Source organism: Dysosmobacter sp. Phy, assembly GCF_054476235.1.
Genome location: NZ_CM136997.1, coordinates 1,243,624 through 1,298,548, shown reverse-complemented (window position 1 = coordinate 1,298,548; position 54,925 = coordinate 1,243,624). Strand labels below are relative to the sequence as shown.

Sequence of the window (54,925 nt, the reverse complement as noted above, 5' to 3'; positions counted from 1 at the left end):
CGCCGCCTGCTCTGCGTCTTTCTGCTCCTCCTGAGGGGCCTCCTGGGGCTCCTGGTCGGGCAGCTTGGTCTCTTCGCTCATTCCTCTGGTTCCTCCTTGGGCGGTAATTCCTGTTGTTTTCCGAACAGCCGCGTCAGCCCCTCGGCAAAGCCGGTGAGGCGGGCGGCCACTGTGGCGTAATCCATCCGGGTGGGGCCCACCACGCCGATCAGGCCCCGCATATCGTCGCCGATGTCATAGCTGGCCACCACCACGCTGGTATCCTTCAGCGCGTCGCTGACGTTCTCCGGCCCGATCAGGATCTTCATGGGGCCCTCCTCCGGCATGGGGAGACTCTCCTTGCTGTCGGTGAGGAAGCTCATGAGCTGGTGGGCCTTGTCGGCGTCCCGGAATTCCGGCAGCTTCAAAAGCTCCTTGGTGCCGGCGGTGATAATCTCCCGCTGGCCGGCCTCCTCCAGCGCGTCCACGGCGTAGGCCACGGTCTGGCTCAGCAGCAGAAACAGCTGCGGCGGCACCTGGTCGGCCACGTCCATGAGCCGCTGGTTCATGGTATCGGTGCCCACGTTGGTAAAGTGGGTGTTCAGCAGATTCACCAGGGTGGGCATCTGCTCCAGATCCACCTTCAACTGCATCCGCAGCAGCTGGCTGCGCACCCGGTTGTCGCCCAGCATCATCACCACGATGCAGCTGCGCTCATCCACCGGCAGCAGGTCGAAGCGGCGGGCGGTGATCTTTTTCTTCCCGGCGGCGGCCACATAGGCGGGGTAGTTCACAAAGGAGCTGACCGCCCGGCCCGCCTGAGAGATCACCCGGTCCAGCTCCTCCATCTTCAGCTGGAGGGACTGGTTGATCTTCTCCGTCTCGGCCAGAGTCAGCCGCTGGCGCTCCATCAGCTCGTTGACGTAGAGCCGGTAGCCCTTGGGGGAGGGGATGCGCCCTGCGGAGGTGTGGGGCTGCTCCAGGTAGCCCAGCTCCACCAGATCCGCCAGCTCGTTGCGGATGGTGGCGGAGCTGACCTTGCCGCCCATCTCGCTGGCGATGCTGCGGGAGCCCACCGGCTCGGCGGTCTGGACATAGTCCTCCACCACGATCTTCAATATCTGTTTTTTCCGGTCCGTCAGTTCCACAGTCCGCACCTCTGACGCTTCCGCGGGATGTTGTAAATTGGTTTAGCACTCTCTTTCCCGGAGTGCTAAAAGGAGTTTACCACCGTGCCCTCTCAATGTCAACGGGTGGATATAAACATTTTGTAAACAAAAGGAAACTGTTTTGAGAATCTTTTTCCCCTGGTAGCTGCTGCCCGTCCCAAACGCAAAAACGCGGGCTTTTCGCCCGCGTTTTTGAAACGATCCAGCTGCCGCGCCATGTCTCTCAGGATTCCGCGCCGTAGTTCAGCGCCGCTGCCGCCTGCCGGACGGCGCCGGACATATACAGCGAGCCCAGGGCGCACACGGCGCCGCCGGGGCCCGCCGCCATGGCGGCCAGCTTCACGCCCTCCTCCACCGTGAGACATGCGCAGCCGGGGATACCGTAGGGCAGCCGCCGGCGCAGGGCCTCGGCGTCCAGGGCCCGGGGGCTGGGCGGCGTCACGGTGACCACCGCCTCCGCCAGGGGCACCACCGCCTCCAGCACGCCCTCCACATCCTTGTCCGCCAGCATCCCCAGCAGCAGCACGATCTTCCGGTCCGGGAACAGGGCCCGCAGGGTCTCCGCGGCGGCCGCGGCCCCCTGGGGGTTGTGGGCCCCCTCCAGCAAAATCACCGGGTCCGCCGGGCGGATCACCTCCATGCGGCCGGGCCACCGGGCCTGCGCCAGTCCGCGGCGAATCGCCGTCTCCGGGACGGCCCAGCCCTTGTCCCGCAGGACCTCCGCCGCCGTCACCGCCAGTGCCGCGTTGTGCAGCTGATACCGGCCGATCAGGCCCAGGCGCAGCGGGCCGTAGGGGGTGAGGTCAAACTCCGTGCCGGAGAGGGTCACCCGGCTGCTTCCCAGGCGGGCAAAGTCCACCTCGGTCAGGACAGCGCCCCGTTCCCGACAGACCCGGCGGAACACGGCGTCCGCCTCCGGGCAGCCCCCCAGGCTCACCACGGCGCCGCCGGGCTTGATGATGCCGGCCTTGGCAATGGCGATATCCGTCAGGGTGGTGCCCAGCACCGCCGTGTGGTCCAGGCCCATGGCCGCCAGCACGGCCGCCTCCGGCGTGTCGATCACATTGGAGGCGTCCAGGGCGCCGCCCAGGCCCACCTCCAGCACGGCGATGTCGCACTGCTCCCGCCGGAAGTGCAGCAGGGCGATGGCGGTGATGAGCTCAAACTCCGTGGGGTGGTCCGCCATGGCCTCGGCGGCGGGGCGGATCTCCTCCACCAGGGCCGCCAGGGCCGCCTCCGGGATCATCTCGCCGTTGATCTGGATGCGCTCCCGGAAGTCCTCCAGATAGGGAGAGGTGTTCAAGCCCACCCGGTAGCCGGCAGCCTCCAAAATGGCGGCAATCATGGCGCAGGTGCTGCCCTTGCCGTTGGTGCCGGCCACGTGGACGAACTTCATGCCCCGCTGGAGGTCTCCCAGGGCATGGAGCAGCGCCCGGATCCGATCCAGACCCGGCGCGTGGCGCTGCCACTGAAAGCTATGGATGTAGGCGACGGCCTCCTGACCGGTCATGGGCGTTCCCTCCTCAAAAGGTGATCCTGCCGTCGGTCAACTGCTGGGGTACCAGCCCCTGCCGCCGCAGAGCCGGCAGCACGCAGCGCAGCACCAGAGCCAGCATCAGGATCTGAATCGGCAGATAAATGAGGTTCTTTACTGCGCTGGTAGTCATGTAATATAGGTAGCCCTTGCTGTACAGCATGGCGCTCCACAGGGATCCCAGAAAAACGTTTTGAATGTTGGTGAGCGTTTTAGCCAGGATAATCCGCCGCCAAGTGATCCTGGCTCGGTAAAAAAACAGCGCATAGGTCAGGCAGCCCAACAGAGTCGTCAGCGCATAGCCGGGAAAATAGGGATAACCGCCGGATGAGAGAAAAAAGCTGAGGGTATCCTCCGCCACGGCAAACACCATGGCCACAAGGGGGCCGCACACCAGGGCACACAAAGCCCGGGCCAGGAAGGTAACGCTGAGCGTCAGAGACTCATGGAGCGGAATATAAAAGCGTGAGAGGACGATGCAGGCGGCAATCATCACTGCCGAAAACGCCACGGATCGCAGGCTGCGGAAACTGCGCAGCGCCTCCCGCCAATATCCGGGGACAAGAGGATGGGGGTACAGGGACATAAAAATACCTTCCTTCTGTGTATTTGGCAGTCCGTGACCGGAGATGCCGCACAGAGGAAGGGTTATTCTCGCTCCCATATGCGGCAGCGGGATGCGGAGCGCACACTGCGGGACTGAGCCCTTTCGTCCGGAAAACAACTCCCCGTTTTTCCGGCACTGGATGGACACGTGCGTTCCTACTCTGCCTGTTGGGTCCATTATATGCCTGCGGAGCAAAAATGCAAGCCCCCGGGAAAAAGTTCATAAAAAAGGCCCCGGACATGCGGTCCGGGGCCTTAAACGGGATCGTTACTGGGGAGCGGTCTCGGCCTTTGCGGCATCAGCCGCAGCCTTGGCCTTCTCGGCCTGGGCCTTCTTGATGGCCTTGTACTTCTCCTTCTCCTCAGCGGTGGCGATGGGCAGAATGGCGTCTCTCGGGCAGACCTTGGTGCACAGCTTGCAGCCCTTGCACTTGTCGTAGTCGATGACGGCCACACCGTTCACCACATGGATGGCGTCGAACTTGCACTCCTTCTGGCACAGGCCGCAGCCGATGCAGGAGCTGGCGCACACGCTCATGGCGGCCTTGCCCTTGTCCTGGTTGGCACAGGCCACGTGGACCTTCTTGGAGGCGGGGACCTCCACGATCAGGTGGCGGGGGCAGGCGGCGGCGCAGGCCATGCAGTCGGTGCACTTTTCGGGATCCACCACGGCGGTGCCGTTGGGGCCGATGCTCATGGCGCCGAACTGGCAGGCCTTCACGCAGGAGCCGAAGCCCAGGCAGCCGAAGGCGCACTCCAGGGGGCTGCCGGCCACCTTGGTGGCGGAGATGCAGTCCTTGACGCCGCGATACTCAAAGCGCTTGACGGCGTTGGTACCGCCGTTGCAGCGGACGAAGGCCACCTTCCGCTCGCCGGTGGGAGCGGCCTGGCCCATAATCTCGGCAATGGCAGCGGCGTTCTCAGGGCCGGCGGGAGCGCAGGCGGTGACAGGGGCCTCACCGGCCACGATGGCGGCGGCGCAGCCGGCGCAGCCGGGGTAGCCGCAGCCGCCGCAGTTGGCGCCGGCCAGGTGGCCCAGAATGGCCTCCTCACGGGGGTCCTTTTTCACCTCGAAGATCTTGGAGGCCACGGCCAGAACCAGACCGAACACGCCGCCCAGGATACCGAGGACCAGAATTGCAGCTAAAATATTCATATTCCCGGTTCCTCCTTACCAGACCTTCAGGCCGGAGAAGCCCATGAAAGCAAGGGCCATCAGACCGGCGGTAACCAATGCGATGGGGAAGCCCTCGAAGGCCTTGGGATAGTCGGCGAACACCAGGCGCTCCCGGATGCTGGCGAACAGCACGATGGCCAGCAGGAAGCCCAGGCCGCCGGTGATGCCGTAGACCACGGAGGAGATGAAGTTGTAGTTGTTCTGCACGTTCAGCAGCACCACGCCCAGCACGGCGCAGTTGGTGGTGATCAGAGGCAGGTAGATGCCCAGCGCGGTGTACAGGGAGGGCATGGACTTCTGCAGGAACATCTCGATAAACTGCACCAGGGAGGCGATGACCAGGATGAAGGTCACGGTCTGCATGTACTCCAGGTCAAAGCGGACCAGGACGAACTGGTTGACAGCGTAGCACACGGCGGAGGCCAGGCCCATGACGAAGGTCACGGCGATGCCCATGCCCACGGCGGTGTCGACCTTCTTGGAGACGCCCAGGAAGGGGCAGATGCCCAGGAACTGGGAGAAGATGAAGTTGTTCGCCAGAATGGCGCCCAGCATGATTGCCAGGAGTTCATAGATCTGATCCATTATTTGCTCTCCTCCTTATTCTTCTTGGGTCTGGACAGGGCCCACTGCATCAGGGCGATCAGGCAGCCCAGCACCAGGAAGCCGCCCACAGGCAGGGTCAGCATGCCGGCGGGGAACTGGGAGGGCAGGATCTGGATGCCCTTGAGATCGGGACCCAGGATGCCGCCGCCGAAGGTGCCGGCGCCCAGGAACTCGCGGATGATGCACATGACCAGCAGTACCAGGGTGTAGCCGATGCCCTGGAAGATGCCGTCAAAGAAGGAGGCACCGATGCCGTTCTTGTAGGAGAAGGCCTCGGCACGGCCCAGGATGATGCAGTTCACCACGATCAGGGGGATGAACACGCCCAGGGACGAGGACAGAGCAGGCACGAAGGCCTGGATCAGCAGGTCCACGCAGGTGACGAAGCCGGCGATCACCACGATGAACATGGCGATACGGATCTTGTCAGGGATGATCTTGCGGATGGCGGCGATGATGACGTTGGACAGCGTCAGGATCACGGTGACGGCCAGGCCCATGCCCAGGCCGTTGAAGAACGAGGTAGTGATGGCCATGGTGGAGCACATGCCCAGCACCTGCACCAGCACGGGGTTCTGGGTCAGCAGACCCTCCACAAACTGTTTTTTCAGATTCATAAAGCGTGCATCCTCCCTTCTCAGCCGATGGCGCCGGCCACGGCCAGCGCGGCGTTGACGCCGGTGGTCACGCCCTTGGTGGAAACGGTGGCGCCGGAGATGGCGTCCACGTTGGTGCCGACGGCCAGAGCGCCGTCCGCGGCGGACTTGCCGATGAACTGGTCCAGAACGCCGGTGCCGCTGGACAGAGGCTCATTGTTCATAACCTTGGAGCCGATGCCGGCGGTCTCGGCGTTGTCCACGATGGACACGCCGGTGACGGCACCCTCGGCGTCCACGCCGACCATCATCTCAATGCTGCCCTGGGAGCCGGAGGCCACGACCTTGATGGCGTAGCCGGCGTTCTCGCCGCCCACCAGGACCTCATACACGGAGTCCAGGGTGCCGCCGGCGGAAGCCGCGGCGGCGGTCATAGCCTCGGTGTTCTCCAGCGCCTCGGAAAACTCGGTGCTGTCGGGATCGGCCACCACGGCCTTCATGGCGGTGACGGTGTTCTCCCAGTTGATGGCGGCGATCTTATCCTTCGTGATGGCGTTGACCCCGCCCAGCGCGGCGGCTACCACCAGGCAGCACAGCAGCAGCGTGACGGTCAGTTTGATGATGTACTTGGGGTCCATATCGACCTTTTCCTTGGTCTTGACTTCGGTGCTCATTTCGCGGCCGCCTCCTTCTTATCGGATTTTACGACGCCAAAACGAGCGGGACGGGTGTTCTTGTCGATCAGAGCCACGCACAGGTTCATGACCATGATGGAGTAGCACACGCCCTCGTTATAGGAGCCGAAGTAACGAATGAATACGGTGAACAGGCCACAGCCGATGCCGAAGATCAGCTGGCCCTTCTTGGTGACGGGAGAGGTGGCGTAGTCGGTGGCCATGAAGAAGGCGCCCAGGAACAGTCCGCCGCCGGAGATGCTGTACAGCATCCACTCCAGGTTGGAGGCGCCGGCCTTGGGGAACAGGAAGGTCAGCACGGCCACGGTCAGGATGTAGGCCACGGGGGTGTGCCAGTTGATGACCTTGCGCCAGAGCAGGTACAGCCCGCCGATCAGCAGCATCAGCACGGAGATCTCACCCAGGGAGCCGCCGATGTTGCCGATGAACATATCTCTGATGGAATAGTTGGCCAGCAGGCCCTCCATATCGCCGGTCTTCATGTAGGCCAGCGGGGTGGCGGCGGTGACCACGTCCACGGTGGAGCCGATCACGGGCACCTTGGTGCCGGGAGCGGCCCAGGAGGTCATGACGCCGGCGTAGCTGCCCAGCAGGAACGCACGGCCGGCCAGAGCGGGGTTGACGAAGTTCTTGCCGATGCCGCCGAAGAGCTGCTTGACGACCACGATGGCGAAGAAGTCGCCCACCAGGATCATCCAGTGGGGAGTGGTAACAGGGCTGACGAAGGCCAGCAGCATGCCGGTGACCACGGCGCTGAGGTCGCCCACGGACTGGGGCTTCTTCATGAGCTTGCGGTAGCCCCACTCGAAGAACACGCAGCCAGCCGCGGACACGGCGGTGAGGGTCAGGGCCTTAAAACCGAACATCCACACGGCCCAGGCCAGTGCCGGCAGCATGGCGATGATCACGTCCAGCATGATGGACCGGGTGTTCTCCGCTGCACGGATGTGGGGAGAAGAGGTGGCGATCAGCTTGAGATTCTTATAGTCAGTCATTACTTTACGGCCTCCTTCTTCTCTTCTGCGGCCTTTTTCTTTGCCTCGGCAGCGGCCTTGTCAGCGGCCGCCTTGTCCTTGACCAGCTGCTTGCCGGTCTTGAACATGTGGGTCAGGTGGACCCGGGCGGGGCAGACGTACGCGCAGGCGCCGCACTCCATGCAGTCCATGATGTGAGCGTCGTTGAGCTCATCCACCATGCCCTTGGAGGCGTACTGGTACATGAACAGGGGCTCCAGGTGCATGGGGCAGGCGGCCACACACTTGCCGCAGCGGATGCACTGGGGATTCTCAACGGTCTGCTCCTCATTCTCGCAGAAGGCCAGCATGGCGCCGGTGCCCTTGCCCACGGGAATATCGGCGGTGTACTGGGCCATGCCCATCATGGGGCCGCCGCACACCAGCTTGTAGGTGCCGTCCTTCAGACCGCCGCAGGCGTCGAACAGCAGGGAGACGGGGGTGCCGATGGGGCATTCGATGTTCTTGGGCTCCACCACACCGGAGCCGGAGACCGTGACGATCTTCTTCACCACGGGCATGCCCTGGGTGATGGCCCGGTAGATGGCGCAGGTGGTGTTGATGTTGAACACGGCGCAGCCGATGTTGGAGGGCAGTCCTCCGGGAGGCACCTGCTTGCCGGTGATGGCCTGGCAGAGCTGCTTCTCACCGCCCTGGGGGTAACGGCAGCGCAGAGGCTCCACCACCACGGGGGCCTTCTTCTCAGCGATGACCTTGTTCATGGCGTCGATGCCGTTTTGCTTATTGTCCTCCACGCCGATGATGACCTTGTCCACGCCGAACATCTTGGCCAGATACACACAGCCGCCGATGATCTCCTCGGGGCGCTCCAGCATGGTGCGGTGGTCGCCGGTGATGTAGGGCTCGCACTCGGCGCCGTTGATGATAACGGTGTCCACCTGCCCGATGCCGCCGGAGATCTTCACGTGGGTGGGGAAGGTCGCGCCGCCCATGCCGACGATGCCGGCGTTCTTCACAATCTCCACCATCTCCTGGACGCTGAGGGCGTCAGGATCGGCGGGGGCCTGGACCTCCTCGCTGAGGGTGTCCTGGAAATCGTTGTCGATCACCACGGACATCATGTTGCCGCCCATGGAATAGGGGCGGGGCTCCACTGCCTTGACCGTGCCGGAAACGCTGGCGTGGATCGGGGCGCCGAGGCCGCGGAATTCGCCGATCTTCTGACCCACCTTCACATGATCGCCCACTTTGACCAGTGGCGTGCAAGGTGCGCCGAAGTGCATCGACATGGGAATGACCACCTGGGCCGGGGGTGCCAGCTGTTCGATGGCCTTCTCATTGGTCGCGGCCTTCATGTCATGGGGATGAACGCCGCCAAAGAAAGCTTGTGCCATTGTCTTCACCTCATTTTTACTCCTTGATAGCGGCCATAACATGGGGACGGTCCCATCCGCCGGCGGGGAGGGACCTCATGCCGTGGCGCATACTACCACATACTGCGCTTCATTCTACACCCAAAATTGAAAAATGTCCAGACTGTGAACGACGTTTTTTGCGAAAATTCGCCGGTCGTACTCTCCTTTTTTTGTGATTTTCCACATCTTTTGCAAGTCCTTCACGGCCTGCCGCTCTCTCCGGACCGCCCTTGTCTTTTCGTGGAAAACATGGTATGCTGTCTCCATAGCGGCCCGCTCCGGCGGGACTTCATGACACGGAGGCACGAGTACCATGACCCCAAGACAGATCGACAGACCGCAGCTGAAAGCGCAGACGAGGGAGCTGCTGCGCTCCGCCCAGGTACGCCCCAAGGCCATGGCGGCGCTGTATCTGGGCCTGATCGCAGTCCTGAATCTGGCCGACACCCTGGCGGGCAGTGTCAGCCTCAGCCTCCTGGGCACCTTTGTGACCGTTCTGACCATGCTGCTGGGGACCGTCCTCAATGTGGGCTTCGTGCTGTACTGCATGGCCATCCGGCGGGGCGAGCGGGCGGAGTTTCTGACGCTCTTCGACGGGTTCTCCTTCGTGGGGAAGATCATTGGCCTGAGCATCCTGCAGTCGGTGTTCATCTTTTTGTGGTCGCTGCTGTTCGTCATCCCCGGCATCATCGCCGCCTACCGCTACCGCTTCGCCATGTACAATCTATGCGAGAATCCGGATTTGAGTATCGTGGAAGCGCTGGACATGAGCAAGCGCCAGACCGAGGGCTACAAGGGCCAGCTGTTCGTGCTGGACCTGAGCTACCTGGGCTGGGGGATCCTGGCGTCCCTACCCTCCACGGTGGAGTTCTTCTATCTCTATCTCCAGATCCTTGAGGATCCCGCCGTCTTCATGGCAGACCCCACCCGGCTGGTGCCGCTGATCGGCTCCGGCCTCCTCATGTCGTTGATCATCTGGCTGTGGTCCCTGGCGGTACAGCTTTTCTACCTGCCCAACTATCAGTGTGTGGAGCTGGGCTATTTCGACATCGCCAAGGAGACCTCCGGCGTGGGCGCCGGTGCCCGGCCGCAGGAGGGCGGCTGGAGCGGCTGGAACGGCGGCCAGGACGGCTGGGGCGGCGGCCCCGACGACCTGGGCGGCTACTGAGCCCCCGCCCGCATATTCACATCAAAAGGCGCCCCGCGGACGATCGTCCGCGGGGCGCTTTTTGCCGTCCGCCTCACAGGTGGGGGAACTCCCGGCGCACAAAGGCGCTCTTCCGCAGGGCCGCCGCCAGCAGGGCGGAGGCCGCCGCGCCGAAGGCCGCTTGGACCAGATTGCCGGGGATGCCCGCCGCGGCGCCCGCCAGAGCCAGGGAAAAGCCCCGGCCCCCGAAGGACGCCAACAGGGCGTCAAACAGCCAGTAGCCCAGCACCATAGGCACCTCCGCCGCCGCGCCGCACACCGCAAAGGTCCATCCGCCCCGGCGCCCCAGCAGCCGGTACAGCCCCGCCGCCAGGGCCGCCATGACCGCCTTGATGACCAGGGTGGCGGGCACGTACATGGGGTAGCCCCCCAGCAGGTCCGCCAGGGCGGAGCCGACGCCCGCCGCCGCGGCGCCCCAGCCGGGGCCCAGCAGATAGGCCCCCAGCAACACCACTGCGTCCCCCAGGTTCACATACCCCCCGGTGGGGGTGGGCACCCGGATCGCCATGGTGGCCGCGCAGGCCATGGCCGCCAGCAGCGCCGTCAGCACCAGGGCCCGCACCTGCCGGGCGGACCGGTCCTCCCGCCGCTCCACTGTCTTTTCCATCGCTGTCGCCTCCTGTTCCGCCGGAGCGGTGCCCCGGCTGACTGTTGCCATCATACGGCGAATATGATATGATTGAAATACTCAATTTCGATCTTTTTTATAAGGTCAGAAGGAGGCGCGCCGTGCTGACCTACGCCATGGAGCAGCGGGGAGATCTGTCCCTGTACGAATATCTGTACCGGTGCATCCGGCGGGACATCCTCTCCGGCGCCCTGGCCGCCGGGGAGCGGCTGCCCTCCAAGCGGGCCCTGGCGGAGCATCTGCACCTGTCCGTCATCACCGTGGAGGGGGCCTACGCCCAGCTGGAGGCCGAGGGCTATGTCCACACCCTGCCCCGGCGGGGCTTCTTCGTCTCCCCGGTGGAGCGGACCGCCCCGGCCCCGACGGTCCCGGCCCCGGCGGCGGAGCCGGAGGAACGGGCCTGGCGGCTGGACCTCAAGCGCAACCGGGTGGACATGGCCCGGTTCCCGGTGTCCACCTGGGCCCGGCTGACCCGGCGGGTGCTCTCCGAGGACGGGGCGGCGCTGCTGCGCCCCGTCCCTCACCAGGGCCTGCCCGCCCTGCGCCAGGCCATCGCCGACGACCTGCGCCACTTCCGGGGCATGGCGGCGGACCCGGCCCAGATCCTGGTGGGGGCCGGAGCGGAGTATTTGTACCTGCTGCTGGCCCAGCTGCTGGGGCGGGAGGCGGTGGTGGCCGTGGAGGACCCGGGCTATCCCAAGATCCGCCAGGTCTACGGCAGCCTGGGGCTGCCCTGCCGCCCGGTGCCCCTGGACGGCCAGGGCATGGACCCTGCCGCTCTCGCGGCCTCCGGGGCCTCTGTAGCCCACCTGTCTCCCAACCACCACTATCCCACCGGCCTGGTGACGCCCATTGCCCGGCGGCAGGCCCTGCTGCGCTGGGCAGAGGACACCGGGGGGTATCTCATCGAGGACGACTACGACAGCGAGCTGCGCTTCACCGGCCGGCCCATCCCCACCCTCCAGAGCATCGACCGCGGCGGCCGGGTGCTGTACATGAACACCTTCTCCCAGACCATCTCTCCCTCCATGCGGCTGGGGTTCGTGGTGCTGCCGCCGGCGCTGCTGGCGGAATACCGCCGCCGGCTGGACTTCTACGCCTGCACCGTGCCGGCTCTGGAGCAGCACGTGCTGGCCCTGTTCCTCTCGGAGGGTCACTACGAGCGCCATCTCGCCCGGATGCGCAAGGAGTACCGCCTGCGCCGCGGCGCGGTGCTGGCGGCCTTCCGCGCCAGCCCCTTCGCCCATCGCATCGCCATCTCCGAACAGGGGGCGGGGCTGCACTTCCTGCTGCGGCTGGAGACAGGCCGGTCCGACGAAGCCCTGCGGCAGCGGGCGGAGGGCCTGGGGGTGCGGCTGGGCTTCCTCTCGGAGTACGCCGCGGTGCCGGACGGCGCCCACGCCCACACCCTGGTGGTCAACTACGGCGGGCTGGAGCCCGCCGCCCTGCCGGAGGCCATGGCGCTGCTGGCGGAGGTCTTTGCGGAATAAGGCGGGCGCCGGGCCTGTCCAAAAGCGTTTTCCAGCACTCCTGACAAGGTTTTTAAGCAGAGCCTGTGATAAAAAAACGAGAGGACCCCGGAGGGGCCCTCTCGTTTTCGCTTTCTGCCGCTCAGGATCCTCCGGTCAACTGAAAACACGGGCGCCCGGGCCATCTGGTCCGGGCGCCCCTTTCGTTGATACCGCTGATGCTCAGATGTCCCGGCGGCCCTCCAGCGCCCGCATCAGCGTGGCGTCGTCGGCAAATTCCAGATGGCCGCCCACGGGGATGCCGTAGGCCAGGCGGGTCACCCGGACGCCGAAGGGCTTTAACAGCCGGGCGATGTACATGGCCGTGGCCTCGCCCTCGGTGTCGGGGTTGGTGGCCATGATGACCTCCTCCACGCCGCCCTTGGCCACCCGCTCCACCAGGGGTTTGATGGCCAGATCGTCGGGCCCCACGTGGTTCATGGGGGAGATGACGCCGTGGAGCACGTGGTAGCGGCCATTGAACTCCCGGCTGCGCTCGATGGCGGCCACGTCCCGGGGGTCCGCCACCACGCAGATGACGGAGCCGTCCCGCTTGGGGGAGGCGCAGATGGGGCAAAGGCCCCCGGCGGTGAAGTTCTGGCACTCCGGGCAGCAGGTGACGCTGCGCTTGGCGTCCAGAATGGCCTCGGCGAACTCCCGGGCCTCCTCCTCCGGCAGGCCCAGCACATGGAAGGCCAGCCGCTGGGCGGACTTGCCGCCGATGCCCGGCAGCCGGGCAAACTGCTCCACCAGCTTTTCAAGGGGTGCGGGGAAATATTCCATGGGTACGGTACGCTCCTTTTAATTGGATGCTCCCGGCAGGTCCATGGCAAACAGGGCCGCGGCGCCGCCGGTGTGGAAAAAGACGATGTCGCCCTCGCCCTCAAAGCCTCCGGCCTTCACCTGGGCCAGCAGGCCCGCCCATGCCTTGCCGGTGTAGACCGGGTCCAGCAAAATGCCCTCAGTCCGGGCCAGCTCCAAAATGGCGGGGGTGGCCGCCGGATCGGGCACGGCGTAGCCGGGTCCGGCACAGTCCAGGATCTGAAGATCCTTCTCCTGGGGCTGGAAGGAGGCCTCCAGCAGCGCGGCGGCGCCGGCGGCCAGGTCCAGCACCGTCTCCCGGAAGGGCTGGGGATCCACCGCCATGCCGGTGACCCGGGCGCCGGGCAGGAACAGCCCCGCCCCCAGCAACAGTCCGGCGGTGGTGCCGCCGGAGCCGGTGGCGCTGACCAGATGGCCCACCCGGATGCCGGCGGCCATGGCCTGGACGGCGCACTCCCGGGCGGCGGCGGCATAGCCCAGGGTCCCCAGAGGCGTGGACCCGCCCAGGGGGATCCGGCAGCAGCGGTGGCCCCGGGCCTCCAGCCCGGCAGCCTCCGCCTCCATCTCCCGGTAGATGTCCTGATAGTCGTCGGTGTCCACCAGCCGGACGGGGGCGCCGTAGATTTCATCGAGCACCAGGTTGCCCCGGCGGCCGGTGACGCCCCGGTCCTTCAAAAACAGCTTGCAGTCCATGCCCAGCCGGGCGGCGCAGGCGGCGGTCAGCATGGCGTGGTTGGACTGGGCGCCGCCGGTGGTGAACACTGTGTCGCAGCCGTCGGCCCGGGCCTGGGCCAGCAGAAACTCCAGCTTGCGGACCTTGTTGCCGCCCAGGGCCACGCCGCACAGGTCGTCCCGCTTGATCCAGATGTTCCGGCCGTACCTGGCGCTGATGGCCTCCAGCTTGTAAAAGGGGGTGGGGAAGAGGCCCAGGGAGACCCTGGGCACGCTGGCGATGTTCCGCATGGCCGTCCCTCAGCCCCGCAGAGCGGCGATCCGGGCGGGGATGTCCGCCGCCTTGTACACGGCGCTGCCCGCCACCAGCACGTTGGCCCCGGCGGCGATGCAGGTCTTGCAGGTCTCCGGGTCCACGCCGCCGTCCACCTCCAGCTCGCAGGCGGGGTTCTTCTCGTCGATCCAGGCGCGGATGGCGGAGACCTTGGGCATCATATCGGCCATGAACTTCTGGCCGCCGAAGCCCGGCTCCACCGTCATCACCAGGATCAGCTCCACCTTCTCCAGGTACGGCAGGGCCGCCTCGGCGGGGGTCTTGGGCTTGAGGACGATGCCCGCCTTCTTGCCCTTGGCGTGGATCTTGTCGATGGCGGCTTGGATGTTCTCCGGCGTGTCGGACTCCACGTGGACCGTCACCAGGTCGGCGCCGGCGTCGCAGAACTGCTCCACGTACCGCACCGGCTCCACGATCATCAGATGCACGTCCAGCGGCAGCGCGGTGGTGGGCCGCAGGGACTTGACCACGGGGATGCCGATGGTGATGTTGGGGACGAACATGCCGTCCATCACGTCCACATGGACGTAATCGGCGGTGGAGATCCGCTGGATATCCCGCTCCAGATTTGCGAAATCGGCGGAGAGAATGCTGGGTGCGATCTTTACCATGGAAAACCCCTCTTTTCTTGAGATGGGAAGAGATGCCGCCCCCGGGACGGGCCGCCCGGGCCTGTGGCGGCGGAGGGCCGCGCCGCATAGGATACCCCAAGCGGCAGGCGCCCCCCAGTTGACTCTTCCGCGCAGCGTCCGCCCCTGGAGCGGAGCGCCGCCGCTTTTTTGAATAGGGGGCCGGTGGGATCTCCGCCGGCTCCCATTTGCCGTATAGGGCAAGTGTATCAAACTCCGGCGGCAAAAGCAACCGCCCGGGCCCCCTTTGCCGGGGATTTTCCCCCGCGGCGGAACCTCCGCCTGCTTTTGTCGTCTCCCTTTCCAGAATACTTCTCACAGAAGAGAGGGGATGACAGATATGCGCAGACGGCTGGTGCTCCTGGCATTGGTGCCGGGGCTGCTGTTCGGGCTGTGGCGGATCCGCAGCCTGCCCGCCACGGAGACCGACTACCCCTCCGCCCTGATGTGGAACGGCACCATCTACTATGCGTCCGCCCAGGCTGTGGACGAGCTCCCGGCGGACGCCGCCGTTGGGACCGTGTCCTTCGAGACGGACACCTTTCCCCGGAAAAACGGACAGGCCAATTTCTGCCCGCCGGGCACCCCCGTGGCGCAGACGGAGGAGGGAATGGCAGTCCTGCTGGACGGCGTGTGGTACCTGTGCAGGCCGAAAGAGATGGAAGTCGCCCAGGCGGACAGCTGACCCACTAAAAAATTTTTGGTTTTGTTGCAAAAACTACTTCTACAATGAGAACATTATGATAATCTAATATTGCAAACACGATTAACACAGCAGGAGAGGACGGTGCGGCGAATGGATGTACAAATTGACTACGAGGAGCGGGCGGAGCTGCTCAAGGCCCTGTCCAACCCGGTCCGGCTGCGGATCGTCCACGGGCTGCTGCGCCGGGGCTGCCACAACGTCTCCTGCATGGAGCGGTCCACGGGCATGTCCCAGTCCTGCATCTCCCAGCACCTGCAGAAGCTGCGGGCCGCGGGGGTGGTGTCCACGGAGCGGTGCGGCAACGAAGTCATTTACCACGTCTCCTCGCCGGTGGCCGCCGGCCTGGTGGCGGTGTTGATGGAAGAGGAGGCGTCCAACTATGTCCTGTGACATTCTGGTGATCGGCGGGGGTCCCGCGGGCCTGTCCGCCGCGGTGAACGCCCGGGCCCGGGGCCGCAGCGTCCTGGTGGTCTCCAACCCTCTGGAGGAGAACCCCCTGTGGCCGGCGGAGCGGGTGGACAACTATCCGGGCCTGCCCGCCGTCTCCGGCGCGGAGCTGCTGACCCAGCTGCGCCGCCACGCGGAGCGCTCCGGCGCGGAGTTCCTGACGGGACGGGCGCTCACCTCCGTGCGGATGGGGGACGCCTGGTACGTCAGCGTGGGGCCCGACATGTACAACGCCAAAGCCGTGGTCCTGGCGGCGGGCGTGGCCCGGGGGAAGAAGTTCCCCGGCGAGGCGGAGTTTTTGGGCCGGGGCGTCAGCTACTGCGCCACCTGCGACGGGATGCTCTACCGGGGCAAGGCCGTGGCGGTGCTGGGATACAGCGACTCCGCCCGGCAGGAGGCCGAGTTCCTGGAGCGGATCGGCTGCCGCGTGACCTACTTTGACCGGCCCCGGACCTGCGAGATCCACGGGGAGGAGACGGTCCGCTCCGTCACCTGCGACGGGCAGAGCACCGATGTGGACTGCGTGTTCATCCTGCGGCCCGCCCTGGCCCCCACGGATCTGTTCCCGGGCCTGGAGACGGAGAAGGGCTTCGTGGCGGTGGACCGCCGCATGGCCACCAACCTGCCGGGCCTCTTTGCCGCCGGGGACTGCACCGGCGGACCCCTTCAGGCGGCCAAGGCCGCCGGAGAGGGACTGATCGCCGGTCAGAGTGCCGCCGCCTATGTGGCCGATCTGGAGCGGCAGGCCCGCCAGGGATGAAATCCCGCCGGCGGGGCACCCTTTCAGCAGGGTTTTATGCACATACCGTGATTTCAAAATAAAAATATAAAGGAGAAATGAATTATGGCGATCCAGCATTTCAAGACTTCCGAATTCGACGCCGCCGTGGAGGCGGCCCCCCTGGCTATGGTGGACTTCTGGGCCTCCTGGTGCGGCCCCTGCAAAATGCTCTCCCCGGTGGTGGAGTCTATCGCGGAGCAGTTTGACGGCAAGGTCCTGGTGGGCAAGGTGAACGTGGACGAGGAGCCGGACCTGGCCCGGCGCTTCGGCGTCATGAGCATCCCCACCGTGGTGTTCCTGAAGAACGGCAAAGAGTTTGACCGCAAGGTGGGCGTCATGCCCCCCGAGGCCTTCACCTCCGTGCTGAACAGCAACCTGTGACGTCCCGCGGGCGCCCGGCGAAAGCCGGGCGCCTTTTCTTGCCCGGGGCAGAAGAAACTGGTATGATAAAGGGGAGATCGAAACTTGATCAAGGAGGTCTTTTCCATGGAAGAAGTGCTGGAATTTCTGAGAAAGTGCGGGACCTACTACCTCGCCACGGTGGACGGCGGGCAGGCCCGGGTGCGGCCCTTCGGCACCATCGACCTGTTCGACGGCCGCCTGACCGTCCAGACCGGCCGGAAGAAGGACGTGTCCCGGCAGATCCTGGCCAACCCCAGGGTGGAGCTGTGCGCCTTTGACGGGGAGCGGTGGCTGCGGCTGGCGGCCGCGGCGGTGGAGGACCCCCGGATCGAGGCCCAGGCCCATATGCTGGAGGCATACCCCTCCCTCCAGGCCATGTACCAGCCCGGGGACGGCAACACCCAGATCTTCGCCCTGACGGAGGTCACGGCCACCTTCTCCTCCTTTACGGAGGCGCCCCGGACCCTCACCTTCTGACGGACCCGGAAACGCCCGCGGACAGAGACCGTCTGCGGGCGCTTTTATGGCCGCTTCGCCTCTTTTCCCGGGGAAAACCGGGGGCAGGCGGGGGCGTCCGCGGTCCGGTCCTTGAGCCGGGGGTGGACGCAGTGGCCCTGGGCGATGGGGGCATAGCCCCGGCCGCTCTTCACGTAGTGGCGGCGGAAATACCGGCATCCGGCACAGGTGTCAGGCATTTTATCACCTCCCGTACTTCTATTTTAAGGGAAATACCCTTAGAAGCCAATAAGGGCTATTCCCTTAATATATACTGTGGCCGAGGTGAGGATATGCTCGGCCATTTGCGCGCCCTTCGGGAGGACCAGTCCCTGTCCCAAAAGCAGCTGGCGGACCTGCTGCAAGTCCACCAGACCACGTATTCCGACTACGAACGGGGCAATCTCAACATTCCCGTATCCGCTCTGATCCAGCTGGCGGCGTTCTATCACACCAGCATCGACTATCTGGTGGGATACACGGACGATCCGACGCCCTACCCCAGATCCCGTCCCCGGCGCTGAAACTGCGCAAAAGAGGACCCCGGCCAATGGCCGGGGTCCTCTCAGCGTGTCAAAAAGACCTTTTTGACACGCTGAGCAAGTTTTTTGAACCTCAAAAAGGTTCAAAAAACTCATGATTAAAAACGAAAGACACCCTTCCTGGGTTTCTTTCGTAACTATCTTCCTTCCCGTTGCACAAGATTTCCACTTTTTTCAACAAGCAAAAGAGGACCCCGGCCAATGGCCGGGGTCCTCTCGGTTTCTCAGGGATGTTCAGCAGGTGCTCAGCACTTCTCGAACACGGTGGCAGTGCCCTGGCCGCCGCCGATGCAGAGGGTAGCCAGGCCCTTCTTGGCGTCGGGCCGCTTCTGCATCTCGTGCAGCAGGGTCACGATGATGCGGGCGCCGGAAGCGCCGACGGGGTGGCCCAGGGAGATGGCGCCGCCGTTGACGTTGACCTTGCTCATGTCGAAGCCCAGCTCACGGGCAACGGCGATGGACTGGGCGGCAAAGGCCTCGTTGGCCTCCACCAGGTCGATGTCGTCGATGGTCACGCCGGCCTTGGCCATGGCCTGACGGGAGGCGGGCACGGGGCCCACGCCCATGATCTTGGGATCCACGCCGCCCTGGCCCCAGCCGATCAGCTTGGCCATGGGCTTCAGGCCGTACTTCTCCACGGCCTCGCCGGAGGCCAGGATGATAGCGGCGGCGCCGTCGTTGATGCCGGAGGCGTTGGCGGCGGTGACGCGCTGGGTGCCCTTGTCGGCGGTCTCCTTCAGGCCCTTGGGCTCAAAGGTGTGCACGACCTCGGGGTTGGGGGACTCGGGGCCCACGGGGAAGGCGCCGCGCAGCTTGGAGATGCCCTCGGCGGTGACGCCGGCGCGGGGGAACTCGTCCACCTTGAACTCCACGATGTCCTTCTTGACCTTCACGGGCACGGGAACGATCTCGTCCTCGAACTTGCCGGCCTTCTGGGCGGCCTCGGTCTTCTGCTGGGAGGAGGCGGCGAACTCGTCCATCTCCTGGCGGGTGATGCCCCAGATATCGGCGATGTTCTCAGCGGTGGTGCCCATGTGATAGTTGTGATAGGCGTCCCACAGACCGTCCTTGATCATGGTGTCGATCATCTGGGTGTGGCCCATCCGGGCGCCGTAACGACCGGTGGGAACGGCATAGGGAGCGGCGCTCATGTTCTCGGTGCCGCCGCAGACGATCACGTCGGCGTCGCCGGCCAGGATGGCGCGGGCGCCCTCGATGACGGACTTCATGCCGGAGCCGCAGACCATGCCCACGGTGTAAGCGGGAACGGAGTAGGGGATGCCGGCCTTCACAGCCACCTGGCGGGCCACGTTCTGGCCCTGGGCAGCGGTGAGGATGCAGCCGAACATGACCTCGTCCACCTGCTCGGGGGCGACGCCGGCGCGCTTGAGGGCTTCCTTCACCACGATGGCACCCAGCTCAGTGGCGGGGGTGTTCTTGAGGCTGCCGCCGAAAGAGCCGATAGCGGTTCTGCAGCAATTCACGACATAAAGATCTTTCATGATGTTCCTCCGTTTTTATAAAATGTAAGTCAGGTCTTGCAGCGGTCTGTGGACACCGGCCAAAGACCGCTGCCGCAGATGCCAACACACAATGACGGGAGGTGGTACAGAAGTTGTCAAAAAATAAACAGGATTGCTAATTTTTTGACAAACGCCTGTCTGCCTCCCCTCGCAAGTTTGATTATAGTGGGTTTATCCGCCCCCGTCAATGGCAAAATGGCCGTTCGTCCCATTTTTGTTAAATCTTTGACAAAACCCCATCCAATTTCGTCACCTTGACGAAATTGGATGGGGCCGTCTCCCGGCGGTCACGTTTGCGGAGCGTCCTCCGCATCCATCAGGGCGCTCCAGAATTCTCCGGCGTCCAGGTCCTCCAGGATGGAGGTCCACTTTACCTCCGCCGCTTCCGCAGCGGACTGGAGCCGCCAGTCGAACCACTCGGCAGCGGTGGCGGAGGCGTCCAGCGGCAGCCGCAGCAGGATATAAAAGCTGCCGTCAGCCTCCACGATGCCGCTCCACTGGCCCTCCTCCAGGTCCAGGGCCGCCTCCTCCGCCGCCCCGGGCAGGGTGCCCTCCCCGGCGCGGAAGGTCCGGCCGTGGGGGTACTGGTCCCGGTCAGGGTCGTCGCTGTACGTGGCGGCCAGGACCGCGAAGTCGTTTTCCGGGGCGGCGGAGCCGTTGAGCTTGGAGAAGGCCTCTCCGGCCCGGGCACGGGCGGCCTCGGCGTCGTCCCCGGCGTCCACCCGGATGAAGTCTAGGGTAAGATAGCCGCTGTCGGCGCCGAAGGCGGCCAGATCCTCCGCCGTGGGGTAGGCGCCGCTCTCCGGGTCACCGGCGCTCTGCCGCAGCCGGTCGTAGAGGTAGGCGGTGGCGGCCAGGGTCTCCGCCCGGGTCCGGTCCAGGCCCAGCCGTCCCAGATCGGTGAGGTAGGCGTCCTCGCCTCCGGCGGCCTCCGCCGCGGCGGTCCAGTCGGCCTCCATGGCGGCCCGGTCCTCCTCGGTCAGGGCGCAGTCCTGGTCCTCCGCCATGTTTTCCACCACGGCGTAGAGCACCGTGTCCGCCAGGGCCTGCTCCGCGGCGTAGTCCGCCAGGGTGCCCTCACCGAAGGCGGCGTCCCAGTCCAGCTCTGTGCCGGCGTCATCGTAGGCGGTCTGGATGCTGTCGCAGGTGTAGGCCAGCCAGTAGAGGTACCGCCAGGCCTCCACCTCCCGGCCGTCCACGGTCAGGCCCGGCTCATCGGAGGGGGTGCCGGAGGCCCGGGACAGCAGGTCGTCCCCCGGCGGGGTCCCTTTGCCGCCGCAGGCGGCCAGGGTCAGCAGCAAAGCGCAGGCGAGGGCAGCGGTGATGATCCTTCTCATGTACAAGGCTCCTCCCGTAGGATGTCCCTTCATCCTATGGGAGGAGCCGAACACATATGCCTTATTTTTCCGCGGCCAGGGTCAGGTCCTCCACCAGGGTCCTGGCGGCCTCCAGCACGTCCTCGCCGGGTTTGAGGGTCAGGGACAGGGCGGGCACCTCCCCCGCCGCCAGGGTCAGGCGGCGGCGGTACTTGGCCAGGCCGCACACGGCCGCCAGGGCCGCCGGGTGGAACAGGCCCAGCTGGAGACGCAGGACATTGCCCTTCTGGGAGATGTCCGACACGCCGGCCTTGGCGGCGGCGGCGCGGAGCAGGGCCACGTCCAGCAGCGCCAGCACGGCCTTGGGGGCCTCGCCGTAGCGGTCCAGCAGCTCGTCCAGCAGGTCCGAGGCGTCCTCGTCGGTGCGGATGGCGGCAATGCGGCGGTAGAGGTCCATCCGCTGCTCCGGGGAGGGCACGTACCGGTCGGGGATGTGGGCGTTGACGGTCAGGTCCGCGGCGCACTCGGTCTCCACCTGCTTCTCCCGGCCCTGCTCCTCCAAAACAGCCTCCTCCAGGAGCTTGAGGTACAGGTCGTAGCCCACGCTCATGAGGTAGCCGGACTGCTCCGGACCCAGCAGGTTGCCCGCGCCCCGGATCTCCAGGTCCCGCATGGCGATCTTGAAGCCGGAGCCGAACTCCACGTACTCCCGGATGGCGGCCAGGCGCTTGGCGGCAGTCTCCTGGAGGACCTTGCCCCGCCGGAAGGTGAGATAGGCGTAGGCCCGGCGGGCACTGCGGCCGATGCGGCCCCGGATCTGGTGGAGCTGGCTGAGGCCCATCTTGTCGGCGTCCTCGATGATGAGGGTATTGACGTTGGGGATGTCGATGCCGGTCTCGATGATGGTGGTGCACACCAGGATGTCCGCCTCGCCGTCCACCATGGCCTGCATGACGGAGGACAGTTCCTGCTCGTTCATCTTGCCGTGGCCGGTGACGATGCGCGCCTCCGGCCCCAGCATCTTCTGGAGCCGGGCGGCGGTGAGGTCGATGGTCTCCACCCGGTTGTGGAGGTAGTAGACCTGGCCGCCCCGGCTCAGCTCCCGGCGAATGGCGTCCTCCAGGATGGCCCAGTCGTGCTCCAGCACATAGGTCTGGACCGGCTGGCGGTCCGCCGGGGGCTCCTCCAGGGTGGACATGTCCCTGAGGCCCGAGAGCGCCATGTTCAGCGTCCGGGGGATGGGGGTGGCGGAGAGGGTCAGGACGTCCACCTGGCGGCTGATCTCCTTGAGCCGCTCCTTGTGGGTGACGCCGAAGCGCTGCTCCTCGTCGATGATGAGCAGCCCCAGGTCCTTGAACTCCACGGTCTTTTGCAGCAGCTTGTGGGTGCCGATCAAAAGGTCCACCCCTCCGGCCTTCAGGGCCCCCAGGATGCGCTTTTGCTCCTTGGCGGTGGTGAAGCGGGAGAGGACCTCGATCTTCACCGGGAAGTCCCGGAACCGGTTCACCGCCGTGGCGTAGTGCTGCTGGGCCAGGACCGTGGTGGGCACCAAAATGGCGGATTGCTTACCGTCCAGCACGCACTTCATCACCGCCCGGAGGGCCACCTCGGTCTTGCCGTAGCCCACGTCGCCGCACAGCAGCCGGTCCATGGGCCGGGGCCGCTCCATGTCGGCCTTGATCTCGGCGATACAGCGGAGCTGGTCGTCGGTCTCGGCGTAGTCGAAGGCGTCCTCGAACTCCCGCTGCCAGGGGGAGTCCGGGGAGAAGGCGAAGCCCGGCCGCCGCTGCCGCTCGGCGTAGAGCTGGGTGAGGCCCTTGGCCAGGTCCTTCACCGCCTTTTTGGCCTTGGTTTTCTGCTTGGCCCACTCGGTGCCGTCCAGCTTGTTGAGGCGGGTCCGCTCCTGGTCCTCGCCGCCGCCGATGTATTTGCTGACCAGGTCCAGCTGGGTCACGGGGACGTACAGGCAGTCGCCCCCGGCGTAGTCGATCTTGATATAGTCCTTTTCCACGCCGTCCACCGGCATCCGCTGCAGCCCTGAGAACCGGCCCACGCCGTGGTGGACGTGGACCACCAGGTCCCCGGGGGAGAGGTCGGTGTAGGACTGGAGCTTCTGGCGGTTGGAGTCGGTTTTCAGCTTCTGCCGCCGGCGGACCGCCGGGGCGGACAGCTGTCCCTCCGTCAGCACCGCCAGGTGCAGCGCCGGCCACTCGCTGCCGGCGGAGAGGGCCCCCAGGGAGATCCGGACCTCCCCCGGCGCCGGCATAGCGGCGCCCTTGAGGTCCAGCGTGGCCGGAATGCCCCGGTCCTCCAGCATCCGCAGCAGGTTTCGGGCCCGGGTCTCCCCGCCGCAGAGCATCAGCACGGCGCTGCCGGCGGAGCGGTAGTGCTCCAGGTCCGTAACGGCGGTCTCCAGGCTTCCGCCGTAGGAGCTGAGCTGCTTGGCGTTGACGGCGGTAAGACCCCTGGGCCGCAGGGGATAGCGGGAGGTAGGCAGGGCGTTTTCCATAATGACGGGGAAGTCCTCCAGCGCGGCGTAGAACTCCTCGGCCCCCAGGCACAGCCGGGCGTATTCCCCGGTCATCAGCCCGGCCTCCAGCAGCGCCTCCGTGTCCTGCTTGAGCCGCAGGAGGGTGTTTTTCACCCGCTCGTCCACCCGGCCGCTCTCGCTGAGGAACACCACCGCGTCGGCGGGCAGATAGTGGACGCCGGCGGTGACCTCCTTGTACACGGCGGCCAGATACCGGTCCATGCCGCCGGGGACGGCCCCGGCCCTCAGCCGCTCGGCGTCCTCCCGGAGGGTCCGGACCTGGGCCTCCGCCTTCTGCTTTTTCTCCAGCCTGGCGGCCAGAGCCTCCAGGGCCTCCGCCAGGCCGGTAAGGCCCCCGGGGGCCGCGTGGGGCAGCACCTCCGCCGCCGGCAGCAGCAGCGCCGTCTCCAGGTTCCGGGTCCGGCGCTGGGTACCGGGGTCGAAGGCTCCCATGGAGTCGATCTCGTCGTCGAAGAACTCGCAGCGCACCGGCTGGTCCATCAGGGGGGAGAACACGTCCAGGATGCCGCCCCGCAGGGCGAACTGGCCCACGCCCTCCACCTGGTCGCAGCGGGCGTAGCCGCCGCGGAGCAGGCCCTCGGTCAGGGCCTTCAAATCCACCCGCTTCCCCGGCTCCAGCGTCACCGCCAGACCTTTCAGCAGCGCCGGCGGCAGCGTCCGCTCCAGCAGGGCGTCCGCCGTGGCCACCACCGTCTCCGCCCGGCCGGAGGCCAGGGCGTACAGGGCCGCAAGACGCCCCCGCTCCCAGTCCCGGGAGGCCACGGCGCCGGGGCGCAGCTGCCACTCCCGGCCCAGCAGGGTCACGGGACGGCTGCCCGTCAGGGTCTCCAGATCGGCGCAGAGGGTCTGGACCTCCCGCTCGTCGCCGCAGACGAACACCGCCGGACGTCCGGCGGCCCGGGCCACGGCGGCGCCCACGCAGGCCCGCTGCACCGGCTGCAGGCCGGTCACCGCCGCCGGGCAGCCGCCGGACTCCACCAGCTGCGCCAGCTGGGCCACCTGGGGGAGCGTATTGAGTGTTTCCAGAAAACGTTCCATAGGGTCCTCGCTATCTGTAAAAATATGGGAGCCAACGCCCCAATGCCCCCGCGCCGTCTGGCGGGGGGCCGGGATGGTCCGTGTCATATGGAGGGTATGCGCTTTCGGGCGGGAACTTTCCCGCCGGGGGTCAGTTGAAGTCGTTCATGGCCTTCTGGCAGCCGTTTTCAATGATGCACGCCGCCGCCTCGATGGCCCGCTCAAAGCTCTCCAGCAGGATCTTCCGGTCCGCCTGGGAGGGCACGCCGATGACCCAGTCGATCATGTCGCCGTCCTGGCCCGGGGCGCCGGTGCCGATCTTGATGCGGGGGAAGTCCTGGGTGCCCAGATGGGCGATGATGTTCTTGATGCCGTTGTGGCCGCCGGCGGAGCCGGTGGGCCGGACCCGCAGCTTGCCCACGGGCAGGGACACGTCGTCGTAGATCACCAGCACGTGGTCGGCGGGGATCTTGTAGAACTGGGCCGCCTCCCGCACCGCCTCGCCGGAGAGGTTCATATAGGTCTGGGGCTTCATCACCAGACACCGGGCCCCGGCGAAGGAGAGGATATTATAGGCGGACTTGAACTTGACCTTGTTGAGCTTCACGCCCTTTTGCTCCGCCAGCAGGTCCACGGTCAGAAAGCCCATGTTGTGGCGGGTGTTGGCGTACTTCTGGCCCGGATTGCCCAGGCCCACCACCAGCCACTCCGGGCCGGCGGTCTTGCTTGCAAACAGCAGGGGAACTCATCCTTTCCCAACGTCAGCCAAGGCGGGAAAGTTTCCTTCCCCGCCTGGCAGCGTATGCAATTTTTTCCTTGTAGAAAGAAGGCGCGCCGTCTCAGCGGAACAGCTTGGAGATGGAGATCTCCTGATAGATGCGCTCGATGGCCTCGGAGAACATGGGGGCCACGGACAGGTACTTGATCTTGGGGCACTTGGCCGGGTCCACGGCGGGGATGGTGTCCAGCAGAGCCAGCTCCTGGATGACGCTGTTGTTGACCCGCTCCAGGGCCGGGCCGGAGAGGACGCCGTGAGAGGCGCAGGCGTGGACGCTCTTGGCCCCACCCACTTCGATCAGGGCCTGGGCGGCGTTGCACAGGGATCCGCCGGTATCCACCATGTCGTCGAAGAGGATGCAGTCCTTGTCCCGGACGTCGCCGATGACGTTCATGACCTCGCAGCTGTTGGCCTTCTGGCGGCGCTTGTCCACGATGGCCAGGTTCATGTGCAGCTTCTGGGCGAAGGCGCGGGCACGGGCCACGGAGCCCACGTCGGGGGAGACCACCATCATGTTCTCGCACTCGGCGCCGAACTTCTTGGCGTAGTAGTCCACAAAGATGGGGTTGCCGGCCAGGTTGTCCACCGGGATGTCGAAGAAGCCCTGGATCTGGGCGGCGTGGAGGTCCATGGTCAGCACCCGGTCGGCGCCGGCGGCGGTGATCATGTTGGCCACCAGCTTGGCGGTGATGGGGTCGCGGGCCTTGGCCTTGCGGTCCTGACGGGCGTAGCCGAAGTAGGGGATCACCGCGGTGATCCGGCCGGCGGAGGCCCGCTTCAGGGCGTCGATCATGATGAGCAGCTCCATCAGATTGTTGTTGACGGCGCCGCAGGTGGACTGGACCACGAACACGTCGCTGCCGCGGACGGTCTCATACAGGGAGACGAATACCTCGCCGTCGGAGAAGGTGCCTACCTCAGCCTCACCCAGCTTGGTGCCCATGAGCTTGCAGATCTCATCCGCCAGTTTGGGGTTCGCGTTGCCGGAGAAAATTTTGACATCTTTGCCGTGAGAAATCATTTTCCAACGCCTTCTTTCTGTAATCTATCAATTTTTGTTTGTCTTTTCATTCAGGCCGGCGCTTATTTTCCGTGCATCTGCCGCCGGCGGCGGGCCCAGCCCTCTTTGTTCTCCTGCTTGGCCCGGGCCACGGCCAGGGCGTCCGCGGGGACATCTTTGGTGATGGTGGCGCCCGCGGCGATATAGGAGCCCTCGCCCACGGTCACCGGCGCCACCAGATTGGTGTTGCAGCCGATGAAGGCGTTGTCCCCGATGACGCAGCGGTGCTTTTCAAAGCCGTCGTAGTTGGTGGTGACGGTGCCGCAGCCGAAGTTGACGCCGCTGCCCACGTCGGCGTCGCCCACGTAGGTCAGGTGGCTCATCTTGGTGCCCTCGCCCAGCACGCAGTTTTTCAGCTGGACAAAGGCGCCCACATGGCACTTGGGTCCCACCTGGCAGCCGGGACGCACGTGGGCATAGGGCCCCACGTCGCAGCCGTCGGCCAGGGTGCTGCCGGTGACCTGGGAGGCGTTGATGGTCACGCCGTCGCCCACCTGGCAGCCGTCCACCATGGCCTGGGGCCCGATCTCGCAGCCACAGCCGATGGCGCTCTCGCCCCGCAGAATGGTGCCGGGCAGCAAAGCAGTCCCCCGGCCCACCCGGACCCGGGGATCGATATAGACGGCGGAGGGATCCAGGATCCGGACGCCGTTTTGGATGTGGCGGCGGACGATCCGCTCCCGGAACAGGGGCTCCAGCTCCGCCAGGGTCTCCAGGCCGAACACCGGCAGCCAGCCCGGCAGCAGCCGGGCGCCGGAGACGGCGTTGGTCATCTTCTCCCGCCAGACCTCCGCCAGCTCATGGCCGGAGGCGGCATAGGCGAAGCCGGGGCCGGCCTCCGCCGCGGGCAGGGCGGCGTGGACAAAGACCGCCGTCTCCTCCTCCGTGTCCAGGAAGTCCAGCAGGTCCCGCTGCTGCTCCGACACAGTGACCGGAAGATCCTCCGGCAGGCAGGCGCGGGCCTCCCGGGCGAAGCGGGGTCCGCAAACGACAAAAAACCGCTGCACGCCATCGGCCAGCAACTGGTCACTCATCCATCTGAGGATCGGGCAAAACAGAACGGCTTCCAGCATCAGCGGTTTGGAGTGCGCCGGAACGGAAGAATCCTCCTCCAAAAAGAACACGGCGCGCTGCGGATGATCCATGGGTGATTTCCTCCTTAATGGTTCGTACGTTTATTATAACAAAGTTCTTAGGAAAATCCAGTGGTTCCAAAGAAATTATTGTGAAATTTTCCCCGAAAACGTTCCGGCTTTTTCCGGTTCTTTTGTGGCAGACGGCGGATTTGACGCCCCGCCGCGCAAATTTTTTCGTTTTTTTCGGCATTTTGCAGAAATTCCGCTTCTTTTGTCGTAATTTTTTCTGAAAATCCGAATTTCTTTACACATTACGGTTGAATTTGTGTGGGCAAAGGATTACAATAAACCCTGTTCGTATGAAAAAGGGGGGCAGTGGGCCATGCTGAATATCGTACTGGTGGAACCGGAGATCCCCCAGAACTGCGGAAACGTGGCCCGCACCTGCGCCGCCACCGGCAGCCGCCTCCACCTGGTCCGGCCTCTGGGATTCGACATTTCGGACCGGGCCGTGCGCCGGGCGGGGCTGGACTACTGGCACCTGGTGGAGGTCACCGCCTACGACAGTCTGGACGACCTCTTCGCCCGGCACCCTGAGGCCGCGGCGGAGGCCTGGCTCACCACCACCAAGGCCCCCCGGTCCTATGAGGCCGCCCGCTTCACGCCGGACAGCTGGCTGTTCTTCGGCAAGGAGACGGCGGGGCTGCCCCTGGACTTCCGGGAGCGGTTCCGCGACCGGTGCATCCGCCTCCCCATGATCTCCCAGGCAAGGAGCCTGAACCTCAGCAACACCGTGGCGGTGTGCGTCTACGAGGCCCTGCGGCAAACCGGCTTCCCCGGCCTGCAGGACACCGGCGAGATGGCGCTGCCCCGCGATCCCAACACAACTGACAAAACGGAGGAAACCCAATGAACTACAACAAAAAGACCGTTCGTGACGTGGATGTGGCCGGCAAGAAGGTTTTGCTTCGCTGCGACTTCAACGTGCCCCTGGCCAAGGACGGCAGCGGCGTCATCACCGACGACAAGCGCATCCGCGCCGCCCTGCCCACCATCCAGTACCTGCTGGACCAGGGCGCCGCCGTCATCGCCTGCTCTCACCTGGGCAAGCCCGCGGCCACCTTCGAGTCCTACGCCAAAAAGCAGGCGGAAAAGGGCAAGGAGGCCACCAAGGAGGCCTGGGAGAAATCCCTCAAGGCCCTGTCCCTGGCCCCTGTGGCCCAGCGCCTGAGCGAGCTGCTGGGCAAGCCCGTCATCATGGCTTCCGACGTGGTGGGCCCCGACGCCCAGGCCAAGGCCGCCACGCTGAAGCCCGGCGAGATCCTGCTGCTGGAGAACACCCGCTTTGAAAAGGGCGAGACCAAGAACGACCCCGCCCTGGCAAAGGCCATGGCCGACATGGCGGAGATCTATGTATCCGACGCCTTCGGCGCCGTCCACCGGGCCCATGCCTCCACCGCGGGCGTTGCCGACTACCTGCCCGCCGTCTCCGGCTTCCTGATCCAGAAGGAGCTGGACTTCATCGGCGGCGCCCTGGCCAATCCCAAGCGGCCCCTGGTGGCCATCCTGGGCGGCAGCAAGGTCAGCTCCAAGATCGGCGTCATCAACAACCTCCTGGAGATCGCCGACACCATCATCATCGGCGGCGGCATGGCCTACACCTTCTCCGCCGCCCAGGGCGGCAAGGTGGGCGACAGCCTGCTGGAGGCCGACTGGGAAGACTACGCCAATGACATGGTGAAAAAGGCCGCCGACAAGGGCGTCAAGCTCCTGCTGCCGGTGGACACCGTCTGCGCCGACGCCTTCGCCCCCGGCGCCAAGAGCCAGGTGGTCAAGGCCGGAGAGATCCCCGACGGCTGGCAGGGCCTGGACATCGGCCCCGAGACCGTGAAGCTGTACTGCGGCGCCGTGGCCGACGCCGGCACCGTCATCTGGAACGGCCCCATGGGCGTGTTCGAGTTCCCCGCCTTCGCCAAGGGCACCGAGGCCGTGGCCGAGGCCCTCAGCAAGACCGGCGCCATCACCATCATCGGCGGCGGCGACAGCGCGGCTGCCGTGCAGCAGCTGGGCTACGCCGACAAGATGACCCACATCTCCACCGGCGGCGGCGCCAGCCTGGAGTTCATGGAGGGCAAGGAGCTGCCGGGCGTGGCGTGCCTCCTGGACAAGTAAATTCCCCGGCCGCCGCCTATCCACCGTCGCGGCAAAACGATTCCCGGTCCCTGCCGGGACCGCCAATCGTGCCGCTTCCTCGACACAGCCTCGCTTCATCCGCCGCCGGCGGCGCTTCGGCTGTGTCCAGCGGCGCCAGAGGCGGAGTTCATGGAGGGCAAGGAGCTGCCGGGCGTGGCGTGCCTCCTGGACAAGTAAATTCCCCGGCCGCCTATCCACTGTCGCGGCAAAACGATTCCCGGTCCCTGCCGGGACCGCCAATCGTGCCGCTTCCTCGACACAGCCTCGCTTCATCCGCCGCCGGCGGCGCTTCGGCTGTGTCCAGCGGCGCCAGAGGCGGAGTTCATGGAGGGCAAGGAGCTGCCCGGCGTGGCCTGCCTCCCGGACAAGTAAGTTCCCCGGCCGCCTATCCACCATCCCGGCAGCGCGATCCCCGATCCCTGGCGGATTTCCCGGATCGGTGCAGCCCGGATTTTTACCCTCGGCGCCCGTTTTTTCCGGATTTTTCCCGAAGGCGGCGTTATGCTTGACAAAGCGGGCGAAATCTTGTATAAATGAGTGGTTTTCTCCGTAAAAAACCGGATTTTCTTCAGCTCATCCCCCTATGGGTGTTTGAAACAGATCTCTTTTCCAGAGAACGTACAGATCGGACCATCAGATATATAAAAGGAGACGAGAAAATTATGAATCGCAGATATCGCAAGACCGTCATCGCCGGCAACTGGAAGATGAACATGACCGCCACCGAGACCAAGAAGTTCGCTGAGGACATGAAGAAGATCATGCCCCGCGCCAAGTGGTGCGAGACGCTGATCTGCGTCCCCGCCTGCAACATTCAGACCGCCGTCAAGGCCTTCAAGGACCTGCGGATCTCCGTGGGCGCCGAGAACGTCTACTTCGAGGAGAAGGGCGCCTACACCGGCGAGGTCTCCGCCGACATGCTCAAGGACCTGGGCGTCAAGTACGTCATCGTGGGCCACAGCGAGCGGCGGCAGTATTTCTGCGAGACCGACACCACCGTCAACAAGAAGGTCCACGCCGTGCTGAACGCCGGCATGAACCCCATCATCTGCGTGGGCGAGAGCCTGGAGCAGCGTGAGACCGGCATCACCAACGAGTGGATCGCCCTGCAGGTCAAGAGCGCCCTCAACGGCGTGCCCGCCGACAAGCTGCGCCGCTGCATCATCGCCTATGAGCCCATCTGGGCCATCGGCACCGGCAAGACTGCCACTGCCGAGCAGGCCGGCGAGGTCTGCGGCAACATCCGCGCCACCATCCGTTCCCTGTACGGCGCCCGGGTGGCCCGCTCCATCACCATCCAGTACGGCGGCTCCATGAATCCCAAGAACGCCGCGGAGCTGCTGGCCCAGCCGGACATCGACGGCGGCCTCATCGGCGGCGCCGCCCTGAAGCCCGAGCAGTTCGTGGAGATCGTCAACGCCGCCAATCAGGACTGACCTGCGCGGCGCCCGCCCTGCCGGCGGGAGTCGATTGAAATGTGACCGAATCGAGGTTTCTATGAACAAAACACCCACTACACTTATCATCATGGACGGCTTCGGCATGGCGGGCTCCGGCCTGGGCAACGCCGTCCGCGCCGCCAAAACGCCCCGGCTGGACCAGTTCTTTCAGGAGTTCGCCCACACGGAGCTCCAGGCCTCCGGCCTGGACGTGGGCCTGCCGGAGGGACAGATGGGCAACAGCGAGGTGGGCCACACCAACATCGGCGCCGGCCGGGTGGTGTTCCAGGACCTGCCCCGCATCACCAAGTCCATCGCCGACGGGGACTTTTTCACCAACCCCGCCTACTGCCACGCCATGGACGCCTGCAAAGAAAACGGCACCTCTTTGCACCTGATGGGCCTGCTGTCTGACGGCGGCGTCCACTCCCACCTCAGCCACCTCTTCGCCCTGCTGAAAATGGCCAAGGAGCGGGGACTGGAAAAGGTCTACATCCACGCCTTCCTGGACGGGCGGGACGTGTCCCCCACCTCCGGCGTGGACTTTGTGTCCGAGACGGTGGAAAAATGCCGGGAGATCGGCGTGGGCAAGATCGCCACGGTCATGGGCCGGTACTACGCCATGGACCGGGACAAGCGCTGGGACCGGGTGGAGCAGGCCTATGACGCCATGGTCTACGGCGAGAGCGCCTCGTTCAACCCCGTGCCGGTGGCCGCGGTGAAGGACTCCTATGCCGCCGGGATCACCGACGAGTTCATGGAGCCGGTGGTCTGCGACGCCGACGGCACCATCTCCGACAACGACAGCGTCATCTTCTTCAACTTCCGCCCCGACCGGGCCCGGGAGATCACCCGGACGCTGGTGGATCCGGACTTTGACGGCTTCACCCGCCAGACCTTCCCTCTGACCTTCGTGTGCAACACGGAGTACGACGCCACCATGCCCAATGTGGAGGTGGCCTTCCCCCGGGTGTCCGTCCACAACGGCCTGGGCGAGTACCTCAGTCAGATGGGCATGACCCAGCTGCGCATCGCCGAGACGGAGAAGTACGCCCACGTGACCTTCTTCTTCAACGGCGGCAGCGAGACCGTGTTCCCCGGCGAGGACCGGGTGCTGGTGCCCTCCCCCAAGGTGGCCACCTACGATCTCCAGCCGGAGATGAGCGCCCCGGAGGTCACCGCCAAGTGTGTGGAGCGGATCGAGTCCGGCGCCTACGACGTCATCATCCTGAACTTCGCCAACTGCGACATGGTGGGCCACACCGGCGTCTACGAGGCCGCCGTGAAGGCCGTGGAAACCGTGGACGAGTGCGTCGGCAAGGTGGTGGACGCCACGCTGAAGATGGGCGGCATCGCCATGATCACCGCCGACCACGGCAACGCCGAGCAGATGGAGGAGGCTGACGGCTCTCCCATGACTGCCCACACCACCAATCCGGTGCCCTTCATTCTCTGCGGCGCCGGCAGTGAGCTGCGCGGCGGCGGCCGCCTGGCGGACATCGCCCCCACCATCCTGGACGTGATGGGCCTGGCCTGTCCCGAGGAGATGGACGGCAAGTCCCTCATCATCAAATAAGACCCCAAACGCCGGGAGGCGCTGCTATCCGCAGCGCCTCCCGTTTTTTATGTGGTTTTTCTTCCCCGCAGCGCATCCACTGTCAGAAGGACCAGCACCGCCATCGCCCCCCAGAGGATCTGCCGCAGAGGCGTCACCGTGTAGTCGGCCAACCCAAACACCGGATCCGCCAGAGCAAAGGGCAGCACCGCCGCCATGGTCAGCGCCGCCAGGATACCCAGACAGCTCAACTTTTCCCGGAGCGGCACCGGCCGCTCCAGGCGCAGGGCCAGCACCACCACCGCCAGCCAGGCGATCACCAGGGATAATCCCTCGGCTTTTTCGCTTAGCTCCGCCAAAAGCCGGTGCTGTTCCCAGACCTTCTGCATGCCCGCCTGCATCTGCCCCTCCTGTATGGGAAAAAAGCGGCTGGCGGTCCAGCGCAGTCCAGCCCAGAGGGCGTTGCATATCGGCAGGACCGCTCCCACCGTCCAGGCCGCCCGGCGCAGACGTCGGAGCTGCCGTTCCGAGCGGCTGCCGCCGTACAGGATCTCTTGGAGGGAGACGCCGTAAACCTCCCCATAGCGCGCCAGCGTCTCCAGATCCGGCTGGGTCCGACCGGACTCGTGGCTGGAAACAGCCTGCCGGGTCAATCCCATCTGACGAGCCACCGCCTCCTGGGTCAGCTCCCGAGCCCGGCGGAGTGCTTTCAAATGACTGTGAATATCCGTCATGCCACGTCACCTCTCTATCAGCATATCGGTAATCTCCGGAACCTGTCAAGCAAGGATCTGTTGCGGCGGGATTTTCCCGCCGGTTCTGTAAAATTTCCGGTGAATTCTGGAATAAACCCCGGAAAAACCGCCCATACTTCCCCCAGACCCAAACTTGAGGGAGGTATCCTTACATGGCAGACAAATTCAGATCCCTTCCGGGCGGTCCCGGATTTTACGCCGCGCTGGTGCTGTGTCTGGCGGTGGCGGGCGTGGGCGGCTATTTCCTGCTGATGGACCGGACGCCGGAGCCCGCGGTCCAGGAGGAACCGGCAGTCCAGAAAGAGGCCGCCGCCCCGGTGACGGACCTGCCGGCCCAGCTGCCGGAGCCGGAGACGGAGCCGGAGAGTGAGCCGGAGGCGGAGGAGGCAGAGGAGCAGCCGGTATCCATGCCGGAGACGGAGGTGGCCGTCCAGGCCCCGGTGACGGCGGAGGAGCCCCTGACAGTGGTCTCCCCCCTGGAGGGAGATGTGGTGGCGGCCTTTTCCATGGACCAGCTGCTCTATAACCCCACTTTGGAGGACTGGCGGACCCACGACGGCGTGGACATCGCCGCGGCGGAGGGGTCCTCTGTGTTGGCCGCCAGCGCCGGGACTGTGGTTGCGGTGGACGACGATGTGCTCATGGGCACCACTGTGGTCATCGAGCACAGCGGCGGCTACCACACGCTGTACGCCAATCTCCAGTCGCCGCCGGTGGTAAAGGCGGGCGACACCGTCTCCGCCGGGCAGCTGATCGGCACCGTGGGCACCAGCGCCGCAGCCGAGGCGGCCCAGGGGCCCCACCTGCACTTCTCCGTCACCCTGGACGGCGAGCCCGTGGACCCGGCCAGCTTTCTGAAAAAATAATCGCTGCGGAAAACGTGCGCCGGCGCGCAGATCCCGCCTTCGTATTCGCTTCCCATGGATGTTCGCCGGCCGGCAAAAAGGGGCAAGGTCTGTTTCGGCCCTGCCCCTTTTTGCCGTGCCCTTCCGCACATTGGCATTTACTTGATCGGGGGAGCGGACGGGTTCCTTACCTCATAATAATGGCCGCCGGTGATCAAATACGCTTCGCCGCCCCTGTTCTCATAGGTAAACGCATATTCCCCCTCTACCTGGAAGGTGTAGCTTTCCGCGCCCTCCACCGCCTCCGGCTCATCGCAGGCAGTGACCTCCAGGTTATAGAACCACGCGATAACAGGTGCAGTGGACAAGTCCTTTGGGTCATAGTCCTCTGAGCCAATTTCAAATGCGGTTTCTTCTCCTTGAGAGCAGACAGTACCTGTAATCAGCATGGTCGGTTCCGGAAATGCGTACAGTTCTGAACCGCCAATGGTCTTTTTACACCCGGCAAGGCACAGCACACAGGCAAACGCAAATACGGCGCACCTTCTCATATGAGTTCCCTCCTTTTAGATGATGGTTCTGCCTCTCAAGACGAAAAAAACAGAGAGGAGGGTTCGCCAGCGGCCGCGTCAGGATGATTTTATGCCCGCGCAAATCGCCTGTATGTTCTTCACCCCCTATTCAGCACAGAGGCAAAAAACAAAGCGGAGGCAGCTGCCTCCGCTTTGTTTCCGTTCGTCTCAGGCCTCCTGAGGAGGCAGCTGCTCCGCCTGGACGGCGCCCACCCGGGCCTCCGCCGAGCGGATGGTGCGCCGCAGGAACACGGCGCTGAGGGTCAGGGACATCAGCTCCGCCACCGGGAAGGCCACCCACACCAGCTCCAGCCGGCCCGTCTGGGACAGCAGCCACGCCACCGGCAGCAGCACCACCAGCTGACGGGCCACGGCCACGATCAGGCTGTAAAAGGGGTTGCCGATGGCCTGGCACACGGAGCCGGCGATGATGCAGAAGCCCGCCAGCAGGAAGGAGATGCTGATGATCCGCAGGGCCACGGAGCCGATGCGGAGCATCTCCTCCGAGGCGTCGAAGAAGCCCAGCAGCGTCTCCGGGAACAGCTGGAACACGGCCAGGCCAAAGGCCATGATGCAGACGGCGGCGCAGACCGCCAGCTTCACGGTCCGCTTCACCCGGTCCATGCGGGCGGCGCCGAAGTTGTAGGCCACGATGGGCACCATGCCGTTGTTCAGGCCGAACACCGGCATGAACACGAAGCTCTGGAGCTTGAAGTAGGCGCCGAACACAGCAGTGGCGGTCTTGGTGAAGGAGAAGAGGATCTTGTTCATGCCGAACACCATCACCGAACCGATGGACTGCATGACGATGGAGGGCAGGCCCACCCGGTAGATCTCACCGGCCACCTTGCCGTTCCAGCGGATCTCCCGCAGGCGGATGTTGACGTCGGGGTTGAACCGGAAGTTCATGAACACCGCCAGGGCCGCGGCAATGATCTGGCCCATGACCGTGGCGGCGGCGGCGCCGGCCACCTCCATCCGGGGCGCGCCCAGCAGGCCGAAGATCAGGATGGGGTCCATGATGATGTTGATGATGGCACCGGTGAGCTGGGTGACCATGGCCAGGGTGGTCCGGCCGGTGGACTGCAGCAGCCGCTCAAAGCAGAACTGGCTGAAAATGCCGATGGACAGCCCCAGGCAGATAGTGGCGTACTGGGTGCCGTACTCCACAATGACCGGCTCGCCGGCGGCCTGGACCTCAAAGAAGGGCCGGGAGAGGAAAATGCCGATCAGGGCAAAGACCACGAAGCTGCACAGGGACAGGAAAATGCCGGTGTTTGCGGCCCGGTCCGCCATGGCCTGGTTCTTCTCGCCCAGGGACCGGGACAGCAGGGCGTTGATGCCCACGGCGGTGCCCGCGCCGAAGGCGATCATCAGGTTCTGCAGGGGGAAGGCCAGAGACACCGCGTTGAGGGCATCCTCGCTGAGCTGGGCCACGAAGATGCTGTCCACGATGTTGTAAAAGGCCTGTACCAGCATGGAGATCATCATGGGGATCGCCATGCCGGCCAGCAGCTTGCCTACGGGCTGGACACCCATTTTGTTTTCACGGGGGGCGGAGGGTCTCCGTTCCATTCTCTCGTTCATCCTTTCTTGTCTCTCTATGAATAACAAAAGCGCCTTGTTTTTTCCGCAAAAAGGACGTGGCTCCTGGCCACGCCTTTTTGTGAATCGTTTACTTCTTCAGTTCGCCGGTGGCCAGCTGGGTCAGATAGGCATTGATGAACCCATCCAGGTCGCCGTCCATCACATTGTCAATGTTGCCGGTCTCGTAGCCGGTGCGGGTGTCCTTGACCATTTGGTAGGGCATGAATACATAGGAGCGGATCTGGCTGCCCCACTCGATCTTCATCTGAACACCCTTGATATCGGAGATCTTCTCCGCGTGCTGCTGAGCCTTGAGCTCCATCAGCTTTGCCCGCAGCATCTTCATGCAGTTCTCCCGGTTCTGGACCTGGCTGCGCTCCTGCTGGCTGGCCACCACCACGCCGGTGGGCTTGTGGATCAGGCGGACGGCGGAGGAGGTCTTGTTGACGTGCTGGCCGCCGGCGCCGCTGGCCCGGTAGACCTGCATCTCGATGTCCTCCGGCCGGATCTCCACGGAGTTGTCGTCCTCGATCTCCGGCATGACCTCCACCGCGGCGAAGGAGGTCTGGCGGCGGGCGTTGGCGTCGAAGGGGGACACCCGGACCAGCCGGTGGACGCCGTTCTCGCTCTTCAAGAAGCCGTAGGCATTCTCACCTTCGATGGAGATGGTGGCGGACTTGATGCCGGCCTCGTCGCCCTCCTCATAGTCCAGGGTCTTCCACTCGAAGTCGTGGCGCTCGGCCCAGCGGGTGTACATCCGGTAGAGCATCTGGGCCCAGTCCTGGGCCTCGGTGCCGCCGGCGCCGGCATGGAAGGTCAGAATGACGCTGTTGGCGTCGTACTCGCCGGAGAGCAGGGTAGTCAGGCGGGTCTCCTCCACCTTCTCCTCCAGGGCGGCATAGCCCTCCTTCAGCTCGGCCAGCAGCTCCTCGTCCTCGGCCTCCTGGCCCATCTCGCACAGAGCGGTCAGATCCTCCCACTCGGCCATGAGCTTTTTGTGCCGGGCGATCTTGTTTTGCAGCTGCTTGAGCCGCTGCTGCACCTTCTGGGACCGCTCCAGGTCGTTCCAGAAGCCGTCCTGGGCGGTCTCGTCCTCCAGCTTGGCGGCCTCCGCCTGGGCGCCGTCCATGTCCAGGGCGGCGGAGAGCTTGTCCAGCTCCGGCCCCAGGTCCCGCAGTTTCTGCTTGTACTCGTCGTATTCGATCAAGGCCATGGCGATTTCTCCATCCGATAGATTTTCATTAGCCATAGTATTATACAGGAACCTCCGGCGTTTGTAAAGAAAAACGTATGGAATTCCGCTGAAATATTCAGATTTTTTCTCATCAACCGACCGGAAGCGCATCCGGAAAAAGTTTTCCTCTGGAAAAGCCATGTGTTCATAATTTGTTCATAGTTTGTTCATGATTTACAGAGGGCTTTTCGATATGTTACAAGGAGAGAGTTTTTGGTTTCCATAACGCCACTTACGCGTGATCGATGGAGGGAAGTATCATGAAGAGATTTTTCCACAAACGGCTGCCGGCCATGCTGCTGGCCCTGGTTTTGATGCTGGGCACAGTGCCCCTGGCCGCGGCGGATGAGACGGGACAGCCGGGACACCAGCATACCTATCTGGATTCCTGGGTCGCAGACGGCCCCGGATCCCATTCCCGCGCCTGCACGACCTGCTTCCAAAAGGATTACCAGCCTCACACCTATGGGGCATGGACAACGGAGCGGGCGGCGACCTGTTCTCAGGACGGTCTGGAGGTCCAGGTCTGTACGGTCTGCGGCTATCGGAACGAGCGTCCTCTTGCCAGACTGACCCACACGTTTACCTCCTATACATATAAGGACAACACATATCACGCCCGGTCCTGCACCCTCTGCGGCATTTCGGAAACGCAGAAGCACACCCCCAACGGCAGCGGCACCGTTGTGATCAACCCCACCTGTACGACGAGCGGCCAGCGCAATTATGTCTGCTCCGTGTGCGGCGGGACCTATACGGAAACCATCCCCGCCTTGAGCCACACCGACAACAACGGCGACGGCTTCTGTGATAACTGCGGCGTGAGCATGGGCACCCGGGTGCCTGTGAACTTCTACACGCTCTCCGGGACCTCCTCCCAGACAGTCTCTCTGGGCGGCTATCCCACCACGCCCTCGATCCCCCTGACGGTCGTCTCCGGCGGCAGGACCTATACCTTCCGGGGCTGGACCCAGACTTATACCAGCGACTACATCTATACCAACCAGCCGCTGGTGACCCCCTCCAGCATCCGGATCACCAGCAGCGGCTTCAACTTCTATGCGCTCTATTCTGTCTCCAGCAGCAGCGGAAACACCTTTACCTACACGGTGGCGCCCGGCGGTCTGAAGTACTTTAATGTCAACGATTTTTCCAACGGTCTGGGCACCGTCTGGTATGTGGAATTCGGTATCAACTCCAATTCCTATTCCTCTTTTACCGGAACCGTCTCCCTGGGCAACCGCACCCTCAGCTGGAATGAACTGACCAGCTATCGGTTCTACGTGGCAAACTCCGGCTACGGCAACTATGCCCTGGCGGATCTGGCGCTGACTGCCCCCAGCTATGCCTGGGAGAGCTCTGTGACGCTGTCCTATACAGCCTACGGCAGCAATGGCACAGTCACCGGCTCCGTGACGCTGAAGGTCAGCAACAGCGCCTCCGGCGGCACGATTGTCAAGGAACTGGCTCCCGGCGGGCAGCTGAAGCTGGATCAGGATGATTTCAGCTCCTTCTTCCGCAAGAGCTATCCCAACTACTCCCTGCAGTATGTGACCTTTGGCCTGCCTGCCACCAGCGCCTTCAACGACGTCACCCTCTACTACCTGTACGGCAGCTGGGGCCAGACCATTCTGAGCCGCTCCAATATCAGCAGCTACACCTTCTACTACGGCAATGTCAACTCCAGCCTCTACCGGCTGGACAGCCTGACCCTGGTGGCGGACGGCGACTTTGACGAGGAGATCCAGATCCCCTTCCGGGCCTCTTACAACTCCCAGTACTATGTGGACGGCACCCTGGTCATCAAGCCCAAAGAGGTGGTCAAGGCCAACCTCTCCGGCGACATCCGCTACGCCGCCACCTACAACTCCAAGGTCCAGATCAACGCCTACGACATCGCCCGGTATTTCAACAAGAGCTATCCCGGCTACACCCTGCAATATGTGGTTCTGGGCGGCGTCCCCACCACCGGCAGCCTGTACTACAATTACTACGGCGCCAGCAAGTACGGCACCGCCAGCCCCTTGCAGCTGACCTCCTCCAACTACAACAGCCAGGTCCTGTATTTCAGCCCCTCCTCCACGGCCCAGTTCGCCCTGACGGAGCTGACGTACGTCACCAGCGGCTACAACTACTGCGCCGCCATCCCCTTCACCGCTTACGGCAGCAACGCCCGCTCCGTCTCCGGCACCATCCTGATCAGCGTGAACCCCAGCACCGTATCGGAGGTCTACGGCGTGACCCAGCGCAACAGCTCCGTGACCTTCCCCGCCAGCTCCATGTACAGCGCAGTGTCCACGGCCACCGGCGTCTCTCTCAGCAGTATTCAGCTGCTGAGCCTGCCCGCCGCCTCCCAGGGCACGGTGTATGTGGGGACCGGCACGGCCACCCGGGCCACCACCGACACCCTCTATGGCTACTCCACCGGTACCCAGCGGATGAACCAGCTGCGCTTTGTGCCCGCCAGCACCTTCACCGGCTCTGTGGAGATCCCCTATGTGGCTTACAACAGCAGCGGCACCGCCTTTGCCGTGGGCCTGTTCTCCCTGGGCGTCCTCAATAATCCCAGAACCTTCAAGGACGTGTCCTCCTCCACCTGGTGCTACAAGTATGTGGTGGAGCTCAGCGACGCCAATGTCATCGACGGCTATGCCGACGGCTCCTTCAAGCCCGACAGCACCGTCACCTACGGCGCGGCGCTGAAGCTGATCATGCTGGCCGCCGGGTATCCCGAGCAGGCGCCGGTGAACGCCAACGTGTTCAGCGGCTATCTGGCCAAGGCCCGGGCCGAGGGCATCATCACCCGCAGCGACGTGGATCTGACCAAGCCCATCACCCGGCTCCAGGTGGCCCAGATCGCCACCGGCGCCATGAAGCTCAACACCACCAACCTCACCAGCGTCCAGCCCTTTACCGATACCACTGATCCCGCTGTGCGGGCACTGAACGCCGCCGGCATCGTGGAGGGCTACTTCAACAACGGCACCAGCACCTACAAGCCCGGCAACACCCTGACCCGGGGTCAGCTGTCCGCCATTGTCTGGCGGATGGAGCAGTACCGCAAGTAACCATCTGAAAAACAGCCAGGGCGCGCCGCAAGGCGCGCCCTGGCTCTCTTATGCTTGAGGCGGATCCGCTCTCACACGCCGGCAAGACCGGCGTCCCTGCCGTCAAATGAGAAATTCCCGGATCCCGTCGTAGGGCCGTCCGAAGCCCTTCTTTTGATACACATGATTCTGCGCCATCCGGATCAGCACCCGCACCACGCAGAACAGCACAACGTCGTACAAAATCCACATCACTTCATGGTATATCCGGAAATACACAACATTTGCTGTGCCCAGCAGGAGCAGCCCGAACAGGATCTGGAGCCACAGCGCCTCCAGTCTGGCCTTGTCTCTCATGTCTCGCACCGCCTTCCGCGCACCGGCCCGCAGCCGGCCATTGTGTCTGTCTCAGCACTTCTTTGCATCTCCAGTATAGGCCGTCCACTTGTCCGTTGTCAATATATCACCGTTTTGTTCTTTCTTATTTTTTGTGCACTTTGACAGGTTCCGCATAGCTGCTTCTCTTCGGCGGGCCGTCAGAGCCGGCGCAGCCTCCGGGCGGCAGGGTTGAAAAAAAGGACACGACGGATGTCGTGTCCTTTTTCTGGAGCGGCTGATGGGAGTCGAACCCACCTATGCAGCTTGGGAAGCTGCCGTTCTACCGATGAACTACAGCCGCGGGTCTAGTGTATGATACCACACCCCTTTGTAAAATGCAACCGAAAAATTGCCGCCCCGGCATGAATGTCCCCCCGGAGACATACAGTATAGCAACGCTGCAAAGGGGGATCACCATGAAACGATTGATCGCGCTGCTGTGGGCGGTGGCGGTGCTGGCCACCAGCGCCGGGGCTCTGGAGGTGGAGGCGCCCTCGGCGCTGCTGATGGAGAAGGAGACCGGCACCGTCCTCTTCGCCAAGGACGAACATGCCAAGCTGGAACCCGCCAGCGTCACCAAGGTGATGACGCTGCTGCTGACCATGGAGGCCATTGACGCCGGGACCCTTCATTACGACGACATGGTCACCGCCTCCGCCCACGCCTGCTCCATGGGCGGCAGCCAGATCTGGCTGGAGGAGAACGAGCAGATGAGCGTGTCCGATATGCTCAAGGCGGTGTGCGTGGTCTCCGCCAACGACTGCGCCGTGGCCCTGGCGGAGGCCGTGGCCGGCAGCGAGGAGGCCTTTGTGGACCGGATGACCCAGCGGGCGGCGGAGCTGGGCATGGCGGACACCGTGTTCAAAAACGCCACGGGCCTGCCCGCCGAGGGCCACGTCACCTCCGCCCACGACATCGCCCTGATGAGCCGGGAGCTGATCCTCAACCACCCGGACATCCGCCAGTACACCACCATCTGGATGGACACCCTCCGGGACGGGGCGTCCTCCCTGGTGAACACCAACCGCCTGATCCGCTTCTACGAGGGGGCCACGGGCCTCAAGACCGGCTCCACCGACAGCGCGCTGTACTGCCTGTCCGCCACGGCGGAGCGGGACGGCATGGAGCTGATCGCCGTCATCATGAAGGGCTCCACCTCCGCCCAGCGCTTCGAGGACGCCCAGGCGCTGCTGAACTACGGCTTCGCCACCTACGCCCTGGCCTCCGCGGCGCCCCAGACGCCCCTGGCGCCGGTGCCGGTGTCCCTGGGGACCCAGGCCACCGTCCAGCCGGTGCTGGGAGCAGGGGACCGGCTGCTGGTGGAAAAGGCCCAGGCGGGCAGCCTGACCCAGACCGTAGAGCTGGCGGAGTCGGTGGAGGCCCCGGTGGCCGAGGGCGATCCCCTGGGCACCATGACCGTCACCTGCGGGGAGGAGACCATCGCCCAGCTGCCCCTGGTGGCCGGGGAGGCGGTCCCCCGGATCACCTTTGGCCAGATGCTGCTGCGGATGCTGCGCATGGCGCTGCTGAGCGCCTGAGCCAATGCGGCGGATCCCGGTAAAGACAAGCGGCGCCCAAGGGCGCCGCTTTTTCCGCGAAGCGGAATCTTCGGCAGGAATTTCCAGAAATACCGTCAATGGATAATCTGAACAAAGTTTTTCTTTCAGTTTTTCCATTGTATTTTACCGGATCTTATGCTATGCTGAACATAACAGCCAACCGTTTTTCCCCGGCAATTCTAATTGACAGGAGTGATTTGATATGGTCAGATTGATTATGGGCGTGAAGGGCTCCGGCAAGACCAAGCAGCTCATTGAACTGATCAACAACGCGGCGAAGGATGAACCCGGCAACGTGGTTTGCATCGAGGCCAACCGCAATATGACCTATGACATCCACTACCACATCCGCCTGATCGACGCGCAGGAATATAAGCTGAACAACTACGATCTGTTCCGCGGCTTTATCAGCGGCCTGTACGCTGGCAACTACGACATCTCTCACGTGTTTATCGACAATCTGTGCAAGACCATCGGGCAGGACGTGGGGAAGGAGACCGAGGACTTCCTCCACTGGCTGGATGTGTTCGGCGAGCGCAACAACATCAAGTTCACCGTCACCATCAGCGCCGACATCTCCTCCGCCACCGACGGCATGCAGAAGTATCTGTAAATCCGTCCGCCTCACTGGAGGTATTTTTCAGAAAAAAGAACCGCTCCCGTATACCGGGAGCGGTTCTTTTTTCTCTCAGGACAAGGCCTCCAGAACGGAGTAGCCCTCGTAATCGGCCACGGAGCGCAGATCGCTCAAACACACCTGGCCCACGCCGAAAAAGGCCGCCATCAGGACCCGCTGGGCCACGGACTCCTGGTCCAGGTACCACACCACCCGCTCCGCGGAGGCGGAGGCGTCCGTCAGGTAGGAGCAGGCGTACCGGCCGGAATAGTACGTCTCCGTGAAAATGGACTTGCGCAGAGTCTGGATCTGGGCCGCGGTCAGCGTCCCCTCCAGTCGCTTCTGGAGCCAGGAGGTGCCGGTGGTGGTCAGCATCAGGCTCAGCTTGCCGGGGTCCACCAGGCTCTTGATCTGGGTCAGGGCGTAATAGACCGCCTCCATGGGCTCCGGCGGCGCCACGGGGAAGCCGTCGGCGCTGTCCTCGCCCGCCGCCACCCGGACCACCAGCGTATCCGCCGCGGTCCCCAGAACGGCGTAGTCATAGCCGTTGGCCCTGCCGCCCTGGACCGGCGCCTCCGCCGTCAGGTACAGCAGCTTGCCCTCCATAGCCTCGTCCAGGGCCCGGGCCAGAGCGGAGAAGTCCTTTTTGTCCGTGCCGGTCAGGCCCGTCACATCCAGGAACAGCCCTGCGTAATCCCCGGCGTCCACCGCCTGGCGCAGCAGCGCGGCGGTGGTGTCTGCGTCTCCCCGGACTGAGGAGGCGGTGCCGGAGACATACAGCAGCGGCTGGACTCCGGCCTCTTCCGCCTGGGCCCGCAGGGCGGCGGCCTCCTCCGCCGGAGCGGTCTCCACCAGCCGGATCTCCCCGGCGTAGATCAGCTTGTAGGCAGCCACCGCCGCCGCGGCGCAGCCGGTCAGGACGGCCTCGTCCTCGCCGGGAGCCAGGATGCCGCTCCGGATGGGGGCGTCGGCGTGGCACTTGTCATACAGCCGCATCAGCATCACTGCCGCCTGCTCCCGGGTGGCCGCCTTGTCGGGGGAGAAGGCGGTCTTGGAAGTGCCGCTGACCAGGCCCAGGGTGTAGGCCATGGCGATATAGCCGGTGTTGGTCCGCACGTCCGTGAAGGGCATGGCCTGCTCCTGGGACAGCCCCGCCAGGGAACTGTACCCCAGGGCACGGATCAGCATGACGGCGATCTCCTCCCGGGTGACGGCGTCATTGGGGCGGAAGGTATCCGTCTGGCCGGTGATGGCCCCGTGGGCGTAGGCGGTCTCCACGGCGCCGTAGTACCAGGCCGAGGGATCCTGGTTGTCGGTGTAGGAGCCCGTCTGGGGCTTGACGATCTCCCACTCGAAGAAGCGGCACAGCACCACCACAAAGGCGGCGCGGGTCATGGGCTTACCCAGGCCGAAGCGGCCGGAGCTCTCCCCCTGGAACAGCCCCAGATCCACCGCCCGGCGAATCTCCTCCGCCGCCCAGTGGGAGGCGGGCACATCGGAAAAGCCGGTGGAGGCGGCCGCCGCGGGGGCGGGCAGCACCGTCAGCAGCAGGGCGCACAGCAGGGCACAGGAACACAGGCGTTTCAACTGTCGTTTCATATCTGTTTCACTTGCTCCTTTATCGTCCGTTTCATGTCTTTTTTCAGGGGTGTTTTCGGCCCGTTCGGGGCAAAATCCGTCATAGACGGCGCCGCAGAGGCCGATACACAGCGGCTATTGTACCAGAATTCCCCTTTCGCGTCAAATTATCCCCGTCGAATCCCGCCGCAAAGGCCGCTCCGCCCTGAAAGAAGGAGAATTTTTCTTTACCTTTTCCCCCGGCCCTGCTATAATAGTTTAGTTATTATGGCTTATTATGGCTGTCCGGCCGCAGAAGGGAGGAGGGCGCCCATGAAATTCAAAAAGTGGAACATCGGCGCCCCGGCGGAGCGGGATGTGGAGCGGCTGCGCGCCGCCGGATACCCCTATCTGCTCTCCACCGTGCTGGCAGCCCGGGGCGTGGTGACGGCGGAGGACGCCGCCGAGGCCCTGGAGCGGGAGCGGAGCCTGTCCCTGTCCCCCATGCTGATGCGGGACATGGGCAAGGCCGTGGACCGGATCCAGCGGGCCCTCAACCAGGGGGAGACCATCGCCGTGTTCGGCGACTACGACGTGGACGGCATCACCTCCACGGTGCTGCTGATGGACTACCTGCGCCGCTGCGGCGCCCGGTGCCTGCGCTATATCCCCCGCCGGGTGGAGGATGGCTACGGCCTCAGCCGCGACGCCATCCAGTCCCTGCGCAACCAGGGGGCCACGCTGATGATCACCGTGGACTGCGGCATCACCGGCAACGAGGAGGTGGCCTTCGCCGCCTCGTTGGGCATGGACGTGGTGGTGACGGACCACCACGAGTGCAAGTCCGAGCTGCCCGCCGCCGCGGCGGTGGTGGACCCCCACCGGCCGGACTGCCCCTATCCCTTCAAGCACCTGGCCGGCGTGGGCGTGGCGCTGAAGCTGGTGCTGGCCCTGGGGGGGCGCAGCCGGGAGGAGGCTCTCTTCGCCCGGTACTGCACCCTGGCCGCCATCGGCACCATCGCCGACGTGATGCGCATGGAGGGGGAGAACCGGACCATCGTCTCCTGCGGGCTGGAGGCCCTGCCCCACACGGACTTTGTGGGCATTCACGCCCTGCTGCGGGAGGCGGGCCTGGCCGGCAAGCCCATCTCCTCCATCCAGATCGGCTTCGTGCTCTCGCCCCGGATCAACGCCGCCGGCCGCATGGGCGCGGCGGATCTGGCCGCCGACCTGCTGGAGACCGACGACCCCGCCCGGGCGGAGGCCCTGGCCCGGCAGCTGTGCCAGCTCAACCGGGAGCGGCAGATGGTGGAACAGGCCATCTGCGCCGACGCCGTGGAGAAGATCGCCCGCCTGCCCGGCGACGAGCGCAGCGCCCTGGTGCTCTCCAGCGAGCGCTGGCACCAGGGGGTGGTGGGGATCGTGGCCTCCCGCCTCAGCGAGAAATACGCCTGCCCCAGCTTCATGATCCACCTGCGGGACGGCACCGGCAAGGGCTCCTGCCGCTCCTACGGCGGGTTTAACCTCTTTGCCGCCCTGGAGGCCTGCTCCGATCTGCTGGAGGGCTTCGGCGGCCACGAGCTGGCCGCGGGCTTCACCATCCAGGAGGGCAACATCGACGCCTTCCGTACCCGTATGAACCGCTATGTCCGCTCCGTCTCCGGCGGGGAGCGGCCGGTGGCCGCCCTGGACGTGGACGCCGCCATCACCGTCCCCGGCGCCGTGACGCTGCCGGAGGTGGAGCAGCTGGACCAGCTGGAGCCCTACGGCGCCGGCAACCCCCGTCCCGTGTTCGCCCTGCTGGGCGCCACGGTGGACGCCATCCAGAGCGTGGGCCAGGGCAAGCATCTGAAGCTGCGCCTGTCCAAGGGCTCCGCCCGGTTCGACGCCATCTTCTTCTCCATGACGGAGCAGGAGTGCGGCGTCATCGCCGGGATGCGGGTGGACGCCGCCTTCTACCTCCAGGCCAATACCTTCCGGGGCGCCACCACGCTGCAATTGCAGCTGATCGACCTGCGCCCCTCCCTGACCCCCAGCCGCCACGAGGCGGCGGATCTGGAGCTGATCGACCGCCTGGTGGCGGGCAGGGACCTCTCCGCCCAGGAGATGGCCCGGCTCCGGGCCTCCCGGGGCCAGTTCGCCGCCTGCTGGACCGCTCTGGAGCGGCAGCTGCGCCACGGAAAGGCGGAGGAGAACACCCTGCCCTTCCTGCGGCGGCTGTCGGTGCTCTCCGGCGGCTGTGAGAGCTTTCTCCGCTCCGCCCTGGCCCTGGCCGTGTTCCACGAGCGGGGGCTGATCTCCCTGAACCGGGAGGGGGACCGGATACAGCTTTGTCTGATCCCCACCCAGGGGAAGGTGGACCTGTTCGCCTGCCCCTATCTCTCCCGGCTGCGGCCAGCTGCCGGGGAATCGAGAGGTGACCGCTGATGACCATTCAGGAACAGTACGAAAACCTGGAAAAGACCGTGCGGGGCTACAATCCCGCCGCCGACTTTGACCAGATCCGCGCCGCCTTTGAATTTGCGGAAAAGGCCCACGAGGGCCAGAAGCGCAAGAGCGGCGAGCCCTATATCATCCACCCCCTGGCGGTGGCCCAGATCGTGGCGGAGGAGCTGAAGCTGGACTCCGAGTCCATTATGGCCGCCCTGCTCCACGATGTCATCGAGGACACCGCCGCCACCCACGAGCAGATCAGCAAGCTCTTTTCCCCCACCATCGCCGACCTGGTGGAAGGCGTCAGCAAACTGACCCGGATCCAGTACGCCACCAAGGAAGACGAGCAGATGGAGAACCTGCGGAAAATGCTCATCGCCATGAGCAAGGACATCCGGGTGATCCTCATCAAGATCTCTGACCGGCTCCACAACATGCGGACCATGGAGTATCAGTCTCCCGCCAAGCAGAAGCAGAAGTCCCTGGAGACCATGGAGATCTACGCCCCCATCTCCCACCGGCTGGGCATGCAGCGGATCAAGTGGGAGCTGGAGGACCTGTCGCTGAAATACCTGGACCCCATCGGCTACCAGGAGATCGTCTCCAAGCTGGATGCGAAGCACCAGGAATACGAGGCCTTCATGCAGCGCACCCAGATCCAGATCGACGACCGGCTGACGGAGCTGGGCATCGGACACATCGTCTACGGCCGCATGAAGCACCCCTATTCCATCTACCGCAAGATGTTCAACCAGAACAAGTCCCTGGACGAGATCTTCGACCTGTTCGCCTTCCGGGTGATCGTGGAGAACGTGGGCGACTGCTACAACGTCCTGGGCGTGATCCACGACATCTACAAGCCCATCCTGGGCCGGTTTAAGGACTATATCGGCACCCCCAAGCCCAACGGCTACCAGTCCCTGCACACCACCGTCATGGGCACCGACGGCATCCCCTTCGAGGTGCAGATCCGCACCCGGGAGATGCACGAGATCGCCGAGTACGGCGTGGCCGCCCACTGGAAATACAAGCAGGGGGGCCAGGGCGCCGGCACCGAGGGCCGCTACGAGTGGGTCCGCCGCCTGCTGGAAAACCAGGAGGGCGCGGACGCCGAGGACTATATCCACTCTCTGAAGGTGGATATGTTTGCCGACGAGGTGTTCGTGTTCACCCCCAACGGCGACGTGCAGAACCTGCCCGCCGGCGCCACCCCCATCGACTTCGCCTACGCCATCCACTCCGCCGTGGGCAACCACATGGTGGGCGCCAAGGTCAACGGCCGCATCGTCACCTTTGACCATGTGCTCAAAAACGGCGACATCGTGGAGATCATGACCTCCAAGTCCGCCAAGGGCCCCAGCCGGGACTGGATGAAGATCGCCAAGTCCAGCGAGGCCCGCAGCAAGATCCGCCAGTGGTTCAAGAAGGAGAAGAAGGAGGAGAACATCGCCAACGGCCGCTCCGCCTTCGAGGCCGAGCTCAAGCACTGCGGCATCCCCATGAAGGATGTGCTGGATCCGGAGAACCTGCCGGGCCTTTTGAAAAAGGTGGCCTATGGCTCCCTGGACGATATGTACGCCGCCATCGGCTACGGCGGCTTTACCGCTCAGAAGGCCGTGAGCCGGATGCACGGGGAGCTGCAGCGGATCGCCAAGCAGCACCAGGTGGAAAAGCAGGCCACCGTGGCCCTGGAGGGCAAGCCCGACCAGACCCGGCCCGCGGTGCCCAAGCGGGTCAAGAGCGAGCAGGGCATCGTGGTGGAGGGCCTGGACAACTGCCTGGTCAAGTTCTCCAAGTGCTGCACCCCGGTCCCCGGCGACGAGATCATCGGCTTCATCACCCGGGGCTACGGCGTGTCCGTCCACCGGTGCGACTGCCCCAACGCCTCGCCGGAGCGGCGCTCCGCCCCCGGCCAGGAGGGCCGGTGGATCAAGGTCTCCTGGGGTGCCGACACCCTGGACAGCTATCCCACCTCTCTGGAGGTCATCTGCAAGGACCGCCGGAACCTGCTGCTGGACATCTCCGCAGCCCTGTCCACCACCAACACCAGCGTCACGGCGCTCAACTCCCGCAGCACCGAGGACAACTTCGCCATGATCCACCTGGAGATCAAGATTCGGGACAACGCCCAGCTGCTGACGGTCATGAACAAGCTCAACCAGATCTCCGGCGTGCTGAAGGTGAACCGGCCCGCGGGATAACCCTCGAGGGGGAGCAGGCTGGCACCGTTGCGGCATTGCGATTCCCGGCCCCGCTGGAAGCGAGGCCTCACCCCGCTCCGCTTGTTCTTCCTCTCCCCGCCAAAGCCGCTTTGCGACTTTGGCGGAGGCCCCGGTGCCGCTCACTGGTGTGTGCGCCCCAAGGGCGCACAGGTCGGGGAATTTTCGCCAGACACAGAAGGTGAATTGCCCCGCAGGGGCAAGAGAGGCCCCTCTGGAGGGTGTCCTGCCGAAAATGATTGGAAATGGTTGATTTGCCTGCGGCAAATCAACTGGGAAAACCTTGGGTTTTCCCTGGACCCTTACCTCTTTTTCCCCAGACCTTTTCTTTTTTCCTAGGCCTTTTCCTCTTTTTCGCTGGCCCCCTTCCGCTTTTTTTAGAGGGGCTTTGCTACTTTACCTTTGAAAGGAGTGCCGCCCATGCGCGCAGTTGTGACCCGGGTGTCCCGGGCATCCGTGACCATCGGCGGAGAGGTCTCCGGCCGGATCGGCCGGGGCTTCCTGGTGCTGCTGGGGGTGGGTCCCCAGGACAGCGAGGAGACCGCCCGGAAACTGGCCGAGAAGATCTGCAACCTGCGGGTCTTTGAGGATGAGAACGGCAAGATGAATTTGAGCCTGGAGCAGGCGGGCGGGGCGCTGCTGGTGGTAAGCCAGTTCACCCTCTACGCTGACACCTCCTCCCGCCGGCCCGGCTTCTCCGGCGCCGCCAAGCCGGACCTGGCCATCCCCCTCTATGAGCACTTCATGACCTGCTGCCGCCAGCGGGGCTTCGAGGTGCAGCATGGGGAATTCGGCGCCGACATGCAGGTGGACTCCTGCAACGACGGCCCTGTGACCATCCTCTTTGACACCGATCAGCGCTGACGGAGCGGGAGGTGCTTGCCCATGCTGTTTTTCCACAAAAAGAATCCACCCGCCCGGCCCGCGGGCCTGAACTGGTACTGGACGCTGACGGTGGACGGGATGCCCGCCGCCGACTTTGACTGGCCGGACCTGCTGCGGGGCCTGGACCGGCTGCGCCCGGACCGGGACAGCTACGTGGCCCTGGAGCGGATGGATCCCAACGACCCCCGGGAGGCGGGGTTCCTCCAGTGTACCGCGACCCCGGAGGGCCGGTATCTGCTGGAGTGCGGCTATCCCGGTCCGGAGGGACCGGTGCTGCGGCAGCGGGAGGTAAACTCCTCCGAGGCGGTCCGCGCCGCGTTCGAGACTGTATACCGGCAGAAGGGGACCGATTTCCCCGGCTTTTCCGACCTGTCCGACGCCCTCGGGCAGGACTGACCGTGAGGTGATACCATGAAGATCAAAACGCTTTGCGTGGGCCCCATCGGCACCAACTGCTACATTCTCTGCGACGAAGCGGCCAAGGTCTGCGCCGTTATCGATCCCGGCGGGGACGCGGAGGCGGTGGCCGCTGCCGTGAAGGAGACCGGCTGCACCCCCTGTTCCATTCTCCTGACCCACGGCCACTACGACCACACCGGCGCCGTGGCGGAGCTGCGGCAGCTCTGGCCGGAGATCCCCGTCTATCTCAACCGCCGGGACCGCTATGACGGCGATCCCTACATGGCCCAGCTGTTCCCGCCTGTGCCCAAGGCCGCGGACTACGACGAGGGGGACGCCCTCTCCGTGGGCGGCCTGACGGTGGAGGTCCTGGCCACCCCCGGCCACTCCGAGGGGTCCGTGACCCTGCGCTGCGGCGAGGTCCTCTTCTGCGGGGACACCCTCTTCGCCGGCTCCTGCGGCCGGACGGACTTCCCCGGCGGCTCCTCCCGGAAGATCCTCCGCTCTCTGGCGCGGCTGGGCGCCCTGGGCGGGAACCCGGCGGTGTATCCCGGGCACATGGAGTCCTCCACTCTGGACCGGGAGCGGCGGAGCAATCCCTTTATGCTCCAGGCCCTGGCGGGGGACCGCCCATGAAGCTGGAATTTCACGGCCACGACGAGCGCTACGTGGTGGAGCAGAGCCTCATGAACCTCTTTCCCGGTGAGCTGCCCGTCTACGAGCCCATCGCCCCCGGCGACGGCGCCTGGGCAAAAATCACCTGCGACGAGGCGGGGGACTACCTGGTGGTGACCACCGATCTCTTTTTCCACGGTCAAAGCGGCGTCTACACCTACGGCGCCCCCCTCTCCGGCACGGACTTCGACCGGGAGGGCCAGCGGCGCCACGCCGTGGGCGCCTGCTTCTACCTGGCCCGGCGGGAGATGGGGCTGCCTGATCTGCCCTGGGGGATGCTGACCGGCGTCCGGCCCGACAAGCCCGTCACCTGGGCCCTGGAGCAGGGAAAGACGCCCCGGGAGGCCCAGGCGTTCCTGGAGAGCGAGTATTTCGTCACGCCGGAGCGGGCGGCCCTGGCGGTGGAGACCGGCGCCGTGGCGGCTCAGGCCGCGGCGGGGCTGGGGGAGCGGGACATCGCCGTGTACGTGGGCATCCCCTTCTGTCCCACCCGCTGCGCCTACTGCTCCTTCGTGAGCCAGTCGGTGGAAAAGAGTTTTTCCCTGGTGCCGCCCTATGTGGACGCCCTGGTGGATGAAATCCGCGCCGGCGGCGCCATGGCCCGGGAGCAGGACCTGCGGGTCCGGGCCTTCTACATGGGCGGCGGCACCCCCACCACCCTGACCGCGGAGCAGATGGACCGGGTGCTGACGGCCTTTGAGACCGCCTTCGACACCCGCTGGTGCAGCGAGATCACCGTGGAGGCCGGCCGCCCCGACACCATCACCGCCGAGAAGCTGGAGGTATTGAAGCGCCACGGCGTCACCCGGGTGTCCGTGAACCCCCAGACCATGGAGGACCACGTGCTGCGCGCCATCGGCCGCCGCCACAGCGCCGCCGAGATCGAGACCACCATGGCCCTGGTGGCCAAATACGGCTTCCCCCATGTGAACATGGACCTGATCGCGGGACTGCCCGAGGACACGGAGGCGGGCTTCCGCCGGTCCCTGGAGCGGTGCCTGGACTTCGGCACCGACAACATCACCGTCCACACCCTGGCGCTGAAAAAGGGCAGCCGCATTCTGACGGAGGGCCTGGCGGTGCCGGAGGCCGAAGCGGTGGCCGCCATGCTGGACTTCGCAGAGGGCGCCCTCCGGGGCGCGGGCTACGGGCCCTACTACCTCTACCGGCAGAAGTACATGTCCGGCAGCTTTGAGAACATCGGCTGGACCCGCCCCGGCGGCGTGTGCTGGTACAACGTGTATATCATGTCGGAGCTGTGCTCCATCTTGTCCTTCGGCGCCGGGGGCTCCACGAAAATGGTGGTGCCCGGCACCAACCGCATCCAGCGGGTGTTCAACCTGAAATATCCCAAGGAGTATACGGAGCGGCCGGAAAAGGCCCTCGCCAACCTGGAGGCCTTTGCCGCCTTCTACGACCAGCTGTGAAAGGAGCGCGCTGTCCATGTCCTATTCCCTGAAAGCACTCAACGACGCTGTCCGCAGCGATCCCAAGGGCTACGCCGAGGAATGCGACGCCATCTTCGCCCAGAAGGTGGAAAACGCCGCCAAGCGCATCGCCGACCACCGGAGTGAGTCCCACGTGATTTTGCTCTCCGGCCCCTCCGGCTCCGGCAAGACCACCACCGCGCTGAAGATTGAGGAGGTCCTGGAGCGCATGGGGATCCAGACCCACACCATCTCCATGGACAATTACTTCAAGACCATCGACCCGGACACCGCGCCCCGGAACCGGGAGGGGCAGATCGACTACGAGTCTCCCTTCTGCCTGGACGTGGACCTTTTGAACCGGCACTTCTCCATGCTGGACCGGGGGGAGACCATCCACGTGCCCAAGTATGAGTTTGCCCGGCAGATGCGCTCCGACATCCTCTCCCAGCCCCTGCGGCTGGGCTCTGACGAGCTGGCCATCTTCGAGGGCATTCACGCCCTCAACGACATCATCGTGGGCAAGAACCCCCACGCCTTCAAGCTCTACATCGCCGCCCGCAGCAACCTGGTGGACGAGGACGGCACCGTGGTGTTTCAGCACGCATGGCTGCGGCTGTGCCGGCGGATCGTCCGGGACCACCTGTTCCGGGGCAGCGACGCCGCCTTCACATTGAAGATGTGGCCCAATGTCCACCGGGGCGAGCGGCTGTACATCTCCCCCTACAAGGAGAGCGCCGACATCATGTTCGACTCCTGCCTGCCCTTTGAGTTCTCCGTCCTCAAGCCCATCGTCACGCCCCTGCTGGAGGCCCTGCCCGCCGGCAAATTCCCGGAGGCCGACGCCATGCTGGCCGCCTTCCGGAAGATCGAGCCCATGGACGAGGCATACGTGGCGCCGGAGTCCCTGGCCCGGGAGTTCATCGGCGGCAGCACCTACGACAACCACTGACCCCGCCGTCCCTTGGATCTGGCCGCGCACAGCGGCGGAAATGGAGGATTTTTCATGAACGAGAAAGTACAGGACCTGCTGGACAGCGTCCAGCGCACCGCCGTCCAGGTCAGCGACGCGGCGGTGGACGCCGCCTACGGCGTGGGGAAGAAGGCCGGGGAGCTGCTGTCCGTGGCCAAGCTGAACATCCGCCTGGTGGACCTGCGGGCGGAGGTGAACCTCCAGCTGCGGGAGGTGGGGGAGATGATCTACGCCACCCACACCGGCAGCCCCACCGAGTCCGAGGCCCTGCTGGCAAAGCTCCAGGAGATCGACGGTCTGAAGGAGCGGATCGCCGCTCTGGAGGCCGAGATCGGCCGCCAGCACGCCGCCGCGGGGGAGTGCCCCGTCTGCGGCAGCGAGGCCCGGGAGGGCGACCAGTTCTGCCGCCAGTGCGGCGAGAAGCTGTAAGGAGGCCCCGCCATGGAATACACCTATGAACAGTATCAGGAGAGCGCCCGGGCCCTGGCGGACCGGCTGGGCGGCTTCCGCCCCCGGGTGCTGCTGATTTTGGGCTCGGGCCTCGGCTCCCTGGGCGAGGCGGTGGAGGATCCCATCGCCGTCCCCTATGACCAGGTGCCCCACATGAAGCGCTCCACCGCCCCGGACCACGCGGGCCGCTTTGTGTTCGGCCGTCTGGCGGGCCGGGAGGTGGCCGTCATGCAGGGCCGGCTCCACACCTACGAGGGCTGGTCCTTTGAGGACGTGACCTATCCGGTGCGGGTGCTGCGGCTGCTGGGGGCGGAGACCCTGGTGGTCACCAACGCCGCCGGGGCGGTGAACACCGCCTTCTCCGCCGGCGACATCATGCTCATCACCGACCACATCAAGCTCTTCGGCATGAGCCCCCTGCGGGGCCCCAATCTGGACGAACTCGGCCCCCGGTTCCCGGACATGAGCCACGTCTACACCCCGGCCCTCCAGGCCGTGGCCCGGCAGACGGCGGCGGAACTGTCCATCCCCCTGCGGCAGGGCGTCTACATGTTCTTCCCCGGCCCCCAGTACGAGACCCCCGCCGAGGTCCGGGCCGCCCGGGCTCTGGGCGCCGACGCGGTGGGCATGTCCACCGTGCCGGAGGCCATCACGGCCGCCCACTGCGGCATGGAGGTGCTGGGCTTCACCCTGTGCACCAACATGGCCGCCGGGGTCCTGGACCAGCCCCTCAGCTCCGACGAGGTGCTCGCCGCAGCCGCGGAGGCCGGTCCCCACTTCTCCGCCCTGGTCAAGGGCTGCCTCAGCCGGTTATAATGGGTCCGGCCCCGCCATAGGTATTTCTGTGGGGGGCCGGTCTTTGCCTCTCCGGCAGGGCTCCCC

At 65.0% G+C, this 54,925-nt stretch carries 53 protein-coding genes, 1 tRNA gene and 1 riboswitch (1 of these 55 cut by a window edge); of the genes, 25 read left to right on the top strand and 29 right to left on the bottom strand.

What is annotated here, in order from left to right:
- The 10 genes from grpE to rsxC all read right to left on the bottom strand — a co-directional run.
- A protein-coding gene (grpE, locus tag ACVDHE_RS06405; RefSeq protein WP_458885984.1) for a nucleotide exchange factor GrpE crosses the window boundary here: on the bottom strand, window positions 1–81 show its start. The gene continues 528 nt to the left of window position 1, outside the view; only the first 81 of its 609 coding nucleotides appear in the window; the start codon lies at window positions 79–81; its stop codon lies beyond the left edge, outside the window.
- Window positions 78–1,127: a heat-inducible transcriptional repressor HrcA gene (hrcA, locus tag ACVDHE_RS06400; RefSeq protein WP_458885983.1), complete on the bottom strand. Its 1,050-nt coding sequence runs from the start codon at window positions 1,125–1,127 to the stop codon at window positions 78–80. Before hrcA ends, grpE begins: the two co-directional genes overlap by 4 nt.
- Window positions 1,128–1,371: 244 nt before the next feature.
- A complete protein-coding gene (locus ACVDHE_RS06395) occupies window positions 1,372–2,658 on the bottom strand; it encodes a bifunctional folylpolyglutamate synthase/dihydrofolate synthase (RefSeq protein WP_458885982.1) in 1,287 nt (428 codons plus the stop codon).
- A 13-nt stretch (window positions 2,659–2,671) separates the two neighbouring features.
- Window positions 2,672–3,193 (bottom strand): folate family ECF transporter S component, encoded by a 522-nt coding sequence (locus ACVDHE_RS06390; protein ID WP_458885981.1) that lies wholly within the window; start codon window positions 3,191–3,193, stop codon window positions 2,672–2,674.
- A gap of 157 nt (window positions 3,194–3,350) precedes the next feature.
- Window positions 3,351–3,454: riboswitch (THF riboswitch) on the bottom strand.
- Window positions 3,455–3,556: 102 nt separating this feature from the next.
- Complete coding sequence (locus ACVDHE_RS06385) at window positions 3,557–4,444, bottom strand: RnfABCDGE type electron transport complex subunit B (RefSeq protein WP_418725025.1); 888 nt, start codon at window positions 4,442–4,444, stop codon at window positions 3,557–3,559.
- A 15-nt stretch (window positions 4,445–4,459) separates the two neighbouring features.
- Window positions 4,460–5,050 carry an electron transport complex subunit RsxA gene (gene rsxA / locus ACVDHE_RS06380; RefSeq protein WP_213037339.1) on the bottom strand — a complete coding sequence of 197 codons (591 nt, stop codon included), beginning with the start codon at window positions 5,048–5,050 and terminating at the stop codon, window positions 4,460–4,462.
- Complete coding sequence (gene rsxE / locus ACVDHE_RS06375) at window positions 5,050–5,688, bottom strand: electron transport complex subunit RsxE (RefSeq protein ID WP_213037338.1); 639 nt, start codon at window positions 5,686–5,688, stop codon at window positions 5,050–5,052. The genes rsxA and rsxE overlap by 1 nt, the downstream gene beginning before the upstream one ends.
- 20 nt (window positions 5,689–5,708) lie before the next feature.
- Window positions 5,709–6,341: an FMN-binding protein gene (locus ACVDHE_RS06370; RefSeq protein WP_458885980.1), complete on the bottom strand. Its 633-nt coding sequence runs from the start codon at window positions 6,339–6,341 to the stop codon at window positions 5,709–5,711.
- A complete protein-coding gene (locus tag ACVDHE_RS06365) occupies window positions 6,338–7,357 on the bottom strand; it encodes an RnfABCDGE type electron transport complex subunit D (protein WP_213037336.1) in 1,020 nt (339 codons plus the stop codon). Before ACVDHE_RS06365 ends, ACVDHE_RS06370 begins: the two co-directional genes overlap by 4 nt.
- A complete protein-coding gene (gene rsxC / locus ACVDHE_RS06360; protein WP_458885979.1) occupies window positions 7,357–8,730 on the bottom strand; it encodes an electron transport complex subunit RsxC in 1,374 nt (457 codons plus the stop codon). The genes ACVDHE_RS06365 and rsxC overlap by 1 nt, the downstream gene beginning before the upstream one ends.
- A 334-nt stretch (window positions 8,731–9,064) precedes the next feature.
- Here rsxC and ACVDHE_RS06355 point away from each other — a divergent pair, with 334 nt between their 5' ends.
- On the top strand, window positions 9,065–9,919 hold the full coding sequence (locus ACVDHE_RS06355; protein ID WP_213037334.1) for a DUF975 family protein: 855 nt from the start codon (window positions 9,065–9,067) through the stop codon (window positions 9,917–9,919).
- 73 nt (window positions 9,920–9,992) lie between these two features.
- Here ACVDHE_RS06355 and ACVDHE_RS06350 read toward each other — a convergent pair whose 3' ends face one another.
- On the bottom strand, window positions 9,993–10,565 hold the full coding sequence (locus ACVDHE_RS06350) for an ECF transporter S component (protein ID WP_458885978.1): 573 nt from the start codon (window positions 10,563–10,565) through the stop codon (window positions 9,993–9,995).
- A 122-nt stretch (window positions 10,566–10,687) separates the two neighbouring features.
- Here ACVDHE_RS06350 and pdxR point away from each other — a divergent pair, with 122 nt between their 5' ends.
- The gene (pdxR, locus tag ACVDHE_RS06345) at window positions 10,688–12,076 is read left to right on the top strand and encodes a MocR-like pyridoxine biosynthesis transcription factor PdxR (RefSeq protein WP_458885977.1); all 1,389 of its coding nucleotides are present in this window, start codon (window positions 10,688–10,690) and stop codon (window positions 12,074–12,076) included.
- 201 nt (window positions 12,077–12,277) lie between these two features.
- Here pdxR and recR read toward each other — a convergent pair whose 3' ends face one another.
- The 3 genes from recR to rpe are packed head-to-tail and all read right to left on the bottom strand — an operon-like array spanning window position 12,278 to window position 14,533.
- A complete protein-coding gene (gene recR, locus ACVDHE_RS06340; RefSeq protein ID WP_213037331.1) occupies window positions 12,278–12,877 on the bottom strand; it encodes a recombination mediator RecR in 600 nt (199 codons plus the stop codon).
- A gap of 18 nt (window positions 12,878–12,895) precedes the next feature.
- Window positions 12,896–13,879 (bottom strand): 1-aminocyclopropane-1-carboxylate deaminase/D-cysteine desulfhydrase, encoded by a 984-nt coding sequence (locus ACVDHE_RS06335; protein WP_458885976.1) that lies wholly within the window; start codon window positions 13,877–13,879, stop codon window positions 12,896–12,898.
- A 9-nt stretch (window positions 13,880–13,888) separates the two neighbouring features.
- Window positions 13,889–14,533, bottom strand: a complete 645-nt coding sequence (gene rpe / locus ACVDHE_RS06330; protein ID WP_458885975.1) for a ribulose-phosphate 3-epimerase — start codon at window positions 14,531–14,533, stop codon at window positions 13,889–13,891.
- Window positions 14,534–14,891: 358 nt separating this feature from the next.
- Here rpe and ACVDHE_RS06325 point away from each other — a divergent pair, with 358 nt between their 5' ends.
- From ACVDHE_RS06325 to ACVDHE_RS06305, 5 genes are all read left to right on the top strand, one after another.
- Entirely contained in the window at window positions 14,892–15,236 is a 345-nt protein-coding gene (locus ACVDHE_RS06325) for a hypothetical protein (protein WP_458885974.1), read from the top strand.
- Between the two features lie 111 nt (window positions 15,237–15,347).
- A complete protein-coding gene (locus tag ACVDHE_RS06320; protein ID WP_213037327.1) occupies window positions 15,348–15,647 on the top strand; it encodes an ArsR/SmtB family transcription factor in 300 nt (99 codons plus the stop codon).
- Window positions 15,637–16,464 (top strand): NAD(P)/FAD-dependent oxidoreductase, encoded by an 828-nt coding sequence (locus tag ACVDHE_RS06315; protein ID WP_458885973.1) that lies wholly within the window; start codon window positions 15,637–15,639, stop codon window positions 16,462–16,464. The genes ACVDHE_RS06320 and ACVDHE_RS06315 overlap by 11 nt, the downstream gene beginning before the upstream one ends.
- A gap of 84 nt (window positions 16,465–16,548) precedes the next feature.
- Window positions 16,549–16,866: a thioredoxin gene (gene trxA, locus ACVDHE_RS06310; RefSeq protein WP_458885972.1), complete on the top strand. Its 318-nt coding sequence runs from the start codon at window positions 16,549–16,551 to the stop codon at window positions 16,864–16,866.
- A 105-nt stretch (window positions 16,867–16,971) separates the two neighbouring features.
- Window positions 16,972–17,364 carry a pyridoxamine 5'-phosphate oxidase family protein gene (locus ACVDHE_RS06305; RefSeq protein WP_213037324.1) on the top strand — a complete coding sequence of 131 codons (393 nt, stop codon included), beginning with the start codon at window positions 16,972–16,974 and terminating at the stop codon, window positions 17,362–17,364.
- Between the two features lie 44 nt (window positions 17,365–17,408).
- Here the strand turns inward: ACVDHE_RS06305 and ACVDHE_RS06300 are convergent, their stop codons facing one another.
- Window positions 17,409–17,582 (bottom strand): hypothetical protein, encoded by a 174-nt coding sequence (locus tag ACVDHE_RS06300; RefSeq protein WP_458885971.1) that lies wholly within the window; start codon window positions 17,580–17,582, stop codon window positions 17,409–17,411.
- Between the two features lie 93 nt (window positions 17,583–17,675).
- On the opposite strand from ACVDHE_RS06300, the gene ACVDHE_RS06295 reads away from it, so the two are divergent.
- Window positions 17,676–17,906, top strand: coding sequence for a helix-turn-helix domain-containing protein (locus ACVDHE_RS06295; RefSeq protein WP_213037321.1), 231 nt, complete (start codon window positions 17,676–17,678; stop codon window positions 17,904–17,906).
- Between the two features lie 263 nt (window positions 17,907–18,169).
- Here the strand turns inward: ACVDHE_RS06295 and ACVDHE_RS06290 are convergent, their stop codons facing one another.
- The 7 genes from ACVDHE_RS06290 to ACVDHE_RS06260 all read right to left on the bottom strand — a co-directional run bounded on the left by ACVDHE_RS06290 (window position 18,170) and on the right by ACVDHE_RS06260 (window position 27,495).
- The gene (locus ACVDHE_RS06290; RefSeq protein WP_213037320.1) at window positions 18,170–19,426 is read right to left on the bottom strand and encodes an acetyl-CoA C-acetyltransferase; all 1,257 of its coding nucleotides are present in this window, start codon (window positions 19,424–19,426) and stop codon (window positions 18,170–18,172) included.
- Window positions 19,427–19,734: 308 nt separating this feature from the next.
- Window positions 19,735–20,784 carry a peptidylprolyl isomerase gene (locus ACVDHE_RS06285; protein ID WP_458885970.1) on the bottom strand — a complete coding sequence of 350 codons (1,050 nt, stop codon included), beginning with the start codon at window positions 20,782–20,784 and terminating at the stop codon, window positions 19,735–19,737.
- 61 nt (window positions 20,785–20,845) lie between these two features.
- Window positions 20,846–24,352, bottom strand: a complete 3,507-nt coding sequence (mfd, locus tag ACVDHE_RS06280) for a transcription-repair coupling factor (protein WP_458885969.1) — start codon at window positions 24,350–24,352, stop codon at window positions 20,846–20,848.
- A 130-nt stretch (window positions 24,353–24,482) separates the two neighbouring features.
- Window positions 24,483–25,028 carry an aminoacyl-tRNA hydrolase gene (pth, locus tag ACVDHE_RS06275; RefSeq protein ID WP_418725533.1) on the bottom strand — a complete coding sequence of 182 codons (546 nt, stop codon included), beginning with the start codon at window positions 25,026–25,028 and terminating at the stop codon, window positions 24,483–24,485.
- A 142-nt stretch (window positions 25,029–25,170) separates the two neighbouring features.
- Entirely contained in the window at window positions 25,171–26,130 is a 960-nt protein-coding gene (locus tag ACVDHE_RS06270) for a ribose-phosphate pyrophosphokinase (RefSeq protein WP_418725532.1), read from the bottom strand.
- A 62-nt stretch (window positions 26,131–26,192) separates the two neighbouring features.
- Window positions 26,193–27,203, bottom strand: a complete 1,011-nt coding sequence (locus tag ACVDHE_RS06265; RefSeq protein WP_325285230.1) for a DapH/DapD/GlmU-related protein — start codon at window positions 27,201–27,203, stop codon at window positions 26,193–26,195.
- Window positions 27,196–27,495 carry a hypothetical protein gene (locus ACVDHE_RS06260; protein ID WP_213039947.1) on the bottom strand — a complete coding sequence of 100 codons (300 nt, stop codon included), beginning with the start codon at window positions 27,493–27,495 and terminating at the stop codon, window positions 27,196–27,198. Before ACVDHE_RS06260 ends, ACVDHE_RS06265 begins: the two co-directional genes overlap by 8 nt.
- 132 nt (window positions 27,496–27,627) lie before the next feature.
- Between ACVDHE_RS06260 and ACVDHE_RS06255 the strand changes: the two genes are divergently transcribed.
- From ACVDHE_RS06255 to gpmI, 4 genes are all read left to right on the top strand, one after another.
- The gene (locus ACVDHE_RS06255; protein WP_213037315.1) at window positions 27,628–28,158 is read left to right on the top strand and encodes a tRNA (cytidine(34)-2'-O)-methyltransferase; all 531 of its coding nucleotides are present in this window, start codon (window positions 27,628–27,630) and stop codon (window positions 28,156–28,158) included.
- Complete coding sequence (locus ACVDHE_RS06250) at window positions 28,155–29,417, top strand: phosphoglycerate kinase (RefSeq protein ID WP_458885968.1); 1,263 nt, start codon at window positions 28,155–28,157, stop codon at window positions 29,415–29,417. The genes ACVDHE_RS06255 and ACVDHE_RS06250 overlap by 4 nt, the downstream gene beginning before the upstream one ends.
- A 683-nt stretch (window positions 29,418–30,100) precedes the next feature.
- The gene (tpiA, locus tag ACVDHE_RS06245; RefSeq protein ID WP_325224555.1) at window positions 30,101–30,874 is read left to right on the top strand and encodes a triose-phosphate isomerase; all 774 of its coding nucleotides are present in this window, start codon (window positions 30,101–30,103) and stop codon (window positions 30,872–30,874) included.
- 61 nt (window positions 30,875–30,935) lie between these two features.
- Window positions 30,936–32,453, top strand: coding sequence for a 2,3-bisphosphoglycerate-independent phosphoglycerate mutase (gpmI, locus tag ACVDHE_RS06240; RefSeq protein WP_458885967.1), 1,518 nt, complete (start codon window positions 30,936–30,938; stop codon window positions 32,451–32,453).
- 47 nt (window positions 32,454–32,500) lie between these two features.
- Here gpmI and ACVDHE_RS06235 read toward each other — a convergent pair whose 3' ends face one another.
- Entirely contained in the window at window positions 32,501–33,166 is a 666-nt protein-coding gene (locus tag ACVDHE_RS06235) for a helix-turn-helix transcriptional regulator (RefSeq protein WP_458885966.1), read from the bottom strand.
- A gap of 173 nt (window positions 33,167–33,339) precedes the next feature.
- Between ACVDHE_RS06235 and ACVDHE_RS06230 the strand changes: the two genes are divergently transcribed.
- Window positions 33,340–34,053 (top strand): M23 family metallopeptidase, encoded by a 714-nt coding sequence (locus ACVDHE_RS06230; protein ID WP_213037310.1) that lies wholly within the window; start codon window positions 33,340–33,342, stop codon window positions 34,051–34,053.
- A gap of 137 nt (window positions 34,054–34,190) precedes the next feature.
- Here the strand turns inward: ACVDHE_RS06230 and ACVDHE_RS06225 are convergent, their stop codons facing one another.
- The 3 genes from ACVDHE_RS06225 to prfB form a co-directional block, all read right to left on the bottom strand.
- The gene (locus ACVDHE_RS06225) at window positions 34,191–34,583 is read right to left on the bottom strand and encodes a hypothetical protein (protein WP_458885965.1); all 393 of its coding nucleotides are present in this window, start codon (window positions 34,581–34,583) and stop codon (window positions 34,191–34,193) included.
- 189 nt (window positions 34,584–34,772) lie between these two features.
- Window positions 34,773–36,179, bottom strand: a complete 1,407-nt coding sequence (locus ACVDHE_RS06220) for an MATE family efflux transporter (RefSeq protein WP_325224567.1) — start codon at window positions 36,177–36,179, stop codon at window positions 34,773–34,775.
- A 100-nt stretch (window positions 36,180–36,279) separates the two neighbouring features.
- Complete coding sequence (prfB, locus tag ACVDHE_RS06215) at window positions 36,280–37,398, bottom strand: peptide chain release factor 2 (protein WP_458886159.1); 1,119 nt, start codon at window positions 37,396–37,398, stop codon at window positions 36,280–36,282.
- A 287-nt stretch (window positions 37,399–37,685) separates the two neighbouring features.
- Here prfB and ACVDHE_RS06210 point away from each other — a divergent pair, with 287 nt between their 5' ends.
- On the top strand, window positions 37,686–40,493 hold the full coding sequence (locus tag ACVDHE_RS06210) for an S-layer homology domain-containing protein (RefSeq protein WP_458885964.1): 2,808 nt from the start codon (window positions 37,686–37,688) through the stop codon (window positions 40,491–40,493).
- 102 nt (window positions 40,494–40,595) lie between these two features.
- On the opposite strand, the gene ACVDHE_RS06205 is transcribed toward ACVDHE_RS06210, so the two are convergent.
- Together ACVDHE_RS06205 and ACVDHE_RS06200 are read right to left on the bottom strand one after the other, a co-directional pair.
- A complete protein-coding gene (locus ACVDHE_RS06205; RefSeq protein WP_213037306.1) occupies window positions 40,596–40,829 on the bottom strand; it encodes a hypothetical protein in 234 nt (77 codons plus the stop codon).
- A gap of 248 nt (window positions 40,830–41,077) precedes the next feature.
- Window positions 41,078–41,151, bottom strand: a tRNA-Gly gene (locus ACVDHE_RS06200).
- 115 nt (window positions 41,152–41,266) lie between these two features.
- Here ACVDHE_RS06200 and ACVDHE_RS06195 point away from each other — a divergent pair.
- A complete protein-coding gene (locus ACVDHE_RS06195; protein WP_458885963.1) occupies window positions 41,267–42,388 on the top strand; it encodes a D-alanyl-D-alanine carboxypeptidase family protein in 1,122 nt (373 codons plus the stop codon).
- A gap of 223 nt (window positions 42,389–42,611) precedes the next feature.
- Entirely contained in the window at window positions 42,612–43,022 is a 411-nt protein-coding gene (locus tag ACVDHE_RS06190; RefSeq protein ID WP_213037304.1) for a hypothetical protein, read from the top strand.
- A gap of 75 nt (window positions 43,023–43,097) precedes the next feature.
- Here the strand turns inward: ACVDHE_RS06190 and ACVDHE_RS06185 are convergent, their stop codons facing one another.
- Window positions 43,098–44,624 (bottom strand): S-layer homology domain-containing protein, encoded by a 1,527-nt coding sequence (locus ACVDHE_RS06185; protein ID WP_458885962.1) that lies wholly within the window; start codon window positions 44,622–44,624, stop codon window positions 43,098–43,100.
- Window positions 44,625–44,915: 291 nt separating this feature from the next.
- Here ACVDHE_RS06185 and recJ point away from each other — a divergent pair, with 291 nt between their 5' ends.
- The 9 genes from recJ (at window position 44,916) to ACVDHE_RS06140 (ending at window position 54,859) form a co-directional block, all read left to right on the top strand.
- The gene (gene recJ, locus ACVDHE_RS06180; protein ID WP_458885961.1) at window positions 44,916–47,009 is read left to right on the top strand and encodes a single-stranded-DNA-specific exonuclease RecJ; all 2,094 of its coding nucleotides are present in this window, start codon (window positions 44,916–44,918) and stop codon (window positions 47,007–47,009) included.
- Window positions 47,009–49,216, top strand: coding sequence for a RelA/SpoT family protein (locus ACVDHE_RS06175; RefSeq protein ID WP_458885960.1), 2,208 nt, complete (start codon window positions 47,009–47,011; stop codon window positions 49,214–49,216). Before recJ ends, ACVDHE_RS06175 begins: the two co-directional genes overlap by 1 nt.
- A gap of 438 nt (window positions 49,217–49,654) precedes the next feature.
- Window positions 49,655–50,098 (top strand): D-aminoacyl-tRNA deacylase, encoded by a 444-nt coding sequence (gene dtd, locus ACVDHE_RS06170; RefSeq protein ID WP_325226598.1) that lies wholly within the window; start codon window positions 49,655–49,657, stop codon window positions 50,096–50,098.
- A gap of 21 nt (window positions 50,099–50,119) precedes the next feature.
- The gene (locus ACVDHE_RS06165; RefSeq protein WP_325226600.1) at window positions 50,120–50,515 is read left to right on the top strand and encodes a hypothetical protein; all 396 of its coding nucleotides are present in this window, start codon (window positions 50,120–50,122) and stop codon (window positions 50,513–50,515) included.
- 15 nt (window positions 50,516–50,530) lie between these two features.
- Window positions 50,531–51,154: an MBL fold metallo-hydrolase gene (locus ACVDHE_RS06160; RefSeq protein WP_458885959.1), complete on the top strand. Its 624-nt coding sequence runs from the start codon at window positions 50,531–50,533 to the stop codon at window positions 51,152–51,154.
- Window positions 51,151–52,620, top strand: coding sequence for a coproporphyrinogen dehydrogenase HemZ (gene hemZ, locus ACVDHE_RS06155; RefSeq protein ID WP_458885958.1), 1,470 nt, complete (start codon window positions 51,151–51,153; stop codon window positions 52,618–52,620). Before ACVDHE_RS06160 ends, hemZ begins: the two co-directional genes overlap by 4 nt.
- 16 nt (window positions 52,621–52,636) lie before the next feature.
- On the top strand, window positions 52,637–53,572 hold the full coding sequence (locus ACVDHE_RS06150) for a uridine kinase family protein (RefSeq protein ID WP_458885957.1): 936 nt from the start codon (window positions 52,637–52,639) through the stop codon (window positions 53,570–53,572).
- 54 nt (window positions 53,573–53,626) lie between these two features.
- On the top strand, window positions 53,627–54,022 hold the full coding sequence (locus ACVDHE_RS06145) for a zinc ribbon domain-containing protein (RefSeq protein ID WP_458885956.1): 396 nt from the start codon (window positions 53,627–53,629) through the stop codon (window positions 54,020–54,022).
- Window positions 54,023–54,034: 12 nt separating this feature from the next.
- Window positions 54,035–54,859 (top strand): purine-nucleoside phosphorylase, encoded by an 825-nt coding sequence (locus ACVDHE_RS06140; RefSeq protein WP_458885955.1) that lies wholly within the window; start codon window positions 54,035–54,037, stop codon window positions 54,857–54,859.
- The last annotated feature ends 66 nt before the right edge of the window (window positions 54,860–54,925 follow it).

What these genes read in the sequence shown, in the direction of transcription:
- ACVDHE_RS06365 (WP_213037336.1), bottom strand. Translation starts at nt 7,357, where the DNA reads ATGACTGACTATAAGAATCTCAAGCTGATCGCCACCTCTTCTCCCCAC.
- ACVDHE_RS06290 (WP_213037320.1), bottom strand. Translation starts at nt 19,426, where the DNA reads ATGAAAGATCTTTATGTCGTGAATTGCTGCAGAACCGCTATCGGCTCT.
- ACVDHE_RS06350 (WP_458885978.1), bottom strand. Translation starts at nt 10,565, where the DNA reads ATGGAAAAGACAGTGGAGCGGCGGGAGGACCGGTCCGCCCGGCAGGTG.
- ACVDHE_RS06185 (WP_458885962.1), bottom strand. Translation starts at nt 44,624, where the DNA reads ATGAAACGACAGTTGAAACGCCTGTGTTCCTGTGCCCTGCTGTGCGCC.
- ACVDHE_RS06320 (WP_213037327.1), top strand. Translation starts at nt 15,348, where the DNA reads ATGGATGTACAAATTGACTACGAGGAGCGGGCGGAGCTGCTCAAGGCC.
- ACVDHE_RS06225 (WP_458885965.1), bottom strand. Translation starts at nt 34,583, where the DNA reads ATGAGAAGGTGCGCCGTATTTGCGTTTGCCTGTGTGCTGTGCCTTGCC.
- ACVDHE_RS06150 (WP_458885957.1), top strand. Translation starts at nt 52,637, where the DNA reads ATGTCCTATTCCCTGAAAGCACTCAACGACGCTGTCCGCAGCGATCCC.
- ACVDHE_RS06235 (WP_458885966.1), bottom strand. Translation starts at nt 33,166, where the DNA reads ATGACGGATATTCACAGTCATTTGAAAGCACTCCGCCGGGCTCGGGAG.
- ACVDHE_RS06205 (WP_213037306.1), bottom strand. Translation starts at nt 40,829, where the DNA reads ATGAGAGACAAGGCCAGACTGGAGGCGCTGTGGCTCCAGATCCTGTTC.
- ACVDHE_RS06190 (WP_213037304.1), top strand. Translation starts at nt 42,612, where the DNA reads ATGGTCAGATTGATTATGGGCGTGAAGGGCTCCGGCAAGACCAAGCAG.
- ACVDHE_RS06355 (WP_213037334.1), top strand. Translation starts at nt 9,065, where the DNA reads ATGACCCCAAGACAGATCGACAGACCGCAGCTGAAAGCGCAGACGAGG.
- ACVDHE_RS06295 (WP_213037321.1), top strand. Translation starts at nt 17,676, where the DNA reads ATGCTCGGCCATTTGCGCGCCCTTCGGGAGGACCAGTCCCTGTCCCAA.
- rsxA (WP_213037339.1), bottom strand. Translation starts at nt 5,050, where the DNA reads ATGGATCAGATCTATGAACTCCTGGCAATCATGCTGGGCGCCATTCTG.
- mfd (WP_458885969.1), bottom strand. Translation starts at nt 24,352, where the DNA reads ATGGAACGTTTTCTGGAAACACTCAATACGCTCCCCCAGGTGGCCCAG.
- ACVDHE_RS06370 (WP_458885980.1), bottom strand. Translation starts at nt 6,341, where the DNA reads ATGAGCACCGAAGTCAAGACCAAGGAAAAGGTCGATATGGACCCCAAG.
- ACVDHE_RS06395 (WP_458885982.1), bottom strand. Translation starts at nt 2,658, where the DNA reads ATGACCGGTCAGGAGGCCGTCGCCTACATCCATAGCTTTCAGTGGCAG.
- ACVDHE_RS06145 (WP_458885956.1), top strand. Translation starts at nt 53,627, where the DNA reads ATGAACGAGAAAGTACAGGACCTGCTGGACAGCGTCCAGCGCACCGCC.
- tpiA (WP_325224555.1), top strand. Translation starts at nt 30,101, where the DNA reads ATGAATCGCAGATATCGCAAGACCGTCATCGCCGGCAACTGGAAGATG.
- ACVDHE_RS06270 (WP_418725532.1), bottom strand. Translation starts at nt 26,130, where the DNA reads ATGATTTCTCACGGCAAAGATGTCAAAATTTTCTCCGGCAACGCGAAC.
- gpmI (WP_458885967.1), top strand. Translation starts at nt 30,936, where the DNA reads ATGAACAAAACACCCACTACACTTATCATCATGGACGGCTTCGGCATG.
- recJ (WP_458885961.1), top strand. Translation starts at nt 44,916, where the DNA reads ATGAAATTCAAAAAGTGGAACATCGGCGCCCCGGCGGAGCGGGATGTG.
- ACVDHE_RS06220 (WP_325224567.1), bottom strand. Translation starts at nt 36,179, where the DNA reads ATGGAACGGAGACCCTCCGCCCCCCGTGAAAACAAAATGGGTGTCCAG.
- ACVDHE_RS06195 (WP_458885963.1), top strand. Translation starts at nt 41,267, where the DNA reads ATGAAACGATTGATCGCGCTGCTGTGGGCGGTGGCGGTGCTGGCCACC.
- ACVDHE_RS06260 (WP_213039947.1), bottom strand. Translation starts at nt 27,495, where the DNA reads ATGCCGAAAAAAACGAAAAAATTTGCGCGGCGGGGCGTCAAATCCGCC.
- rsxE (WP_213037338.1), bottom strand. Translation starts at nt 5,688, where the DNA reads ATGAATCTGAAAAAACAGTTTGTGGAGGGTCTGCTGACCCAGAACCCC.
- ACVDHE_RS06285 (WP_458885970.1), bottom strand. Translation starts at nt 20,784, where the DNA reads ATGAGAAGGATCATCACCGCTGCCCTCGCCTGCGCTTTGCTGCTGACC.
- ACVDHE_RS06265 (WP_325285230.1), bottom strand. Translation starts at nt 27,203, where the DNA reads ATGAGTGACCAGTTGCTGGCCGATGGCGTGCAGCGGTTTTTTGTCGTT.
- ACVDHE_RS06210 (WP_458885964.1), top strand. Translation starts at nt 37,686, where the DNA reads ATGAAGAGATTTTTCCACAAACGGCTGCCGGCCATGCTGCTGGCCCTG.
- ACVDHE_RS06140 (WP_458885955.1), top strand. Translation starts at nt 54,035, where the DNA reads ATGGAATACACCTATGAACAGTATCAGGAGAGCGCCCGGGCCCTGGCG.
- recR (WP_213037331.1), bottom strand. Translation starts at nt 12,877, where the DNA reads ATGGAATATTTCCCCGCACCCCTTGAAAAGCTGGTGGAGCAGTTTGCC.
- ACVDHE_RS06300 (WP_458885971.1), bottom strand. Translation starts at nt 17,582, where the DNA reads ATGCCTGACACCTGTGCCGGATGCCGGTATTTCCGCCGCCACTACGTG.
- rsxC (WP_458885979.1), bottom strand. Translation starts at nt 8,730, where the DNA reads ATGGCACAAGCTTTCTTTGGCGGCGTTCATCCCCATGACATGAAGGCC.
- ACVDHE_RS06315 (WP_458885973.1), top strand. Translation starts at nt 15,637, where the DNA reads ATGTCCTGTGACATTCTGGTGATCGGCGGGGGTCCCGCGGGCCTGTCC.
- ACVDHE_RS06335 (WP_458885976.1), bottom strand. Translation starts at nt 13,879, where the DNA reads ATGCGGAACATCGCCAGCGTGCCCAGGGTCTCCCTGGGCCTCTTCCCC.
- ACVDHE_RS06250 (WP_458885968.1), top strand. Translation starts at nt 28,155, where the DNA reads ATGAACTACAACAAAAAGACCGTTCGTGACGTGGATGTGGCCGGCAAG.
- ACVDHE_RS06305 (WP_213037324.1), top strand. Translation starts at nt 16,972, where the DNA reads ATGGAAGAAGTGCTGGAATTTCTGAGAAAGTGCGGGACCTACTACCTC.
- ACVDHE_RS06175 (WP_458885960.1), top strand. Translation starts at nt 47,009, where the DNA reads ATGACCATTCAGGAACAGTACGAAAACCTGGAAAAGACCGTGCGGGGC.
- rpe (WP_458885975.1), bottom strand. Translation starts at nt 14,533, where the DNA reads ATGGTAAAGATCGCACCCAGCATTCTCTCCGCCGATTTCGCAAATCTG.
- ACVDHE_RS06255 (WP_213037315.1), top strand. Translation starts at nt 27,628, where the DNA reads ATGCTGAATATCGTACTGGTGGAACCGGAGATCCCCCAGAACTGCGGA.
- ACVDHE_RS06385 (WP_418725025.1), bottom strand. Translation starts at nt 4,444, where the DNA reads ATGAATATTTTAGCTGCAATTCTGGTCCTCGGTATCCTGGGCGGCGTG.
- ACVDHE_RS06165 (WP_325226600.1), top strand. Translation starts at nt 50,120, where the DNA reads ATGCTGTTTTTCCACAAAAAGAATCCACCCGCCCGGCCCGCGGGCCTG.
- hemZ (WP_458885958.1), top strand. Translation starts at nt 51,151, where the DNA reads ATGAAGCTGGAATTTCACGGCCACGACGAGCGCTACGTGGTGGAGCAG.
- dtd (WP_325226598.1), top strand. Translation starts at nt 49,655, where the DNA reads ATGCGCGCAGTTGTGACCCGGGTGTCCCGGGCATCCGTGACCATCGGC.
- ACVDHE_RS06230 (WP_213037310.1), top strand. Translation starts at nt 33,340, where the DNA reads ATGGCAGACAAATTCAGATCCCTTCCGGGCGGTCCCGGATTTTACGCC.
- ACVDHE_RS06325 (WP_458885974.1), top strand. Translation starts at nt 14,892, where the DNA reads ATGCGCAGACGGCTGGTGCTCCTGGCATTGGTGCCGGGGCTGCTGTTC.
- trxA (WP_458885972.1), top strand. Translation starts at nt 16,549, where the DNA reads ATGGCGATCCAGCATTTCAAGACTTCCGAATTCGACGCCGCCGTGGAG.
- ACVDHE_RS06160 (WP_458885959.1), top strand. Translation starts at nt 50,531, where the DNA reads ATGAAGATCAAAACGCTTTGCGTGGGCCCCATCGGCACCAACTGCTAC.